We start from the raw sequence: 57,671 nt of genomic DNA, 5'->3' as shown, positions 1-57,671 counted from the left end.
GTTGAAATGGAAACCGATGTTTTAATTGTTGGAGGAGGAGCAGCAGGATTGGCGGCAGCATATGAAACTGCTTCAATAGGACTTCAAGTTACAGTTGTGGAACAATCTTGGTCATTGGGTGGACATTTAAGAGAACAAATACAACCATTGAATCATTTGCCAGAGAAGTTTAATAATCTAAGAGGGTTTGAAATGGCAGATTTATTAATTAATCAATTGAATGCCTATCCGATTCAATTCTTAATGAACCATACTTTAATAGGAAGATATAAAAATGGCGCTTTTGGAGTTAGTGACGGGAGCCATATCTTTCCTATTAAGGCTTCTAAAATAATATTCTCAACAGGAGCCGCTGAAAAACCCATGGCCTTTCCAAAATGGACCTTACCAGGAATTATGACTGCAGGTGCTGCACAAATCTTTATGAATCGTGAAAGGGTTAAACCAGGCGAAGAAGTTATTATGGTTGGGTCTAGTGACTTTGCACTTGAAGTTTGCTGTCAATTATATAAGCTAGGTGCGAAAATAAAAGGGATAGTTGAGAAAAATAGTGTACTGCAAGCAACAAAGAAAAAAAATTTAGAAATGATTACTGCTTTAAATATCCCAGTATTTTTGCATTCAGAAATTGAAACGGCAATAGGGAAAGCTGCTGTTGAAAAGGTTGCTTTAAAAACCACAGAAAAAAACTTCGAAATATCTGTGGATTTAGTTTGTACAGCTGGAGGATTTTACCCGGCAATTGAGCCATTTCAAATGATTGGCTGTTCGTTATCTTACTCCATTTCTTTAGGAGGCTGGCTGCCTAATTATGATAATAACTTTAGGACAAGTGAGGAAGACATTTATGTAGCTGGCGACGCCTCTGGAATAACCTGTCATGGAGCGATTATATTATCAGGCTCTTTAGCTGGAATGAGTGTTGCGGCGTCAATAGATTGCGATAGGAAACTATTACAAAAGAAGCAAGAGACATGGGGAGAGATGAGGAACATTGAATTAGCATATGATTCAATAATCTGGAACGCTAGAAGGGAGCATATGAACAAACTTATTTGAAGTGTAATCTAACTCAAGAAGGAGAATCGATATGGATCGTTCTACCATTATTTGTCGGTGTGAGGAACTGAGTAGAGAGGAAATTGAAGAAGCTATTGAAAATGGAGCAAGAACCTTTAATGATATAAAAAGATTAACTCGGTGCGGAATGGGACCTTGTCAGTCAAAAATATGCTCGGATTTGGTATTGGATATAATTTATCAAAAAACAGGGAAGGAATTTTCCACTATTTCTTTACCAAGAATGAGGCCCCCACTTGTGCCGGTGAAATTAGGAACTCTGGCTAAAGATAGTTCATCTGGCAGGGATATCTCCTTCAGGGATGCTGATTCGATATTAGATGAGGGCAGGTGAAGAAGTGAATCGGAAATATGACACAATAATAATTGGTGGAGGAGTTATAGGAAATAGTATATCCTATCACCTTTCGGAAAGAAAACAGGAAGAGATTCTGCTTATTGATAAAGGCTTTCCTTTATCAGGTACTTCAGGTTCCACCCAAGCTTGGGTTTGGGTTCATGATAAATCTCCATCATGGTATGCCGAATTTAGTATGTATAGTGCCGAGCTCTATAGATTTCTTTCCAGGAAAATCGGAGACTTTGAATATGAGCGTACTGGAGGACTTTCTCCTTTTTTTAGGGAAAAGGAAAGAATAGCTGCAGAAAAAATGGCAGAGGAATATGCTGCATTTGGTATTAATATTAAGGTATTAAACCGTGAGGAAGTATTACAAAAGGAACCGGCATTTACCCCAGAGGTTCTAGGAGCAACTTACAGTGATATAGACGGAAATCTTAACCCCTTTCGATTGGTTGAATTATATATGAAGGCATCTAAGAAAAATGGTGTACACCATTCCTTTTATAATCAAGTATTTGATATTAGAAAAGAGGTAGATATATATCATGTGTATACAAAGGATGGGGTTTTCACATGTGAAAACCTGATTCTTGCTGCTGGGCCATGGACCGGAGAGCTAGGGAATTTATTGAATGTGCATATACCCGTGAAACAAGTGAGAGGGCAAATCTTAGTTACAGAACCGTTAGAACCATTATTAAAATACACTATTAGTGGTATGAGGCAAGCGAATAATGGCGAGGTATTAATTGGTTATTCAATGGAACACGAGGGTTTTGACAGAAAAAGTACTTTAGATGTAATGCAGGATACAGCAACCCTGGCTGTTAAATATGTGCCTGATTTAGCTAATGCAAAGGTCGTTCGCTGTTTCTCTGGAATAAGAGTGATTCCAGAAGACGGCTTTCCGATTATTGGAGAGGTACCTACATTGGAAAATCTCTATGTAGCCGTTATGCACAGTGGTATGACTTTATCACCGCTCGTTGGCACACTAATGACTGAACTTATATATGATGGAGAAACTTCTGTACCACTTGATTTGTATTCCCTTGAAAGGTTTAGTAGGTAGAGGAAATTACTTATAATTTGAGGAGGAGATTGTATGGAATTAACAGTTTATTTAGCAGGACAAATCCATGATAATTGGCGTGAGGTATTGAAAGGAAAGTCAGAACAAAAAAAGTATCCTATTACTTTTGTAGGCCCGCAAACCGATCATGATGAATCAGATAATATTGGAGAAAAAATACTTGGTAAACAGCCTGGAAAAAAATATCGGGACGACACGTCCTCGGATGTTAATAACTTTCGTACACAAATCCTATTACAAAAATCTGATGCTGTTATTGCAATGTTTGGAGAAAAATATAAACAGTGGAACACTGCGATGGATGTAAGTGCTGCAATTGCTATGAATAAACCAGTAATTATCATTAGACCGGAATCACTAATTCACCCATTGAAAGAACTATCGAATAAAGCGAATGTTACGGTAGAAACGATGGAGCAGGCGCTGGATATTTTGGGGTATGTATTTGAGTAAAGGTGGTTATTGGGTGTTTGATAACTATTTTACTTAGTCTTTATTAACTCAACTTTCGCACCAAGAAAATTCGAAATCACTTTAGTGTTATAATGTTGATTAATAGAAACTACTGATAACTTTAATTAAATATAGTTTTACTTTCTAACCGCTTCATTGTAAGTCTGCAATCCAAATACTCCTCGCTTTCCGCAGGTGGCTGGTGAGCCCGCTTCATGCTACGCACTAGGTGGTCTCACCTAGGCCTCCCCTCCTGCAGGAGGGGAGGGGTATTTGGATTGCTCCCTAATAAAAAGGAGTAGTTAATTCCAAAAGCATCACAGCTGATAACGGATCTGAATTTAGTGAACTTAGCGCACAGGGAAAAGAAATGGAAATAGATGCTTATTTTGCGCATCCATATACATCTTGGGAGAGAGGGATGAATGAACGTCATAACGGGCTACTCAGACGTTTTATAAAGAACGGGCAACCGATTTATGCATACTCGGACCAGTACATTGCAGAAGTTGCCAATTGGATGAATACATTCCCTCGGAAAATATTAAACTATGAGACTCCGGAGGAAAACTTTGCGCAATTTGTTGATTGTGTGGCCTAGGCCACACAATCAACAAATTGACATAAAAAACTTATATAGTGGTTTCACATAAAGTGTTGCATTTAATATTGCAATTTAGGTACTTTAAAAAAAGCTACTTTCATTTTAGAAAGTAGCTTTTTTCTATGTTAGCCTTCTGCTCCATCTTCTTCTGGCTCAACAGGCTCAAACATATCTTCAAATTTATCGATTTTCACTTTTACATCTGCATCTTGCAGGATGTTGTCAATTTTCGTAGCTGCTTGGGACATGTCCATCTTCGCAATTTGTAACTCTCTACGGATATCTTCTTTCACATCTTCCAGCTCTTCCACATCTTCTACATCTCGAATGTCATTTACTTTAATAATATGGAATCCATATTGTGATTCAACTGGATCACTGATTTCGCCAACTTCCATATTGTAAGCAGCATCTTCAAACTCAGGAACCATACTACCAGCTGTGAAATAGCCAAGTTTTCCTTCATCTTGTGCAGAACCATCTGTGGAGTATTCCGCGGCCAATTCACCGAAATCTTCGCCGTCATCAAGTTTTTTCTTCACTTCATTAGCTGTTTCCTCGTCGGCAACAAGAATATGCTGGGCATCGATTTCAGTCTTGGATCGATCGTAGCGTTGTTCGATTTCTTCATCCGTAATCTCAATATCTTCGGCTAAAGCTTGTTCTTGCAAGAGACTGAGATAGAGGACATCGGCATAATCTTCTTCGCTCTCAAAGCCGCTCTGTTGCAGAACCATATCAAAGTTCTCTCCGAACTGTTCCTTTGCTAATTCAATTTCTTCGTCAATCATCTCATCTGTAACTTCATATTTATCTTCTAAGACCTTAACGGTAACTAATTCTCTTAGTACTTCTTCCCCGTATCGATCTTTTAATTCCTCATAAAATTCGTCTTTTGTTACATTTCCTGCGCTCGTTTCTACTACTGTTTCCGAGTCATCCCCGCTACAGGCTGATAGGGTGATAACACCAACAGTAAGTAGAGCAGCCATGGCAAATTTCTTCATGTAGAACACTCCTAATCATTATGTCTTTACATTAATCATATTTTTAAATATATCATACTTTATGATGAAATAAATAGTAAAACAGCGAATACCTAACAAATACCTTTAAACTGCCACATTTAGAATACGGAGATATGAACAAACGAGCATGGTGACCATAATCATGTTGATCACTTTATATACCCGCTTTGATTTAAGTTCATTAAGTTCCATTTTCCGGCAGAAGTTATACGTCATTGTATTGAAAATTAATAAAATGATAAAAGCAAAAAAGAGATAGAAAATAAACAATCAAAGCCCCCCTGTATCTTTCCAAATCTATATCCTCTACTTTACCAAAAAATCGGCTAGCTGAACAGTCCCAACCGAAGTCGTAAATAGGGTTAGGGTGTATTAAATCTTCTATCAAATGAAATTGTATGATATGATTTACATACTCAATTAATTAGCGGTAAAGGTCTTGTGGAGGTGGGACGAAAATGAAGGAACACAGCAGTACAATAACTTCTTTTCAAATTCAGTTGCTTTCAAGAATTATTGATATGGATGAATATCCTTTTTTAAAATTGGTGATTGAACAGAATATTAGTGAAGAAGAGTATAATGAATTATTCGCCCATCTCAATAGTCAGCAAGCTATGTATGAGGAACAGAAAAATGAAGGTTTATTGGATTTCAGTTCGCTCCTCATCGAATTTGCCGGGTTATTAAATGAAAAACTGGATCCTACAACAACGATTCATGCCCTTCGTAAAGAAAATTATTTCCCCGAACTAATGGATGAATATATAAAAATTTTACAAGAATCATAAAGTGAAATTTTATTCAGTGGGGGTTTCCTTACTCCCCATTGAATGTTAGTTGAACCGAATCAGGGATTTACGGACTGTATATTCTCCACCTTCATATGTTGGGCTTCCTCCTGTTTAGAGGTGAGGGGTATTACAGATCGTTAATGCGTGATAAAAAATCAGGACGCAGCTCTTAACCCACGTCCCGATTTTTATTAAATGCTTTTTACTTTATTCTCAAGGTCTCTTAGGCTTGCTTCGATTTGTTCGAGATAATGGTAAATTCCCTCTTGGTGAGGTTCTACAGTTTCTTTCCATTCTTCCACCGATTTCTTCATCTCGTCCGTTAATTCCTTTACAATTACAACGCCTTCCTTAGAAGTTTCACGCAATTGATCTTTCAAATTATTGATCAGATTCAACATATCAATGAACTGATCTTTCAGGCAGTTCCTGACATCGCGACCTGATACAGGTGTACTCAACAATGCTGCTGAAGCGCCAATTGCGCCACCAACAAGAATTCCAAGAACTATTGATTTACTAGACATAACAGATCTGCTCCCTTCTGCTTATACTGCTATCTTTCACCATTCCCGGACAAACGAAACATGGGAAATGATTCTCTATTTCCATTATAACAGATTTATTACCAGGTGCTAATTCTTTCGTAAAAAAATCCTCTAATCGAAATTAGAGGATTTAAGTTTACGATACTGATATTGGATTGGACCGTCTGAAGATACCTTGCACAATCGGATAAACAACTACCATAATTACTGCATTCACTGCCATTGCAGGAAGAACAACGAGTAGGAAGAGGGAAATTAATCCACCCTCTGGAATACCTGCAATCAGGGAGATGACCGTAATGAAGATCGAACCACTGATCAAAGTCCCAATACCGGCTAGGGCAGGAGCTGTAATGTTTTCGTTTAAACGACCCTTTAATGCGAGGAAAATCGCCAGAACAAGAAAAGCGGTGATTGGTTTATCTATAACGTTTGCAATTTGACCACCGGGTGCTCCGGTTGTTAGTGCTGACATGATTCCCGTTGCTAAGGAAAGCACGAGAACGTATTTCGGTTTCGGGAATAAGAAAATCCCGAGGAACATCATGGACAACAACATATCCGGCTTCACTCCGAAGAATAACGGTGGGATAATTGCATGTAACACCGCACCAATCCCTACAAGTAACGACAATATAACTAGAACTTTAACTTTCATTCTAAACCTCTCCTATTCTCTTCTCATCTAAGGTTTCCAACTGTACACTCATTGTCAGTTGCGAAACGTTAGATTTATTATACCAGAAGTACCCGGAAATGAATAGGGAATTTTTTATACAATTCTGTTACTATTTCACGTTACCGCGGATTTCTCCTGCGATTTGTTGTAAGTCTTCGCTCGTATACTGATCACCATGAACTGTCCAGCCAAGATCATAACCATCGCCTTTACCGTAACGCGGAATGAGGTGGAGATGTAAATGGAATACGGATTGTTCTGCAGCAGCTTCGTTATTATTCAACACGTTCATTCCTTTTGGCTCATATGCTTCTTTAATCGCATTAGCTATCTTAGGAACACGCTCGAATAACTCTCTTGCTACCTCTGGCGGTGTTTCATAAATATTTTTCGTATGTGTCTTAGGAATAATCAATGTATGTCCCTTCGTTACTTGACTAATATCTAAGAAGGCATAGACATGCTCGTCCTCATATACCTTTGCAGATGGGACTTCCCCTTCTATGATTTTACAAAAAATACAATCTTCATGACTCATAAAACCTTCACTCCTTCTATGTATTTGTACATCCATTGTACCTGTTATGGCGTGAAAATTCAAAATTCAAAAGCTTTGAACCTCCTACTGAAATAACGAGTGTTCTTGGTTTAGTTATAAATACGCCAAAAAAGAAACAGGACTGGTCCAAGGGGGAGGACCAGCCTGCTTTAAGAAGACAGCGGAATACAACATGCAGCAGCTTACTAGTGGGGAAGGTAAACGAAAATTGGAGTGAAAAAATTTCGTTCACACAAATCTTTTCTTAAAAGTTAAAGAAATTAATTTTTAAGGAAAGATTTAAGGATTTTAAAGCGTTCCTGCAATTATTGTTATTTGCGTGTAACACAGAATCCAGGCATTTTTAACACCTCTCTTGTGATACAATCAAATCACTTTGTGTATTCGCTGTCTTCGGTTCTTATTTTGTTTCGTTTCCTATTTCTTATTCATCCAAATAATAAGACTCAATTTTCTTTCGCATCCTGAAATAGTGGATTGCTTTCACCAAGCGCAAGTGCAATCTTCCTTCTGGGGGTCCGCAGTCCAGACACCTCTCGCTTTCCGCGGGCGGCTGGTGAGCCTCCTCGGGCTAACGCCCTGTGGGGTCTCACCAAGCCTATCCTCCCGCAGGAGTCTCGAGGTGTCTGGACTGCTCCGAGGAAAGGTCAAGTTTGGAATACTATTTCATATTCCAAAAGTATAATCTTCAGTGCAAGGGAATAATTTCCATTCATGAAAATCATCTCTACCAGTTCAGTTGCCCGGCGATTAGAACTCTAAATTAGTGAACGAGCAAAAACACTTACGCTGAGTGAAGGCAAGGGTTCTAATGAAGGGAGACCGCGGTATATTTTGGCAAGCGAAAGTAAAGATGATAAAATTAATGAAAGTATGAAGGAGGTAAGCTCACGTGGATTCTTTGTTACATATTGATAACGTACATGGTGGTTACACCCATAAAAACGTATTACATGGAATATCTTTTGACGTGTATCCAAATGAAATTGTCGGCCTGATCGGACTCAACGGAGCAGGAAAGAGTACAGCGATTAAACATATAATCGGTCTAATGCAACCGAAAAAAGGCAGGATTGTTGTAAATGGAAAGACGTTCCGAGAAAACCCGACAACTTACCGTGGCCAAATGGCATATATCCCGGAAATGCCGATTCTTTATGATGAATTAACGCTGTATGAACATCTCAAGCTTACGGCGATGACCTATGATATACCAGAGAATGTATTTGAAAACAGACTTGATCCATTACTGAAGGAATTTCGCATGGAGAAAAAACTGAACTGGTTTCCTGTTCATTTTTCAAAAGGAATGCGTCAAAAAGTAATGATCATGTGCGCTTTTTTAATTGAACCACCGCTTTATATTGTGGATGAACCATTTGTCGGTCTTGATCCGCTTGGGATTTCCTCCTATTTACAGCTAATGGAAGATATGAAACAAAAAGGTTCCGGCGTATTGATGTCGACACATATTCTTGCTACTGCAGAAAGGTATTGTGATCGTTTTATCATTATCCATGAAGGTGAAATTAGAGCTTATGGCACGTTAGAAGATTTGCGGGAAAGTTTCGGAATGCCAGGAGCAACATTAGATGATTTATATTTACGCTTAACGAAGGAAGAGGATAGCAATGTTTGATTCCCATGCCTTTTATAAAAAACGGCTAGCTTCCCATATGAAAGAATTAGGCCGCTACACGCGTTATATTTTTAATGGGCATATTGCTTTTGCATTATTCTTCTTCATTGCTGCGGTTGCTTATTATTACCAAGCATGGCTTCAGCAGCTTCCGGAAAATTTCCCGACTGCTGCTATCATCGGAATTGCTTTCGGGCTCGTTGTGAGTTACAGTCCGGTCCGAACATTACTTCAGGAACCTGACCTTGTTTTCCTAATCCCTGCCGAAGAGAAGATGAAACCTTATTTCCGGAACTCAATCATTTATAGTTTTGTCATTCAACTTTATTTGATTCTGCTTGTTGCGGCGGCATTAGGACCGTTATATACGGCAAGTTTTCCAGAAAGGGAAGGGAATCCTTACTTACTTACTATTATTATCCTGCTTATTTTTAAAGTGGCCAATCTCCTTGCAAACTGGTGGATGTACCGGATTAGAGATCGCAATCACCGCCGGCTGGAAATATTTGTGCGGATGGTAATGAATGTTCTTGTCTTTTATTTCATGATTGCAGGTGAAATGCTTGGTGCCTGTATCGTGACTATTCTTTTTGTAGCGCTTTTCCTTTACGATTATGTTTTAGCGGCAAAGCAAGCTGGAGTAGTTTGGGATCTGTTGCTTGAAAAGGATCAGAATAGTATGCAGACGTTTTACCGGATTGCGAACATGTTCAGCGATGTGCCACATATTAAGACAAGAGTAAGAAAGCGACAATGGCTCGTTTCACTAGTTACAAGAAATATCCCATTTGAAAAACGACACACCTTTGATTATTTGTACAGGATTACATTTGTCCGGAGTGGAGATTATGTTGGGATGTACGTCCGTTTAATCATTATTGGTGGATTATTCATCTATCTCATCCCTAATATTTGGGTGAAGCTGTTATTTGTTATACTGTTCCTTTATATGAGCAGCTTCCAGATGATGACCCTCTACCAGCATCACCGAACGATTATGTGGCTTGACATTTATCCGATTGAAAAAACGGACAGGCAGCAATCTCTTGTAAAATTGATTTTTCAACTTACAATCTTACAAACGGTTTTATTTGCTTGTATTTTTATCATCATGCAGGAATATGCCGGATTTCTCTTTGCAATGATAGTTGGCGTAAGTTTCACCTATTTATTCGTGAACGGCTATGTCAAACGGAAGTTAATCTAGATTGGGGATTGCTAATGAAGGCTAGAAAGAATATTTTGCGCGTTATTTTTGTCGCTTTAATACTGATTACAGGCATATGGGTGCTGCAGCTATCGCAAGGAAAAATGCCTTATCTTGATCAAATTACAAGAAGGTTTGTCGATTCGCTCGGGCAATCGTTTCTCCTGGAGCCTTTCCAATTGATCACACATCTTGGCTCCAGTTTCTTTTTATATCCTTTTGTCGCAATTGTGACGATACTTTTATTTATTTGGTTTAAGCATTGGCTGCCAGCTTTCTTTTTCGGTGGCGGTATTTATCTCACGCATAAGGTTAATGAAGTAATCAAGCTTTTCGTAACAAGGGAACGCCCGAGTATTTCTGTAAGCCTCAATGCAGAGGGCTACAGTTTCCCGTCTGGACATGCGATGCTTTCCATTGTTTGCTACGGACTGCTTGCTTATTTTATTACGCGTCAATTAAAGTCTAAAAGACTGATTTTAACAGTGCAAATTGCCTGCGGGATTCTGATATTGTTAATTGGAATTAGTAGGTACATTATCAACGTTCATTACTTAACTGATGTATTCGCTGGCTTCATTATTGGATTCCTTCTCTTAATCGGTTTTATTTTCCTATATGAAAGGTTGATTAAGAAAGTATCTCCGTCTAAAGACTGAGATGGAAGCAATCTAGGGAAGGTTCACGGATGGAGGCTGGACCGGTATACTGAAGAGAATAGAAAGAGAGCGCGGATTGCCAATTGGGTTCTAATCATTCTCTTTCCTTATGTTAAAAAGAAAGAGTGATGCGAATGAGATATTTTTTTCAATACTTTATTGCGATATTTTTAATCGGTGCCGGCATCATGCTTGTGCTTGCTAATATTGGGATCGTGGATTTCGGATTCCGCAGCCTCTGGCACTATGTTTATCCAGTGTTCATCCTCGTTCTCGGGCTCAAATGGCTGTTCGATTTTTTCCGGAAACGGGGAACCCACTGGTTTCTCGGCATCTTCTTTACCGTATTTGGGGGATTATTATTCCTCGATCGTTTTGAGATCCTCACGTTTTACTTTAAAGATGTAGTGAAGCTCTGGCCATTATTCATTATTTATTTCGGTTTTGTTATGATTGGCTTTGGACGAGGTAGAAGGTATATTCATATTTTAAGGGAAGGTAGCCCGAACTGGAGGAAACGTCAAGATATGACGGTGAAGACACAGAACTTCACCATCGGGAGCCAGGAGTACAGTGAACCGAACTGGAAGGTAGAACCGATGAATATTAATACGCTTGCGGGAGACTTTTATCTTGATTTTTCGAAAGCATTTATCCCGGAGAAGGAGATTCCGATTTTCATCCATTCGCTCGCTGGTGATGTTCATATACTAATGCCGGAGAATGTTGATTTCCGAATTGAAGCAAATGTGAAGGTCGGGGATATTAACGTCATTGGTAACGTTTCAGAAGGAATCAGTCGTTCCTACTCATATGAAACAGATAATTATGAAGAAGCTGTAAGAAAGATTGACTTTTACATCCGATTAAAAGCAGGGAGTATTCGAGTTGACCAAGTGTAGGGGGAGAAGGCATTGAAGAAGAGATTTTCAAGCATCCGTTATATTTTTATCCATTCCCATTTGTCAGGACTTCTCCTATCTACTGTGACACTCCTTGCAATCCTGCTATCGCTCTATGTTCTATTTGAACCCGGCTGGCTCAATCCGTTAGCGATCTTCCTCTTTACCGGGTTGTATGTTTTTATCGGATTAATTATTGCTGTCTATACAGGCTTCAGGTCAAGCGGGAATTTTAAAACGAGGCTGGATACTCTTTCCGTTCTAATTACACAATTTGCGAATGGCAATTACCAATCAAGTGTTCACTTTGAGGAAAATGACGAGGTCACTAGAATAGGTAATGAATTGAATGAATTAGGGAAAAAGTTGCAAGATCAGGTGAAATCATTGCAGCGGATGGCGGATGAGAACTCAGAACTTGCAAAATCTGCTCATAAATCAGCAGTAATAGAGGAGAGGCAGCGACTTGCGCGGGATCTCCACGATGCGGTGAGTCAGCAATTATTCGCGCTCACGATGATGTCGGAAGCAGCTGTAAAGCAAATAGAAGCAAGACCAGAGGTAGCAAAGAAGCAAATGAAGGAAGTTGCTGCAATGGCACTGCAAGCGCAAACGGAGATGCGGGCACTACTTTTGCATCTGAGACCCGTGTATTTATCAGGTGAGCCTTTACATGAAGGGATTAAAAAATTAGTGGAAGAATTGCAAATGAGAAGCCCAATCGATTTCCGGGTGGAAGTAGAAGATGATCTTGTCTTATCAGACACAAAGGAAGAACATGTTTTTCGAATTATTCAAGAGGCTTTCTCCAATATTTTACGTCACGCAAACGCTACAATTGTTCAGGTAAATATCAGAAATTTGCGTCATGAATTATTTATCCATATTCGCGATAATGGGAAGGGTTTCGATGTATCAACGAATAGAGATAAGAAGACATCTTACGGGTTGAAGACGATGCGGGAGCGTAGTGAAGAGCTCGGTGGAACTTTTCAGCTTCGTTCGAACCCGGATGAAGGAACATATATCGATATAAGAATACCATTTTAAAGGGGGAGTAATATGGTCCGAGTAGTCGTTGTCGATGACCATGACGTCGTACGGAAGGGTATTATCGCTTATTTGACAACAGAGCCCGAGATAGAAGTCGTCGGTGAAGCAAGTAGCGGGAATGCAAGCATTGCGATTATTGAAAAGGAAAAGCCGGATGTCGTTTTAATGGATCTAATGATGGAGGACGGGGATGGTGTTGAAGCGACACAAAAGATTTCAGAAGTGCTGCCAAGCTGCAGGGTAATTATTTTAACAAGTTTTTATGATGATGAACAAATCTTTCCGGCACTGGAGGCAGGAGCATTCAGTTATTTACTTAAAACGGCTTCCGCAACAGAGATTGTGCAAGCAATATTAAAAGCGGTAAAAGGGGAAAATGTGATTGAACCGAAAATAGCCGGGAAAATGCTCTCAAACTTTCGCCAGTCGGAGAAGAAACTGCATGATGAATTGACGGAGCGGGAACTGGAAGTACTTCTTTGCATTGGAAACGGGATGACGAACCAGGAGATAAGTGAACACCTATTCATCGGAATTAAAACGGTGAAAACCCATGTAAGTAATATCCTTTCTAAACTTGAAGTAAAGGACCGGACACAGGCTGCGGTCTATGTCCACCGCAATCAATTGCTCTAACGCCACGAAATAGTCATAAATTCCGAGGCGTAGAAATTGTATTATCATTTTTCTATTCGTATAATGTTAAAGTGAAACTTCATTCAGTGGAGGTATCCTTACCTCCCCCACTGAATGTTGGTTGAACAGAATCAGGGATTTACGAACTGTATATCCTTCACCTTCATATTAGAAGTGGGGGGTATTAGAGACCGTTAATACGCGATAAAGGAAAAGAGTCAGAAAGGACCCAAACTTATGCATTCATTGACGAAAAAGGCAGAAAATCTTTTGCTGATTATTTGGGTACAAGCCTTTGTAGCAACTACCGGAAGCTTGTTTTATTCTGAAGTAATGGGTTATATCCCTTGCGAGCTATGCTGGTATCAACGGATTTTAATGTACCCGTTAGTCATCATCTATGGATTGGCACTATGGAAAAAAGATGTAAAAATGACATTGTCAGGATTGATATTAAGCGGGATTGGGATGTTTGTCTCCACGTATCATTACTTACTTCAAAAAGTTCCGGCCTTTCATGAAATGGGAGGATCATGTAGTGGTGCCGTACCATGTAATGCAATCTATGTGAATTACTTCGGTTTCATCACGATTCCATTTATGGCTGGTGTAGCATTTATTGTCATCTTTGTTTTCCATCTACTTTTGCTTAAAGAAATAAGGAGGAACTGATTCGAATGGGTAAGAAAGTCACAATAATTGTCTCCGTGGTTGTGGTACTATTTATAGCGTTATTCTTTGCGCTCAGTTATAAAAACAACAAAGCGCTTGAAGGAGATAATCCATATGGAACCAATGATTTAGATCAAGCGACAATCGACCAATTAGGAGATCCATTATACGGTAATCAAATTTTACCGGATGATTTGATTGAGCAGGTGGAGAGTGGGGAACCAACTACTGTTTATTTTTACAGCCCGACCTGTGTATACTGTCAGCAGACAACACCTTATCTCGTTCCATTAACAGAAGAGATGGATGTAGATATGAAGAAGCTGAACTTACTTGAGTTTAATGAAGAAAAGGAAACATTTGGCATTCGCTCCACACCTACTCTCGTTTATTATGAGGATGGTAAAGAAGTAGCTCGCCTCGAAGGCCAGTACCCTGAAGAACAATACGAGCAATTCTTTAATGAATTCGTCTTGGCTGGTGAATAAACAAAAAAGGTTATCCACTTTAATACAAGCGGGTAACCTTTTTAAACTGCTTTCATTCAGTGTAAGGCCAACTTAGGTCTCGAGGTCCGCGGTCCAGGTGTCTGAACTGCTCCGTGGAAGGATACCATTTGGTACGCTGTTTTTATTCTTCCTCTTCCTCTACATACATATCATAGGTTGCTAAATAGGTGTTTTTGAAAAGATAGGAAGATGGCTTCACTTGGTCTAATTCATGTGCTTCTTGGAACTCGCCAGATGCCTTCCAGTATTCAAAATCCTTTTTTGAGGACCATTGGGTTAAAATGACATATGTTGTTCCTTTATAGGGGCGTAATACCCGGAATGCTTGAAATCCTGGCATTGCTTCGACGGAATGTTTCCGCCGCTTGAAACGGTCTTCGAATAAAGCTCTGCTTTCTTCAGCCACAGGGATATTATTCATGACGACATAACCTCTTTGTTGTATCTCCCCTGTTGCTTCCAGGATCTCATATTTCCGGCCAGATTGAAAAATTTCTTTTGTCGGATGTTCATAATAGAGAAGCCCACCCGCATTATTTTCCATGAGTTTTAGATCTAATTCTTCATGTTTTTTTTCCATTTGCAGCAAGAAGTCAATCGTACCGTTTGTCATGTATGCATTCAATTTTATTCCCCTTTCTATATTCCTCTTAACTCCTATTCTACCCTAAAACCGAACGCTGTACGCAACGACAGAAGTTTCCAAACAACTTATTCAAACTTTATCACGTATTAACGGTCTGTAATATCCCCACATCTAAACATGAGGGAAGCCTAGCATGTGAAAGTAGGGGATAAACAGCCCGTAAATCCCTGATTCTGTTCAACTAACATTCAGTCGGGGAGTAAGGAAACCCCCACTGAGTGAAGTTTCACTTTATCCCTGTAGAAGATTGTCGTATAATGCAGAGGTAGAGGTGGAATAATGGTGAAACCGAATCAAAGGAAGATGAATCGAAAACTGAAATGGATAATCATTACGCTTGTTTCCATTATAGGTTTGGCTTTAGCTGGTTATGCTATGATTATCTACTTCGGTAGTCAGATTGTCGATGAGGATGCGCTCATCCTTGCCCAGACGACAACGATTGAAACCGCTGATGGAGAAGTCATTGCGGAACTCTATCAGGAAAATCGTGATTATATTCCGCTGGATGAAATACCTAAACATGTACAAGATGCTTATATTGCGATTGAAGACAGACGGTTTTATGAACATGCCGGTATTGATATCAAGTCGGTTACGCGGGCTGTGTATAGGGATATCATCGCGATGAGCAAAGTAGAGGGTGCGAGTACAATTACGCAGCAGCTCGTAAAGAACTTGTTTTTATATAATGATAAAACCTGGACCCGTAAAGCGAAAGAAGCGGCAGCGGCTATTTACTTGGAAAGAAAGCTGTCTAAAGAAGAAATCTTAGAACTTTATCTCAATGAAATTTACTTCGGTCACGGAATCTATGGCATTGAGAAAGCAGCAAACTTTTATTTCTCGAAACATGCGAGCGAATTATCAATTGGAGAAGGGGCACTGCTTGCTGGAATGGCTAAGGCTCCAAACGGTTACTCCCCAATAAACCATCCGGAAAAAGCTTTGGAGCGAAGGAATATCGTCCTTGCCGCGATGGAGCATGCTGGGATGATTTCGATAGAGACAAAACAAACGGAACAAGGGAAAGCGCTTGGTTTACAATTGGAAGAAGCAGCTAATACCCCGTGGATCGATAGTTATCTTGACTTAGTCATAAAAGAAGCGCAGGAAAAGAGTCAGCTGCCTATCGAACAATTGAGAAGGGGAGGTTACCGGATTATCGTCGGAATGGAAGATGACGTTCAGCAAACTGCTTACGAAATGTTTACCAAAGATGATTATTTCCCTGGAAATACCTCTGGTGCAGAAGGGGCATTTGTTATGATGGACCAGGATACAGGGAAAATTATTGCCGCAATTGGTGGCAGGGATTATACTTTCGGCGATTTAAATCGTGTTACGGTCAATCGGCAACCGGGTTCGACGTTTAAGCCGTTAGCAGTCTATGGTCCTGCACTGATGCAAGAGGAAACATTTACACCGTATTCGCTGCTGCCGGATGAAAAAGCTGTGAATGGAAATTATCCTGTTGCCAATGTCGACGATACGTATCAAAAGGTAGTGAGTATGTATGACAGTCTCGTAACTTCAAAAAACGTTCCAGCCGTTTGGTTGCTAGATCGCATTGGTATTCCCTATGCGAAAAGCTATTTAGAAAAGTTGGACATGGATATTGAGGATGAAGACTTAGCGATTGCGCTTGGTGGGCTTTATGAAGGAGTTACACCCCTTAATCTCGTCGAAGCATATCGAACGTTTGCAAAAGATGGGAATTTCATTAAAGCTTATACAATTGAAGAAATCTATGATTATAACGATACACGCATTTATAAAAATAAGTCAGAAGAAAAGGAAGTATTTACGCCACAAGTCGCTTGGGACATGACAGAAATGCTTCGAAAAGCAGTAGAATCCATGCCGGAAGCAGCTCGAACCTATTCGAAAGCACTCGCCGGAAAGACAGGAACGACACAACATCCACTTGTGGAAAACGAAGTGAAGGATGCATGGTTTGTCGGCTATACTCCTGAATACGTAATGGCTGCTTGGACTGGTTATGACGAGTCCGATGCAGAACACTATTTAACAGGTGGAAGTATTTATCCGGCTCGGTTTATTCAAGATATATTGACAGAAATCGACAAACTACACCCATTAGCTGAGAAATTTGAAAAACCGGATACGGTGGAAGCACTCGCGGAACCAGTCCGGATTGCCCCGGTAACCAACGTTCAAGCAAATTATGTATGGGGCGGTATCTCTTTAGTGCAAGGAAAAATCAGTTGGGACCCTTTAGATGATGAGCGAGCAATCTACCGGATTTATGAAGAAAGGGATGGCATCGACAGAAGAATCGGAGAAGTGGAAGGGGAAAGTGAATATATGATAGAACATGCATTGTTTAAGCATAAAAAATATTATGTCGTCACCTATGACCCATTCACAAAGCTTGAAAGCGAAAGATCGGAAACAGTTATTTTGAACTAACGTTTTAGACAAATTAGTGACATTCAAGTCGAAAACCTATACAGGCTTATTAAGAATCGTTATAGTTTAAGATGGCGAAAGTGATAATGACAAAAGGATGAAATAAATGACGAAAAAGATGAATGACACAATTTTACAAGCGTATCGCGGTAAAGAAACAAGCTACACACCTGCTTGGTTCATGCGCCAGGCAGGAAGATCTCAACCGGAATATCGGGAGATTAAGAAAAAGTATTCCCTGTTTGAAATCACACATCAGCCTGAGTTGAGTGCATATGTTACAAGACTCCCAGTAGAAAATTATAATGTGGATGCAGCAATTCTATACAAAGATATTATGACGCCACTACCGGCAATGGGGATTGATGTAGAAATCAAGGCAGGCATCGGCCCAGTCGTCGATAATCCAATCCGCAGCTTTCAAGATGTAGAAGCGCTTGGAACGATTAATCCAAACGCGGACATTCCTTATATTTTGGATACAATTCGTATCCTGACAGAGGAACAGCTGGAAGTCCCGCTTATTGGCTTTAGCGGAGCGCCTTTCACATTGGCAAGCTATATGATTGAAGGCGGCCCATCAAAAAGCTATCACGAAACCAAAAAACTCATGTACCTTGAACCGGAAACATGGTTCCTATTGATGGACAAATTGGCAGACATGATTATTACATACGTTGAAGCCCAGGTGGAAGCGGGAGCCCGAGCAATCCAGCTATTTGATTCTTGGGTAGGATCACTGAATGCTCCAGATTACCGTGTGTTCATTAAACCGGTAATGACAAGAATTTGCAGTGAGTTACGGAAGCTTGACGTCCCGCTCATTATTTTCGGTGTAGGTGCCCGTCACCTCCTGCTTGAGTGGAACGATCTTCCAGTAGACGTAATCGGGTTAGACTGGAGAACATCGATCACAGAAGCAAGGAATATGGGAGTAACGAAAGTATTGCAAGGTAATCTTGATCCCGTTATGCTCTTAACCGAATGGGAAAATATCGAAAAACGCACAAAGAATATCTTAGATGAAGGCATAGAGCAAGGGAAGCATGTCTTTAATCTCGGCCACGGTGTGACACCGGAAATTAAGCCGGAAACATTGAAAAAGCTGACAAATTTAGTTCATGAATATAGCAAGCGTTCTTAAAAATAGCAGGACGCAATGAATATTAAAGATGAGGTGTTGAAAAATGGCGAAAAAAATAAAAGGCTTATTAGTAATGGCATATGGAACTCCAACTAAAGAAGAGGATATTGAACCTTATTACACACATATCAGACACGGCAGAAAACCTGAGCCGGAAGCACTTCAAGATTTGAAGGAACGCTATGATGCAATTGGCGGTGTATCCCCGCTTGCGAAAATTACAGAAGACCAAGCGAATAGTCTAGGTGCTAAGTTAAATGAAGTACAAGATGTAGTGGAATATAAAGTATATATCGGTCTCAAACATATTACGCCATTTATTGAAGAAGCGGTAGAGAAAATGGCGCAGGATGGAATTAAGGAAGCTGTTTCCATCGTATTAGCTCCACATTATTCTACATTCAGCATTAAATCATATAACGAACGGGCAAAAGAAGAAGCAGATAAACATGGTATAACGCTCACTTCTGTCGTCGATTGGTATAACGAACCAGGCTATATCAAATTCTGGGCAGACGGTATTAAAGCTATTTATGACGAGCTACCGAAAGAGGAACAAGAAAAAACAGTGCTGATAGTTTCAGCTCATAGCTTACCGGAGAAAATTATCCAAGCCGGTGACCCGTACCCGGAACAGCTGGCAGAAACCGCGAAGCTTATTTCTGAAGCTACCGGAATTAAAAATTATGAAGTAGGTTGGCAGAGCGAAGGGAACACGCCTGACCCATGGCTCGGTCCTGATGTTCAAGATTTAACTCGTGATTTATACAATGAAAAAGGTTACCGTTCCTTTATTTATGCTCCGGTCGGATTTGTTGCCGATCATTTGGAAGTTTTATATGACAATGATTACGAATGTAAAGTTGTCTGTGATGAAGTCGGTGCGAACTATTATCGTCCAGAAATGCCAAACGTGGCTCCGTTATTCATCGAAACATTGGCAGATGTTGTTTTAAAAACGGAAAAGCGTGACGCACATGCGTAATATTGTAATTATCGGCGGCGGTATAACAGGTTTATCCGCCGCCTTTTACTTACAGCAAGAAAGCAAGCGTAAGCAAGAACCGATTAACCTGAAGTTGATCGAAGCAAGTGAGCGTCTTGGTGGTAAGATAAAGACGATGAAGCGGGATGGTTTTACAATCGAACAAGGACCAGATTCCTTGCTCTCTAGAAAACCAGCCATTGTTGAACTGACGAAGGAGCTTGGGTTAGAAGATGAGATGATTTTTAACGAGACAGGCTCGTCTTTTATTCTCGTAGACGGAAAGCTGCATCAAATGCCAGCAGGGACGTTTATGGGAGTACCAAAAGAAGAAAAGGCAATTGTAGACACGGAAATCTTTACAGAAGCAGGGAAGAAGCGAGCGCTAGAGGAGCTTGAGATTCCAAAGGGCGAGCCGGTGGAAGACCAGTCCCTCGGTTTATTTATGCGCCGAAGATTTGGTGATGAAGCGGTGAACCGTTTAATTGCTCCGATGCTTGCTGGGATCCACTCTGGTGATATTGATGCGATGAGCTTGATGGCAATCTATCCGCTATTTTACGAACTGGAACAGAAATACGGAAGTGTCATGAAGGGATTACAGGAACATATGCCTAATCAACCTGTCACGAAGGAAAAACGTTCATCCGGAATATTTTTCTCCTTTAAAGACGGTCTGGAAACATTAATTCACCAGTTGCATGAGAAATTAGCTGAAGATACCGTCAGCACAGGAGTGGCGGCTGAACAGATTGTAAAGACAAACTCCGGCTATGAAATTTACCTGGAATCAGGAGAGAAGCTTGCTGCAGAAGCTGTTATCCTTGCAACAGAGCATTCGGCCGTTCCGAATCTTTTCTGCGATCATCCTTTTTTACAGGAACTGAAGCAGATTCCTGCTGTCTCAACGGCAAATGTAGTGATGGCATTTGATGGGGATGCAATTGAAAATGATCTTGATGGGACCGGGTTTCAAGTAGCTCGTGAAGGAGATATTGAAATTACAGCTTGTACGTGGACGAATAAGAAATGGCCATCAACAACACCGGAAAATAAAGTATTACTCCGTGTCTATGTCGGAAGTCCAGAAAAACAAGCATTCATGAAGCTAAGCGATGAGGTACTAACGGAACTTGTATTGGATGAATTGAAGAAAGTAATGACGATTAAGGCAGATCCTCAGTTTACAGTCGTTACACGCTGGAAGGATGCCCGTCCGCAATATCAAGTCGGTCATCGTAAGTTCATTCAACGTATCCGCGACGAACTTTCGACCCAACTACCCGGTATCCAAATCATCGGTAGCTCTTACGACGGCGCAGGTATTCCCGATTGTGTAGCAAATGGAAAGAAAGCCGCATTAGAAGCTTTACAATTTTTGAAGAATAATTGATGAGGGAAAACACCAGTCAGTTTCGATTCGGTGTTTTTCTTTCTTTGTATTTTTTTGAAATTTGCAGTTGTAAATGATGGTATCCTTTGCGGGGCACGATTTATAAGTTGGAAGAATATCAAATCGTATAAACTTGTTAAAATTGATGTAAATCATAAATTTTACGGATATGATAAAGAAGTGAATGATCAGTACGAATTGAGAATTAAGACAAAATCCTTCAGTCATTACTGTATTATTACATCGCAAGCAACGCAAGATCGTCTGCTTGCTCTTTTCCATAATAAAGGAATTGAACAGGAAGGTGCGGAAGTTACGAATTACACAGATTCCGTAGAGAAAAATTACAGTCACTAAAAATCGCCTGAAATCTTATCATTTGATTTCAGGCGATTTTTCTATTTATTCATTTTCGTAACTTCTGATTAGCTCATCAACTAATGAACCGACATAATCGACCGCCACTTTAATCGCGTCCGGCTTGGACATGTCGACTCCTGCTAGTTTAATCAAATCAAGTGGTTTCTTCGTGCCGCCAGCTTTTAATACGTCTAACCAGCGATTTATAGCAGGGCGTCCTTCTTCTTTAATCATCTGAGCAACAGCTGTTGATACTGTGACTCCAGCAGAATACGTATACGGATAGAGTCCCATATAGTAATGCTGCTGCCTCATCCATGTTAATCCGACCCGCTCATCGACCGTAATACTATCACCCCAGAAATTCTTGATCACATCGAGTTTCTGCTCCGTTAACACATCAGCTGTGAGTGGCACACCATTTTCCGCTAAATCATAGACTCGACGTTGTAATTCGCCTTCAAGTAAATGGGTGATGAAGTTATGGTGATATGTACCGAGTAATTGGGTAATGACCCAGCGCTTCATCCGGACATCTTCTGTTTCCTGCAGAAGACGTTCCGCTAGCAGCAATTCGTTTAATGTCGATGGAGCCTCAACAAAATAGGTTGACGGGCGTGTATTCATGAAGGATTGATTTTTCCCGGCAAGGTAGAAATGTCCGGCATGGCCCATCTCATGAGCGAGTACGAATGCACCTCGCATCGTATCTGTCCATGTAATCAAAATATACGGGTGTACTCCATACGGACTCGAACAGAAAGCTCCGTTTGCCTTTCCAATATTGTCCGCCCGGTCAACCCACCCATCATAAATAGATTTCTTCATAATTTCATGATATTCCGGACCCATGATTGATAGCGCGTCAAGAATAATATCCGTAGCTTCTTCATAAGTCGTTTTTGGATTGAGTGAAGGATCGAGTGGAGCTTTTAAATCACAATAATGTAATTCCCGAAGACCAAGTTTCTCTTTCTTTAACTTTGCGTATCGCTGCATATGCGGTGCTAATTCTTTTCCGATGATATCAAGCTGATTATGGTACATTTCTTTTGTCACCTGCTGAGGTGCAAGCAGCATGTCGGTTACAGACGGGAACTTTTGGAGCTTTGCCATTGTCACTTGTTTTGTGACTTCTGTTGCATAAAGGTGAGCAAACGTATTTTTATATTTATCCAGTGTTTTCGTAAAAGACTTATAGGCATTCCTTCGCGTTGTTGTATCGGCTGAGAACTCATAACGGTCCTCATATAATGATTCAGACATCGGCAGCTCGACACCTTCCGCATTGGTGATCGGGTCAAATTGCATGTCCGCTGTTTTTGCCCGTTGATAAATCTGGTGAGGGGAACCATGGACTTCATGGAGTGCTGCCAGTGTTTCCTCCACTTCGGGTGCAAGGGTATGGGGTTTATCTTCTAATGCATCGTAAAGTATTTTTTCATAATTTTTTAGTTTTGGTTCACTTGCTAGGAAGTGCTGGACCTTATCGCTCGTTAATTCCAGCAACTCCGAATGGAAAAAGGAAAGTTTTGCATTAATCCTCGCTAATACACTGCTGGTGAGCGCCACGTCCCGCTGATTGGCGGGGTCAGACCCGTCTGCACTCGCTTTTAAATTCGAATAGGTAGCTACACGAACAACTTTTTCCCGGTAGCTTTCAAGAGCTTTTAGTGCTTGGAGCAGAGTAGTCGCACTTTCTGTTATTTTCCCCCTAAAGATAGCCACCTGATCCGTTTCTTTTTCCAAATTATTGAGCTCAAGCTTCCAGTTTTGAGGGGTTGGGAACAAGTCCGCTAGGTTCCATTTTTGTTCCTCTGGTACATCCCGGCGCTCGGCACGTCTATTTGTATGAACAGTCATTTTCGAGTCCCCTTTTAGTTATTTATTTCGATACTCTAAATGATTATAATACAAATAAAAATAAAATGATAGAATCTTTCAAAAGAAGGGAAAGAAAAAAATGACAGATGTTCTTATGAACAACTGTCTTAAAAGGAGAAATATGGTGTTGTAATACAGTTGGAAACTAAACTAGAGTGAATAGGTTCTGTAAAACAAATGAAGCGCGTGACTATCTTGCAGGATGATCACATTCATCACAAATATTGCCATAGCAGTCAGCTTTTTCATAAATATCCTGACCGCATTTGTTGCACTTCTTCTTTGGTAAACTTTTGAAAAACTCAACTAAACCTAGCATGCGTGGTTCCTCCTCGTTTGTTTGTCAATTAATTACCTGTTGAATGTATTGTAATATAACAGAGTGTGATTTGTCAACGCTGTTTTAATACATTTTTGAAAAACTTTTTTGACTATTATATAATATGCGGCGAAAACGTTGTTATACTACACGTTAGCCTGGCTTTATTTATTGCTTTAGAATTTTGTTTCCATTAGAATATTTATATAGATAATCAAGAGGAGGCCAGGCAATGAAATTTATTGATAACAAAGGAATTACCGATCCAATGATCAACCTCGCCATTGAAGAATATATTTTGGAAAACTTCGGAGAAACGGATACATACTTGCTCTTTTATGTGAATGGACCTTCCATTATTATCGGAAGAAACCAGAACACGATTGAAGAAATTAACACGGATTATGTAGAAGCGAATAATATTAAAGTTGTTCGCCGATTATCCGGTGGCGGTGCAGTGTATCACGATGAAGAGAACTTGAATTTCAGCTTTATTACGAAGGATGACGGGGAGAGCTTCCAAAACTTCCAGAAGTTCACCCAGCCGATTGTTGATGCATTGAATGAAAGAGGGGTACCAGCTGAGTTACAAGGTAGAAACGATATTGCAGTTGAAGGAAGAAAAATTTCCGGAAACGCCATGTTTTCTACGAGAGGTAGAATGTTTAGTCATGGTACACTAATGTTAAATTCGAAAATCGATGAACTGACGAAAGCGTTGAAAGTTAACAAGATTAAAATAGAATCGAAAGGAATAAAATCAATTCGAAGTCGTGTAGCAAATATTAATGAATACTTAGAAGACAAGCTGACGATTGAAGAATTTAAAGAAATGATTTTGAAGCATGTGTTTAACGTCGATGATGTCAAAGACGTTCCACAATATGTACTGACAGATGAAGACTGGGAAAAAATCCATGAGATTTCCCGCAACCGTTATCAAAAGTGGGAATGGAACTATGGTAAGTCACCGTCATTCAACATTCAGGAATCTCACAAATTCCCTGCAGGCCTTGTTGACGTTCGTCTAAATGTGAAAAAAGGTATCATTGAGGATTGCACGATTTTTGGTGACTTCTTCGGAATTGGGGAAATTAAAGACTTGGAGAATAAATTAATTGGTCTCCGTCATGACCGAAAAACAATTGAAGCGGCACTCGAAGACTTCCCTGTTTCACATTATCTTGGGAAAATCTCCAAAGAAGATTTCATTAATTTGATTTATTAAATCCTAGACTCCTAGTCAATAAACTGCTGATTTCTTTTATTCAGCGTGAGCCAACCTTCTCCTGGAGGTCCGCAGTCCAGACACCTCTCGCTTTCCGCGGGCGGCCGGCAAGCCTCCTCGCGCTATCGCGCTGTGGGGTCTCGCCAGGCCTATCCTCCCGCAGGAGTCTCGAGGTGTCTGGACTGCTCCGAGGAAAGGCCTAATTTGGAGCACTACTTTTCATTTTAGTAAGAGGACACCTATCATGGTGGGATACTTTCCATTAATAATAACACTCTCTAACAGTTCATTTGCGCGATGGACTGTGACTCCTGCGGGAATAGCACGAGTCCGAAGACCCCGCAGAGCGGTAGCCCGAGGAGGCTTCGGCTGTGCTCTAGGATGCGCATCCGTCCACTGGGCAATTGAACGGCGATTAGAACGCGATAATTAGTGAACGAGCGAGACACTTACGTTGGATGAAAGTGATTGGGGAGATTTGAGTTAGTAGACCTTGACGAAGGTGGAATGTCTAGGTCTTTTTTTGTTTTAAAAATTGATTATTTAACAACATTTTTATCAGTTTGTTGGTTTTTTTCTAAAAATTTGGTTTTATGTCTTTCTTTTTTAATGGGTCTTTGTTATTATATGTTCAAGCCACTTTCTTTTTCTCATGGAAAGGAAGTTTCTAAATGAATGCAAAAATATTTACCTCTTCTCATGAAATCAGTCCGTTGACAATGGCTATTATCGCGAGCCGTGATAAAGAGGGCAGACTCATCAGTTATATCTTGGATGAGTCGGCAGAGTACGTTAGCGATAAATCCCCAAGTAAACTCATCGATGAAGCCTGTATGTTCTTCGGGAGCAGTTTGAAGGGAAGGCAGGAAGGAAGCCGCGTCATTAGCGGGTTCACCCATAAAGTTCCTGTTTCCATTGATCCCGCAAGTGGTATGTATTTCCTGCCTACATACTCCCCGACAAGCCCAAAGTGTTCTTGGCTCTCTCATTCCCATGTTGATGACGTGATACCATTAACTGAAGGAGACACCGAAGTACTTTTTATCAATGGAAAAACAATCACCCTTGATGTGTCTTACGGTTCGTTAACCAATCAGGTACGCCGAACAGCCCAGTTCCGTTATAGATTGAATAGCCGTTTACACCATATGGGGAAAGGGATGATAGCCGAGACCCCGAATCCATTTGACGCGCCGAATACTTTTAAGAATGAACGCGATTAGAGTCAGTCTCAAGCGCTTGAATGAGATGTTCTTTGATAATCAGTTCCACTTTTTTGCGGATGGAAGGATTGAAATAGTTCCGTTTTTCCTCTCTGCCTTGGCAAAGAAACAGAAAAGAGGAGAAGGAATCATTTTTGTTTAGCGTAATGACTTCTATATTTTGTTTCTTCATCTTGAATTTTAATCCCCTTCGCTCTTCTAACGCCAAAGACTCCATTTTCTTCAAAAGTTCCAGATAGGGCGCTTTAATTTTAAACGGCCCTTCGTCAACATGCTGGATGTCTTGTCTCATTACAACAATTGCCATCGAAAGAAATAGGAAACGGGAAGCGATTGCGTATTCCTCTTCCGTAATAAATCGCATGAGCCATCCTCCTTTAAGAGAACATGTGTTTGCTTTAGTTTATTATACGACAAACTTGAAAAAAATACTATAATAAAAGAGAAAAAAGAAAGTGGCAAAATTTAGTGATGTTAAACTAGGATATTTCTGAAAGATAATTTAAACTATAAGAAACGTGTTCATCTATGCTGAGGAGAATGGGCTTACATGTACTTATTATCAACGACCATTACATTTCAAAATTGGAGAACGAAATTACAAAATGAAGAAATTGAGGAATTTATTCAACAACTATTGAACCAGTATGAAGGATTAGGCCCTTTACCGGGAATTTTATTGCCTTTTATTGAAGCGCTCTTGCCATTTTTACCGCTTATGGTATTTGTCTTGGCGAATGCTGCTGCTTATGGTTTATTGAAAGGTTTTCTCTATTCATGGATCGGTGCTTGTGTTGGTGCGATTCTTGTTTTCTTGCTCATGCGAAAGTTATCAAATGCTGAATGGGTGGAACGAAAGATTAAGCAAAACAAACAAGTCTCCCGGGTGACGAGCTGGGTAGAACGGCATGGCTTTGGACCATTGTTTCTTTTACTTTGTTTTCCATTTTCTCCATCTGCAATAATTAATATTGTCGCAGGCTTTTCAAGGATTAGCGCACAACAGTTTATTCTGGCTGTGCTGCTCGGGAAAGCGGTGATGATATTCTCTATCGCTTACGTCGGATCAAGTATGATGGAATTTGCCAAAAACCCGATGAAAACAATCGTTGTACTCATCGGAGTGGGGTTATTCTGGTTCATTGGCAAATACCTAGAAGGCCGATTACAGCGCAAAGTAATGGAGAAAAACTATCCAAAAAGAACAAACTAAAAATATAGGAGCAGGCTTATATCTCTGGTAAACTAGAGATATAAGCCTTTTGCTTTATACTCGGGTTCGGGAGGCTCAACACACCTACGCTTTCTGCGGACGGCTGATGAGCTCCTTCTGAGGCGGAGGCGCCTTGCGATGTCTCATTGCTGCCTCTTTTCCTGCAGGAACCTTTGGGGTGTTATACTCGCTCCCAGTAAAAATTGTAAATAAACGTCTGATTTTGTTTTCAATTAATTTTATTAGTTGCATAGACGATAAAAAAATTAAATTCAAAAAGCCTATTCAAAGTATCTCCTGGGAGCAGTCCAAAGCTTGAGATTCAAGCGGGAGCTTCATCACTCGTTCGTGGAAAGCGAGAGGGTTTGGGCTACGGGCCTTGGGAGATTAGACAAAGTACATTTAACAATTTGTAAATAGATTTTGATCATTAGAGGAGGATACCTATGGGAATACGCTTTATTACTGGGCGTTCCGGAACAGATAAAAGTCAAATTGTCATTGAAGAAATTAAAGAAAAACTGTTGGAAAGCCCGCATGGCAAACCAATATTTTATATCGTCCCCGACCAAATGACCTTCCAACAAGAACGCGCCCTATTCACCGCGGAAGGAATTGACGGAAGCATCCGCGCACAAGTAGCTAGCTTCTCACGACTCGCCTGGCGCATCTTGCAAGAAGTCGGCGGCGGGACAAGACAATTTATTAGCTCGATCGGTATTCAAATGATGCTCCGGAAGATTATTGAAGAAAAACAAGGGGAATGGTATACCTTTAAAAATGCATTGGAAAAACAAGGATTTCTCCAAGAGCTCGAACGGATGATAACTGAATTTAAACGATACCAGGTCACCCCGGAAATCTTGCAGCAAGAAATTGCGGGAATAGAAAAATATGTTCATAAGGAGCCAAATGAAGTAAGTCTGGAAATGAAATTGCGGGATTTGCTATATATTTATGAACGTTTAACCGAGCGCCTGGCGCCTCACTATATTGATAGCGAAGACCAGCTCCAATTGCTTGCGGAAAAAATCGGTACATCCCGTCTGCTGGAAGATGCAGAAATTTATTTGGATGGTTTTCATCAATTTACACCAAATGAACTTGCGGTAGTAGAAGCCTTATTGAAGAAATGTAAGACGGTTACTGTCGTGCTCACGGTGGACGATACGAGAGAAGAGCCAGCAGAGCTTGATCTGTTTTATCAGACGAAGGAAACCTATCATCAGCTCGTGCAACTAGCAGAAGCGAATGATGTTCCGCTTGAGGAGCAGCTGGAATTTTACCCGGAGAACGGCAGATTCAAGGAGCGTCCTTACTTTCTCCATATGGAAAAATATTTTGACACAAGACCTGCTCCAACTTATGAAGGTGAAGTTCCGATTCAAATTGCTGAGGCGGTACATCCACGAGCGGAAGTGGAAGGAGCCGCTCAGGAAATTCTTCGGCTCGTTCGGGAACAAGATTACCGTTATCGTGATTTTGCTGTCTTTATGCGGGAAGCAAATGTTTATCATGATCTAATTGATACAATTTTTGAAGATCATGGTATTCCTGTCTTTATTGATGAGAAGAAATCGATGTTGAACCACCCTTTTATCGAATTTATCCGCTCCATTTTTGATGTAATTGAAGGGAATTGGCGCTATGATGCCGTCTTCCGGGTGCTGAAAACGGGTTTTGTTCCACCTGCCGATAAGCATTATCCGTTGACGGCGGATGCGATTGATGAACTGGAGAATTATGTATTAGAGTATGGAATCCGTACAAGGGAGCGCTGGTTTGCTGAAGAAGAATGGATCTTTCAACGTTTCCGCGGGTTTGAGGAAGCGGGTCAAACAGATCGGGAGCTCGACAAACAGAAGCGGATTAATCGTTATCGCCGGCAAATTGTCTACTCTTTACAAGGGTTTGATGAGGCGATACGGGAGGCGGAAACCGTCCGCGAAAAGTGTGAAGTTCTATTCAAATTATTTGAACAGGTGCGGGCACCTGAACGATTGGAACAAATGCGGGAAACAGATGACGCAGCAGGGGAAATTGAAAAAGCACGGGAGCAGGAACAAGTGTGGGATGGTGTCTTGAAAATCCTTGATGAGCTTGTTGAAATGGCAGGCGAGGAGTCACTAAGTCTTGATGTCTTCCGTACGACGCTGGAAGCAGGTTTAGAGACGCTTGAGTTTGCCCATGTACCACCGAGTATGGACCATGTGATTGTTGGGACAATTGATCGCTCCCGGATTGGCCGCGTTCAGGTTGCTTTTTTGCTTGGGGTCAATGATGGAGTCTGGCCAATGAAACCAGCAGGAGATGGGCTCATCAATGAAAGGGAAAGAGAACTACTTGAACAAAATGGTGTCCGCTTGGCAGAAAGCAGTGTTCGCCAGTTGCTTGATGATCAATTTTTTATGTATCTTGCGTTTACCGTTGCCAGGGACCGTCTGCATATTAGTTACACATTAAGCGATGAGGAAGGGAAGGGGAAAATGCCGTCCCAGCTCATCAAGCGAGTAGAGGATCTTTTCCCTGAGACGAAGGGAAGGTCCCTGCTTCAAGATCCGGATGACCTTGTGCGTGCTGAACGATTTATTACGTACCCGGTCAAGACAAGAGCAGCCTTAACGGCGCAACTTGCCCGTTATCGCCGGGGCTATCCAGTGGAAGATGTCTGGTGGCATGTATTAAATTGGTATATGGAACAGGAGCCAAAAAACGATACGACTTATATGATTTTGCAAAGTCTCTACTACCGGAATTTGCCGACTGACCTAGCTGAAGATACGATTAAAGAACTTTATCCAAAACAGGTTAAGGCGAGTGTTAGTAGACTGGAAACATACTATCGCTGTTCTTATCAACATTTTGCAAGATACAGTTTAAACTTGGAAGAGAGAAGAAGGTATAAGCTGGATGCGCCAAATATTGGTCAGTTATTCCATGAAGCGCTCAAGGTCATTACCGAGTGGATTCGAATAGAGGGCAGAGATTACCGGGAATTGTCGAAGGAAGATTCCAGTGCCTATGCGCACCGGGCTGTTGGTAAGCTTGCTCCTATTTTACAGCATCAGATATTATATAGCTCGAATCGTTATAAATATATTCAACAGAAGTTACAGGAAACAATTGCTAGAGCAACGTTTATCTTGAGTGAACAAGCAAGGAAAAGTAATTTTTCACCTGTCGGATTAGAAGTCGCTTTCGGTGAGAATGCACCTCTAAAGCCAATGGTAATGCAGTTGCCAAATGGCTTTGAACTCATTCTTCGCGGCCAAATTGACCGGGTCGACCAAGCGAAAATAAATGACGAGCTTTATTTACGGATTATTGATTATAAATCAAGTGACCAAGGTTTGAAGCTCTTGAATGTTTATTACGGTCTTGCCTTGCAGATGCTTGCATACCTTGATGTCGTCTTGTCCCAAGCGGAGGAGTGGCTTGGAATGAAGGCGAGTCCTGCTGGTGTTCTTTATTTCCATGTTCATAATCCGATGATTAGTGAACAACCAGATATGGAAGCAAGCAAGCTGGAAAAGGAATTGTTCAAAGCGTTTAAAATGAAAGGACTGTTGCTTCAGGATGAGACAACTGTTCGTAGTATGGATACAGCTCTTGAAACTGGACATAGCGACATGCTGCCAATTGCGCTTACGAAAACGGGAAACTTTTATAAACAGTCTAAAGTGGCAACGAAAGATACATTCCACGATTTGCAACAATATATCCATGGACTGATCGAGCAGGCCGGGATTGAAATTACAACCGGACAAGTCAAGCTCAATCCATATCAGGATCAGCAAATGACAGCATGTAAATTCTGTCCATTCCTTTCTGTCTGTCAATTTGATACAGGCTTGGAAGAGAATGAATTTCGCCGGCTGAAACACATGTCAGAAAGTGAAGTGCTTGAGAAAATAGCAGGGGAGGAGGAGCATTAATGGTACAGTGGACAAAAGAACAAGAAGAAGCGATTTATACAGCAGGAACGAATATCCTTGTTGCAGCCGCAGCCGGGTCTGGAAAAACGGCAGTGCTCGTCGAACGGATTATTCAAAAACTGCTGGACAAAGCGGACCCGGTTGATATCGACTCCTTACTAGTCGTAACCTTTACGAATGCAGCAGCACAAGAAATGCGTAACCGTGTAGGAACAGCTCTTGAGCGAGCGCTTGAAGTGGACCCGGATTCCGTGCACTTAAAGAAACAGTTATCCTTACTCCAGCGCGCATCGATCTCTACTCTTCATTCATTCTGTCTCGAAGTCATCCGGCAGTATGCCTATCTATTAGATATTGATCCGGGCTTTCGAATTGGCGATGATATGGAGATGGATTTAATTAAACAGGATGTACTCGATGATTTATTTGAGGAATGGTACGGTGACGAGGCGAGTGCCGTTGATGAATTCTTTCAAGTAGTCGATCGCTTTTCGAGTGACCGGAGTGACGTCGATGTTGAGGAATTGATTTTAAAGTTATACACCTTCGCAATTCAGAATCCTTGGCCGGAACAATGGCTTGATGATTTAGCGGAAAGCTATCATATTCCGGAAGATTGGGAGGAAGATGATTTAGACTTTCTTCCAATCCTTAAATATGAAATAAAGAATACATTGACAGGTATCCGGCAGCAAATGGAACAGGCACTGACGATTGCGAGGGAAAGTGATGGCCCCGACGCTTATATCGATACAATCACTTCTGACCTCGAAGGCTTACATGCTGCAGAAGAACGGATAGATTCCTGGAGTGAACTTGTCGAATGGATGGACAGTTATAAATTTATCCGCCTTTCGTCAAAGAAAATGGATTGTAACGAAGAGAAGAAAGAAGCTGTGAAAGCTTTACGAAAGAGCTATAGGGACAGTTTTAGTACGATCCAGAAAAAATGGTTGAGCAGGCCCCTAGAACGCCATGTGGCGGAGATGCAGGAAATGTATCCGGTCATTAAAAAACTGACGGGACTTGTAAAAGAGTTTAAGACAGAATTTACGAAGGCGAAGAAGGAAAAGGCACTTGTTGATTTTTCCGACTTGGAACATTACTGTCTGGAGCTGTTACTGGATGAGGAGGCAGATGCGGATACACTAATACCCTCCCGTGTCGCTCTTGATTTGCAAGCTAAATTTACAGAAGTGCTTGTTGATGAATATCAGGATACGAACCATGTGCAGGAAACGATTATCCAAATGGTGAGTAAACAGGAAAATCCAGGCAATACATTCATGGTCGGGGACGTCAAACAGAGTGTCTACCGCTTCCGGCATGCCGAACCAAGACTATTCCTTGAGAAATATAAACGTTTCCGTATGGAGGAAGGTGCTGGAAAGCGGATTGATCTCGCGAGTAACTTCCGTAGCAGGGAAGAAGTTTTAAACGCGACGAATTATATTTTCCGGCAAGTTATTGATGAAGCTTTAGGTGAGATAGAATATGACGCGGCAGCTGAATTGATTTACGGGAATAAAAGCTATGATGAGGTGCCGATTGCTCGTCCTGAGGCGGAGCTTATTTTAATTGATGGAGATAAAGAAGTGGAGCCTCTTGAGGGTGAAACGGAAGAAGCGGAAGATTTCCGCGATCTTGAAAAGGCGCAAATCGAAGGCAGAGCTTATGCCAAGCTGATTAAAAAGTGGATCGGGCGAGACGGAGAAGCCTTTTCAGTCGTCGATAAAGAAACTGGTGCCCAGCGTCCTGCCCAATACCGCGATATTGTCATCTTACTTCGAGGGATGAAACAAGCTCCAGTTATTGCCGAAGAATTAAAGCAGCAAGGCATACCAGTTTATGCTGATGTTTCGGAAGGATACTTTGAAGCGATCGAAATAAAAGTGATGATCAGTCTATTGAAAGTAATTGATAATCCACACCAGGATATTCCGCTTGCTTCCGTACTCCGTTCACCTATTCTCGGGTTAAATGAAGATGAACTGACTCAAATCAGGGTGGCAAACCGGAATGGATCCTTTTATGAAGCGCTTGGAACCTACGTAAAAGCGAATGATAACAAAACGACGGCAAAGCTTGCGCCATTTTTGGAACGCTTAAAAGAATTTAGGCGTGCGGCAAGAGACGGTGCGTTATCGGAATTAATATGGGATATTTACCGTGAGACCGGCTATTATGACTTTGTCGGTGGCATGCCCGGTGGAAGACAGCGCCAAGCGAATTTACGTGCGCTCTATGACCGGGCGCGAGGCTATGAATCAACGAGTTTCCGTGGACTATTCCGATTCCTGCGCTTTATTGAGCGTATGGAGGAAGAAGGGAAAGACTTAGGAGCTGCCCGTGCGCTTAGTGAACAAGAAGATGTGGTTCGGATTATGACAATCCATAAGAGTAAAGGTCTTGAGTTTCCAATTGTCATTGTCGGCATGATGGATAAACAATTTAATTTACGCGATTTAAATGAAAAGTATTTGTTGGATAAGACATATGGATTTGCAACAAAGTTCATTGATCCGGTCAAACGCCTGACATATACGACCCTTTTCTATGAAGCTGTTAAAATGAAGAAGTTAAGAGAGCAGCTCGCTGAAGAAATGCGTGTTCTTTATGTTGCGCTCACAAGGGCAAAGGAAAAACTCGTCATGACTGGTTATGTTAGGGAACTACAGAAACAATTGGATAATTGGGATAAAATACTTGACCATCCGGACTGGGTGCTGCCGGAACATTATCGTCTAGAGAAGAAATCGTATCTTGATTGGGTTGGCCCTGCACTCATCCGTCATGAACAGAACGAAATCCTAAGGACGAGGGAGCTACCAGTGGGATTAGGACAGGAGATTCGTAAAGATCATTCGCGGTGGGAAATCACCATTGTCCATGCGCGCGATTTAACGAACTTGGATGCGGATGAAAGCATAGAGAAAGAGCAATTGAAAGAACATATTGAAGCGTGGGAGCCGGTTCCCGTGAAGAGTGAGACGCTTCGGGAGTATGTCAATGAGCGGTTAAATTATAATTATCCGGACAAGGAAGCGACAATGACGAGGGCGAAGCAGACGGTGACGGAAATCAAACGTCAGCGCGAGCTTTTTGATGAATATGGTGCGGATCAATTGATCTCCGATTATAAGCCGCCGATCATCAAGCGGCCGAACTTCCTGCAGAAGGAGAAGACACTAAGTTCTGCGGAAAAGGGAACGGCAATGCATACGGTCATGCAGCATTTGCCATTGAATAGAGTTCTTACCGCCCCAGAGATTGCAGAAGAAGTCGAGCGGCTTGTGGAAAAGGAAATCCTGACACGAACTGAGGCAGATGTTATTGATATTGCTGCGATTGAACATTTTTACGGCACTCCTTTAGCGGAATATATGAGGAAGATTGAGGGGGTGTATCGCGAGGTTCCGTTTAGTCTCATGCTCAAGGCCGAAGAAGTCTATTCGGAATTTGATCCGGAGAAAAAGGAAGAAGTACTCATTCAGGGGGTAATCGATTGCCTTATTCCAAAAGATGATGGCTGGATCATCCTGGATTATAAGACGGATACAATTACCGAACCTGTTACATCTGCCTTAGAAGAAAAACTAAGGAAAAGATACAAAGTCCAGCTATCCCTATACCGGGCCGCGGTTGAACGAATCTGGAACCAGCCGGTAAAAGAAGCATATTTATACTTTTTCGAAAAACAACTATTCATACAAGTCCCAGAAGGGTAAACTATAAGTAGAATCGGGACATTGGGGTCAGAGCAGTTGTCCCAACTGGGACAACTGCTCTGACCCCAAAGGGAGGGGGATGGAAGGATGCAGTTCGCACCGACGAGGGTAAATAATCGTTTGGAGCATATTGATATCGTTAGAGGATTTGCCATCTTTGGCATTTTTACCGTGAATATTGGAGCTTTTTCAGCGCCATATTTTATATATGGTGGTGCGGAAATGGTTTGGAATACACCGCTTGAACGGGCCATTCAGGCGTTTATTGATATCTTTTTTCAAGGTAGTTTTTATACATTATTCTCCATATTATTCGGCTTCAGTTGGCAATTGATGAAAGAACGTCTGCAAGTGAAAGAAATCGCGTTTACACCGTTTTTATTACGGCGACAATTTGGATTAATCGGCTTTGGACTCATCCATGCATTCCTCATTTGGCATGGAGATATTCTACTATCATATGGTTTAATAGGACTCTTCCTCCTTTTGTTTATTGAAGTGAAGGAGCGGACGTTATTAGTTTGGGCTGCTGTCCTTCTTTTTGGCAGTGTTGGCTTGATTACACCAGCCTTATATGCGGTACGAGATCTATTAAACTTTTCGGATGAACTTGCAATCAATCAAGCGATAGAAAATTATTCGAGTAACGAGCTTCCGCTTATTTGGAAACAAAATTTTTATGATTGGTCTTTAGCTAATTCGGGTATAGGTTTCATTTTTCTCATCATGACACTTTTGCCATTGTTTTTGCTTGGCATGTATTTAGCGAGAAAGCGAGTGTTCCATGAGCTGAAAAAACACGAACATACACTAAAGCGGCTGTTAATCATCACGTTTCTATTTAGTCTGCTCTTGAAGGCTGGACCATATCTTATAGGAAATCCTTTATGGCTCTCGTATGTACAAGATAACCTCGGCGGAACGGCATCTGCTGTATTTTATATGACACTGCTAACAGTCTTGGCCCAAACTGAAACAGGCAGGAAACTGCTTCGGCCGCTCCGTTATGTCGGGAGAACAGCTTTAAGTAATTACATTCTCCAATCAGTCATTAGTTTTATTTTGTTTTACGGAATTGGCTTTGGTTTGTATAATTCTGTGTTACCTTCTGTTTCACTCGTAATCGTTGTGTTTATCTTCACCTTGCAAATATTGGTAAGTAAATGGTGGTTATCCCGCTATCGATTCGGTCCATTAGAATGGATTTGGCGAAGTTTGAATTATAAAGCAATACAACCTTTGCGAAAATAGCAAGAAGGGTGGAAGCCAAATGAAACGTCGTGAGCTGGAAAGGGAAGGAAGAGCATGGGGAGAAGAAGGGGATTATTTTAAGTGTCCAAATTGTTAACGAATCATTTGGGAAGCCAACCTTCCTTGCTTCTAAAATGAATTCTCTTCTGGAACATGGTATGATGAGGATTGATGTAAACTGTACAAACAGATTGAAGGAGGTAATGATACAATGCTTCATATGCATGTCACGTCTTGGATACTTGGACTGATCCTATTTTTAGTAGCTTTATTCCTTTATAAACAAGGGAACGAAAAAGGCGGAAAAATCGTTCATATGATTTTACGCTTATTCTATCTCATCATTATTTTTACTGGTGGGTATTTATTATTCGATGTCTATTTGGCGAACTTCTCCATGCCAATGGGTGCAGAGGCAATCACGAAAGGTCTTGCCGGAATCTGGCTCATCGCAGCAATGGAAATGCTTCTTGTCAAAACAACCAAAGGCAAACCGGTTGCCGGCTGGTGGGCTCAACTCATAATCGCACTAATCCTAGTACTCGTCTTAGGATACATCCGCCTGCCATTATAGGATGGGTTTAAATTCGATATGAAAAAATGAGGTTGGACTACGTGTTCCAGCCTTATTTTTTATTGCAAGCGTACTATAAAAATATAAATACTGTTGATAACTTAGATATTCAGGACTAGCCACGTCCTGGGGCAACATCGAACTACCTCCCGTCCTGGGAGGCACAGTTTGTACGTTGCTACGACGCACAGGATGTGCTAGTACAAACGCTCTTCGGTGGGACGAGTAATCGCAGTCCCAGGCGTTGCGAAGACGATCGCGTTTTTAGCCTATAAGGGCGCTTGCGCCTTTGTTATGAAAAGCTTTTGAAGTTTTTTCAACAATTGTGGAATAGTAATTGACTAAAATTTATTTTCATTAATAATAGTACAAGACAGTAATAATTGAAATGGTGGGGATAAGATAATGAGGAAAAAACTAGTCATCGGTTTAACAATCCTATTTTCGTTTTTCATATATGTGTTACCGGTTGCAGCAGAAGATAGACAAATTGAAGATGAGATCATGTACGAAATCATCGTCGATCGTTATAACAATGGGGACTTTTCCAATGATATTGCAGTCGATGTCGATGACCCAGCCGCTTACCATGGTGGTGACCTTATAGGGATTATGGACCGGTTGGAGGATCTCGCACAAATCGGTGTAACAACGATTGTTCTGTCGCCGATTATGGCAAATATGGATGATGGATTCCATGGGTATTGGGTGGAAGACTTTACAGAAATCGATCCGCAATTCGGTACGTTTGAGGAATTGGAACAGCTCGTTGAGGCTGCACATGAGCAGGATATAAAGGTTGTTCTTGAATTTGTTACGAATTACATACCGGAGGATCATTCTATTGCACTGGATCCCCAACGTGCGGACTGGGTTTTAACAGAAGAAGTTACGGGTCCAGACTGGGCAGAACGTGTTGTACAATTTGATCAGGATAACCCGGATGTACAAGAATACTTAATCGACGCCGCTTCGTTCTGGCTCGATGAGACTAAAATCGATGGACTGAGTCTTCATGCAGTTGATCAATCATCTATTGACTTTTTAAATAGACTTACAACAGAGTTAAAAGAAAGTCATCCAAACAAATATTTACTCGGAGATATACTTGACGAAGAAGCTGATATAGCTGAGATTATGGAACATACGTCACTTGATGCAATCGATAATTATCAAATAGGACAAATGATTTCTGATATTTTCAGTATGCCTGATCAATCTCCAGTAGAAATTTATGAAATACAAAAAGAGATGAGCGATTTTCAAAGTATCCTTATCGTGGATGATAAATACTCGAAACGATTCTCCCAGAAATTTTCCGAAAATGGCAGGAATATTGTAACGGCTTGGCAACTTGCTTTAACGTATATGTATACAACACCTGGAACACCTTTGATTTTACAAGGTACGGAAGTGGGGATGTATGGGGAGACAGCAGAAGATTCTCAAAGGTTAGTACCTCTTAACAGTGGGGATCAAGACTTGATGGAGTTCCATGAACGGATTTCCTCTTTACGAACTGAATTCCCTTCTTTAAGACACGGTGACTTTGAATTGATTGATGAGCGTGATTCCTATGCAGTGTTTAAGCGAACTTATGAAGGAGAAACTATGTATATCGGCATCAATAATGGCAGTGAATCCAGCTATATAGATGTTACCGATGTCGGTCCGGATATGTTGTTCCGCGGCTATCTAGCAGATAACCTTGCTCGTCAGAATCCAGAAGATAATTACCGGATAGGTATTCCGAGAGAATCGGTGGAAGTCTATCAATTGATGGATGATGTAGGCTTGAACTGGACCCTTATTATAATGGTTGCTACTATCTTGTTAGGTTTTGTTTTTGTCGTTGTCTATTTATCGAAGAAACAGAAAGAACAAGAAAGAAAAGAGGCCGATCAAGGGATTCAGAAATAACAAGAATGAAGAAACGCTTGGGAAGCGGCCCGAGCGTTTCTTTAATTATTCGCTGTTACCCTGATAAGGAATGCTAGGAACAAAAAAGTGACGTGATAAAGTGAAACTTCATTCAATCGGGGTTTCCTTCCCTCCCCCGCTGAATGTTAGTTGAACAGAATCAGGTATTTACGGACTGTATATCCTCCACCTTCACATCTTGGGCTTCCTTCCATGTTTGGAGGTGGGGGTATTACAGACCGTTAATACGTGATAAACAGTGCTCCTAGAATGAGAAGCGCTTGTCTTCGTGCTGCGATCTGGTTCTTAAACGATAATAAATACACCGAGGAAAACCCATCCAAGTAGGGCGATATGGGCATGCAGTATAGGAGTATAATCTATCTATGTATGGGATGCTAATGGATATAGATGCGCATCCAGATTCCAGTAAGAGTTGTTAGAATAAAGAAGAGGAAGGTGTAGCAAGAAGGATAAAGACGCCATGTCCCCTTAAACTGCGGACAAAACGTCTTTATCGCTGTTATTTATTTGGTTGGTTGGAAAAGAATAAAGCAAGGGTACCTGGTCCCGAATGGGCCCCAATAACAGCACCGACCATTTCGATAACGATATTTTCCCTCGGAACCTTGAATTTTTCATGAATGAGGGAAGCGAGTTGTTCGGCCCGTTCCAAATCGTCTCCGTGGCTGATGCCGATCGTCTGATTTTGGAAATCCGTTCCGCGTTCTTCCATTAGTTCAATCATTCGGCCCAATACCTTTTTAGAACCGCGCAGTTTCTCAAGTGGAATTAATTTACCATCTTCTACATTTAAAATTGGCTTTATCTTAAGTAAACTACCGACAAATGCGGAAGTCTTGCTGACACGACCACCGCGATATAAGTATTCCAAATCATCAACAGTGAAAATATGTTCCATATGTTGGGCCTGGTGTTCAGCAGCTTCGACAATTTCGTCAAAAGAAGCACCATTTTTAGCCGCTTTTGCTATATGAAGAACGACAAGTCCGTAACCGAGTGAAGCGCATTTAGAATCGATAACCCGGATAGGTGCATCCGGATATTCTGCTTTTATCTGGTCTTCCATAATTTTCGCGCTTTGATACGTTCCGGATAATTCGGAGGAGAATGATACATAGACGAGTGGCTCATTCTTTTCTGCAGAGGCGGTGAACACTTTTTTGAAAGCCTCCGGAGAAGGTTGGGAAGTCTTTGGGGCTTTGCCATTCCGCATTCCATCATAAATGATTTTCGGATCGATTTCTTTTACATCCGCATAGTCTTTGTTATCTAAATGGACATTTAATGGTACCATTTCAATGCCATATTCGATATAATAGTCTTTTGATAAATCACAAGCAGAATCAGCTATAATTTTTACGTTCATCAAATCACTTCCAATCTACAATTTGCTTGCCTTCTTCTAGTTTAAAGCGAGAAGGCCATTTAGTCAAAAAGTATTTGAAAAGTTATGAATTTGTCAAGGTTGTTCAAAACTTCCGGTAAAAAGGACACTTCGTGAAAGAGGGAGTTCTAAAAACCTTCCGCATCCAGTGAAAGCTCGTTGGCTAGTTTTTCCGCTCCTCTAATAACGTACATTTCGTTGCTAGAATCTTACTGACTCGAACTTCGACGCACAGGACGTGCTAGTGTTGGTTGTGCAAGGACACTTGTGTTTCTAAGCGAACTTGGTCTTTTTTATCTTCTTTTTTGAACAAATTATTAATACAGGAGGAACGCTCATGTTTATGATGGAAGCTAAACGAATTTTCATCGTCATTATCGGTGCTTTTCTATTAGCAGTGTCGCTTAACTTTTTCCTAATTACGGCTAACGTTTATGCAAGCGGCTTTGCGGGTGCAGCTCAGCTCTTATCGAGTGTTTTTCAGGATTTCCTTGGAATGCACATTGGAACAGGGATATTTCTATTTATCTTGAACATACCGGTATTCATCTTAGGCTGGTTTAAAGTAGGAAAAGGGTTTACAATTTATAGTGGAATCTCTGTGTTGTTTTCGACAATATTTCTTGAGGTCATGCCGGTTATTGCATTATCAGAGGATATTATGCTGAATGCAGTATTTGGTGGTGTGATTGCAGGTGCTGGTATCGGGATCTCCTTAAAAATTGGAGCTTCAACCGGGGGAATGGATATCATCGCGATGTTATTATCACGCGTGAATGATAAGCCAGTCGGCACGTATTTAATGGCGCTTAACGGAATTATCATCTTGCTTGCCGGGGTACTTTACTCACCGGAGAACGCACTTTATACATTAATTGCGCTCTATGTGACGACTAGGGTGATCGACATGATCCATACTCGCCATGTGAAACTGACGGTAATGATTATTACGCAAAAGCCGGAAGAACTGCAAGAAGCAATCCATAGTCGATTTATTAGAGGGATTACTTTCCTTCCTGCACAGGGAGCCTATACGAAGATAGAGAAGAAGATGGTCTATCTGGTGTTGAGCCGTTATGAATTATATGACGTTGAGAAGATCATTAAAGAAGTAGACCCGGATGCATTCACAAACGTAGTGGAAACAACCGCAGTCTATGGCTATTTTAGAAAGGATTAGGTAGTGTGAAGAAATACTTAGTTGCATTTTTATGCTTATTTATCCTTGTCGGATGTGGAAATGATAGTGAACCAAACGAGCAAGCAAAATCACCGGATAACAAGGAAGCACAGTATACCGTTGTTTTTCGGGGATTGGACTTGCAGACGGAAGCTAATACTTATACCTTAACTGGTGAAGTGCGAGCTGAGAATGAGCAATTCTATTATCACCTAGAGCAAGGGGAAGAGGAATTGCACCCGGAAACAGTTTACGAATTAGAAGGAGAACCGGGAGTTTGGCAAAGTTTTGAAATTACTGAGGAGATTCCAGCATCTTCTTTTGAAAAGGAAGAAACACCGATCTTAACGTTATATGGTAAATCTCCAGACGGTGAAGTGCTCCAACCGAATTTTATCCCGATTGATATCACTGAATAAGAGAACAAAAGGAACTTCCATCAATAAGAAGTTCCTTTTTTCTATGTATTAATAGCCGTGTTTCTCGATCATTTCAATAACGCGCGGGGATAGTTGCTCCCACTCTACATCAAAGTGTTTATTGACAGTAATAAAGTTCTGATAGCCGAAAACGTTATCTACACCCTCAATAGTCATTAATTCATTTAGAATATCATACTCACTCGTATCTCCTGGCATGAGCGAATAGCTTTTTGTACCTTCAAAAATCACTTTATCAGATGTGAATTTCATCGCGTTTGGGTTTGGAGTACCCTCCATACGAATTGCCATCCTACACACTCCTCTTTTGTTCATACTTACTCATATAGTAGCAGATAAAGAGGAAATTATAAAGTAAAACTTCATACTGTGGTAGGGGTCGATGCTCAGGGTGTGCCGAGGCAGTGGGCGTTAAAACACGCATTATGAGTTGGTGTTCCTTCTTCACTTAATGTTTAGTTGAACTGATTCGAAAGTTTATCACGTATTAACGGTCTGTAATACCCCCACTACTAAACATGAGGGAGAACCAAATGTTAAGTGCAGGATATACAATCCGTAAGCCCCAGCCTCGTTACTATTTATAGCTGCTCGTTATTTGTTAATTGCTGTTCCAGTTGCTGCAGCTCTTTTTGTTCTTCGGGCGTTGCTTCCTGGTAAGCTGCTTGGATTGCGTGTTGAACTGCTTCCTTGTCTGCTTCGGTCACATTTTCACCCATATTCATCATATCCATTACTCGTTGTCTAGCTTGCTGGAATAGTGATTGTTGTTCCATCTAATATCCTCCTCGTTTTTTCGCAAGTAAAAAGGGAAACGCTATTCACGTTTCCCTTTTAGTATGACCCCTTTTATTATTGCTATGCATACGCTCGTTTTAATTTGGTGTGTTCACTTTTAATTTTAAATACTCCTCTAAAAATGCTCCGATGCCATCTTCTTCGTTTGTTGCAGTGACATGTTTGGCGAGTGATTTCAGCTCATCAATTGCATTTCCCATAGCAACACCGACACCAGCATAATCAATCATTTCCAAATCATTGTCCTCGTCCCCGAATGCTATAATCTGGTCTTGCGGAATATCGAAGTAATGTGCGATTTTTTTAAGACCAACTGCTTTATTCATCCCTTTTTTAATGATTTCAATGACGTTCCACGGCGCACCCCATTTACGGTGCTCAATCACTTCAGCATGGTAGTCGTCAAGGTGGCTTCTCAATTGCTGCACTTGTTCTTCCTCTGGATAAACGAGGATCGATGTAGGATCTTCCTCAAGTTTTTGCTTTAAGTTTCCAATTACATAAGGGGCTTCATCTTCAATTTCATCAAAGAAGCCAATCAGTTTGCTGTCGAAGGAGTCGATATACACATCATCCAGCACTTCAGCTAAGATATTATTGACACGTAAGTCATAGCAAGCTTCAATAATCTTATGTGCTGTCCGGATTGGCATCGGGTTATGTAATGCATCCCAGTTTCTGTTTTGCGGATGGTGGATAAGAGCCCCGTTGAAGTTTACCATTGGTGTATCTAATCCAAGCTCATAATAATAATTAATACTGGCCCGGTGTGGTCTTCCAGTCGAGATAACTACTATATGTCCCTCTTCTTTTGCTTTGAAAAGCACTTGTTTCGTTCGTTCACTAATCTTCTTATCATCTGTCAGTAATGTCCCGTCTAAATCGAGCGCAATCATATGTTTTTTCATAATTTTTCAATCACCTCATCTTGTAACTAAGTCTATAAGAGAAAGGCCTGTAAGTAAAGTAAATTTATTTTAACAGCAGTCAGTTTATCACGCATTAACGGACTGTAACACTCCCACTTCTAAACATGAGGGAAGCCCAACAGGTGAAGGTAAGGGATATACAGTTCGTAAATCCCTGATTCTGTTCAACTAACATTCAGTGGGGAGATAAGGACCCCTACTGAATGAAGTTTCACTTTAGCAGGTTTCAGACTGGCGGACGAGTTTAAATATCGGTAACATAGGAGTGAGGTGAAAAGTGATGATTGGAATAGTGAAAGAAAAAATAGGAAATATACCGAGTTTAATCGTTGTAGAAACCAAAGATAAGGATAAAGCATTACCGACTGTCATCTTTTTCCATGGCTTTACAAGTGCAAAGGAACATAATCTCCCGATAGCCTTCTTACTTGCTGAAAAAGGTTACCGTGTCATACTTCCTGATAGCGAACTTCATGGAGAAAGGGAAATCAATACATCCGAACGGAAACGACAAATATCTTTCTGGGATATTGTACTTAAAAATGTACAAGAGTTGGAACAAATCAAAAAGGCGCTGGATGCAGAAGGCTTGATTTTGGATGATAGAGTTGGTGTAGCGGGAACGAGTATGGGGGGAATTACAACATCAGCAGCATTAACTCAATATGACTGGATCAAGTCAGCCGTTATCTTGATGGGTTCCCCACGCATTACAACATTTGCGAAAACACTCGTCGAAAGCTTCAAAAAAGAGGGAGCCTTGCCAGTAACCGACGAACAAATTGAAGCATTGTACGATCAACTGGAGAGATGTGATTTATCCCTTCAACCGGACAAGTTAAACGGGCGGCCAATATTGTTCTGGCACGGCGGGCAGGATACAGTTGTTCCATTTGATCACTCGTATACATTTTACGATGAAGTAAAAAAGCAGTATGAGAATGAAGAAGATATCCAGTTTATCAAAGAGGCAAATGCCGGACATAAAGTAAGCAGGCGTGCTATCCTAGAATTAGTAAAATGGTTCCGTGCGAATCTGTAACAGTTTATACGGATTCAAATACTTAATATTTTACTGGAATTATGGTTTAATAAAGAAAAGAAGGGAAAAAGGAGGTTCGTAAAATGGATGAAGCGACAAAAGAGTATCTAATGGGAGCACTGGAAAATGTGATTGACCCTGAATTAGGTATAGATATTGTTAACCTCGGTTTAGTTTACGATGTTGATCTTGATGAAGAAGGTTTATGTACGGTTACGATGACCCTAACAACGATGGGGTGCCCGCTTGCCGGTCATATTGAACAGGACATTAGATTTGCCTTAGCCGATCTTCCGGAAGTTAAAGAGACGAAAACAAATATCGTATGGGATCCGCCATGGGGCAAAGACAAAATGTCCCGCTATGCTAAAATAGCACTGGGCATCCCGGATTAATCTAACATGAAACATAAAGAAAGCAGCTACCAAGACGGAGCTGCTTTTTAAAATGATAACTCAACAGTCATTTGAGAGTTAGGTTATAAGAAAAAGATTACAAGCAATCCAACAACGACACAGTAATAGGAGAAGTATTTCAGATTACCATGTGCCATAATATTCATAAACCACTTCAATGCAAAGTAAGTCGCAACAAAAGAAGTAACAAAGGCAATGATATTCGGAATGAGTAGCGCTTGGAACTCCGGACTTGCAACCAATGACGGAACTTCCAGAATGGTTGTCCCTAAACTGACCGGAATATAAAGTAAGAATGCAAAGCGTAGTGCGGTATCCTGTCTCATCCCGACAAGCATCGCGGAAACAATACTTGCACCAGAACGGCTGATTCCCGGTGTAACGGCAACTGCTTGGGCAAGACCGACAATTACAGCATCTTTCATCGTTAAATCGCCCTCAAGTCGTCTCCCGCGAAGATTACGGATGAACCAAATAGCTACTGCTGTAATTAATAAAGTAACACCAACTACATTTGTCCCGCTCAACACTTCTCCAAGATAATCGCCAAATAATACACCGACCACACCAACCGGAATAGTTGCAATTACGAGATAAACGACAAACATAAAGTCACTTCTTGCCGTTTTATCTCTTTTAAATAGAAATAGGTACGTATTTTTGATTAGTCGGATGATGTCCTCCTTGTAAATTAATAAAACAGCGAGTAATGAAGCGAAGTTTACGAAAATCTCAAATGAAAGTCCTTTTGCCTCAATCCCAAAGAGCTCGCGGAAAATAATCAAATGTCCGCTTGAAGAAATTGGAATCGGTTCGGTAACCCCTTGTACAAGTCCAAGAATGAAATACTGAATAATAACAATTAAATCTTGAATGAAATCCATCCTATTCTCCCCTTCAATACATCGAATCCATCCTCAAATAGACAAGTTCCTATTTTTAACTAGGTGAATAGTCTAATTGGTGAGGAGGGTTGATTGATGTGACAATGAAACATGATTCTAAAAAAATGTATGAACAATGTAAAAAACATATGCATTCTTATGTGCTTATTGAAACGATAGAAGGGGCTCGTATTGATGGCATCATCACTGGCTTAGATGATGAATATGTATATATGGCCGTTCCTATCGATGCACAGACACAAATGGCAGCAGCCCCTCATGATGAAGGGCATGATTACCGGCAATTTGGACCATATGGCTGGTATGGACCAGGATTTGGGTATGTTCCTCCAAGACGGTTCAGCCGGGTGATTCTTCCACTCGCAGCCCTTGCAACACTTGGCTTACTTGCGTGGTATTAATACAAATAACAACCCCTTGCCACTTTCCTTGGCGGCAAGGGTTTGTTATTTGTTAATTTTTCTTCTCTTTTAATATTACGTCGCCCATCAAGAAAGTGACAATCATAAAAATCACTGCCAAAATGACCGCTTCAGATAAGATGAATGGTTCACCAGCCATACTTGTTAGCACGTATGTAACAGCCGCACTAATTAGCAGTGACCAAATAATCGTGAAGATGTAACGCATATTCTACACCCCGCATTTCAAAAATTTCATATGTAAAAAGATTGAATGCTACTTAAATAATATCCTTCTATAGTTTAACAAAGAACGAAAAAAAATAAAAGCCTTAATCCTGACATATACTAATGAAAAGGAAGATTGACTCTACACTTGTTAGAACAAAGGCGCAAGCGCCCTTATAGGCTAAAAACGCGATCGTCTTCGCAACGCCTGGGACTGCGATTACTCGTCCCACCGAAGAGCGTTTGTACTAGCACATCCTGTGCGTCGTAGCAACGTACAAACTGTGCCTCCCAGGACGGGAGGTAGTTCGATGTTGCCCCAGGACGGAGTGAACTTAATCGAACTTCCCCTTTACGGAATGAGATAAAGGAAACACAACGAACGATAGTGAGTTGATGTTGACTTATCGATTGGAGGAGTGTGAAGTTTGCTAGTTGCTGGGCGCTGGAGCCGGACGTGGCTAGTCCTGGATACCTAAGTTATCACAGTATTTTTGTTTTAAAGCTTCTTATGTTTTAAAAAGGGGGAAACAAGCACGATGGAAGTCCTTGTTTTCAATGTTTCACACTGGATTGGCTATCATATTGCCAATCGACTATTGCAGGAAGGGTATAAAGTAAAGGGAATAGAGGGGGAGGCATTCAATAATCATCTAATAGATTTTTTCTTAAGAAACAGTAACTTTGAATTAATCACAAGGAGAGCTGAAATAACTATTCCGCTTGCGATCTGTGTGGGAGAGATACCTGAACGAGTCGAATGCAATTATGATCAACTTATTCAAATCAATGGAAAAAAACCCCATTCTACAGATACAATAGCAATCCACATCCCTTATTTATTTGGTGAATGGATGCCGATGACAAAAGAAGCATGTTACATTGGAGGAAATCGCATCCGTTTTTCTTCTCAAGAGTTTCTCGATGAAGGCGTGTATATTAAAGATTTTCTTGAATTATTGCTCAAGTTGTTGGAAAGTCCACCAGCAGGTCAAGTATTTTTTGTGAGATCTGCACGAAATCAAAGTTTAAAAGGGAAAAAACTTGAAAAAACTTTCCTAGTAGATGAAAATATTGCTATAGAAAAAAATTTAAATCAAGTAAAGGAACATTTTCATAAGTTCCAAACTCTTTATCCTATCGTGGAAGATAGACTTGAATAACATATAACCAGGAGGGGCAGTATGAAAAAACAACTGATAGTCACCATTATAATAATGATTATGATACTGCCTGGCTGTAATTATTTTTCAGATGATAATAATTTGCAAAATGCAGGAATGCTGTTTGAATCGGAAATTGCAGGAAATGCTTGGAATGAGAAGGGATACGAAGGCTTACTTGCGATTGAGCGGGAATTCAATATCGATGTCTTTTATAAGGAAAATACTAGTAAAGAAAATGACGTTCTTCAAGCTGTTGATGAATTTGTCCAAGAAGGTGTCAATCTGATTATTGGGCATGGAAATAGTTATGGACACCACTTTGTCGATCTAACGAAAACGTATCCGGAAGTACAATTCATCTATATGAACGGGGACTTGTATAATCCGAAAGTTACAAGCTTAAATTTCGATTCCCATGCGATGGGTTTCTTTGGTGGAATGGTTGCTGGTGAAATGACAGAGACTGATGAAATTGGTGTGATTGCTGTCTTTAGTTGGCAAGCTGAACTGGAGGGTTTTTATGAAGGGGTAAAGTATCAGAACCCGAAAGCGGAAGTTCATATTGATTTCGTCAATGATTGGGATGACAAAGAACAGGCGATGATCATTTATAATGAATTTGTAGCAGCAGGGACGGATGTTATAGTTCCAGTCGGAAATGCGTATAGCAAGGCAGTAATTGAAGCGGCGGCAAAAGATGATATTTATTCGATTGGTTATGTTGCAGATCAGCATGAGTTGGCGCCGGAACATGTACTTACGAGCATGATTCAGCATGTCGAAGCTGTTTATCTGAATGCAGCTGAGGATTTTAATGAAGAAGCATTGATGGGCGGAATCCGTTCTTATGATTTTCATGATGATTACATCACATTAGGCATGTTCAATGAGAAGATAAACAGTAATTTTGAGAAAAAAATCACAGAAGCGATAGAAGAATATAAGAAAACGAACTTGCTGCCCATTGAGAACTAAGGAGCATGTTAGAATCTCCCTCTTGTCAGGAGGGATTTTTTGCTTTAAAATTAGTACCAAGTCATAATATTTACTCGTATAGATTTCTTTTAACAGAAGCGATGCAAAATAGATTGTTAGTATTAGTTAAACCTCGGGAGGAAGTATGAAGGAGATGTTAAAATGAATGTAGGTATCTTGGGAACTGGCCATTATGTACCGACAAAGGTCATGACGAATAAAGACATGGAAAAGATTGTAGACACAACAGATGAATGGATCCGCACGCGAACTGGAATTGAGGAAAGAAGATTTGCAGAAGATGAAATCGACACATCCGATATGGCTTATCACGCTGCAAAGGAGGCGCTTAAGGAAGCAAATATTTCTCCAGAAGAAATTGATTTAATCCTAGTTGCAACGGTGACGCCAGATACACCATTTCCATCGGTTTCCTGTATGATTCAAGATCGGCTCGGTGCAACAAATGCGGCGGCACTAGATCTCGGAGCCGCATGTGCCGGGTTTGTATATGGCCTTGTAACAGCTACACAGTTTGTCAAAGCAGGTGCGTATAAAAACGTGCTTGTTGTCGGAGCGGATAAGCTTTCTAAAATTATTGACTGGGAAGATCGTTCAACTTGTGTTCTCCTGGGTGATGGTGCAGGTGCCATTGTTGTTGGTGAAGTTGGAGAAGGGAAAGGAGTCCTTTCTTTTGAATTAGGTTCGAAAGGTTCTGGCGGGAAAGATTTATTACAAAATAAAGAAGGATTTATGGAAATGAATGGGCGAGAGGTATTTAAATTCGCTGTCCGTCAGATGCCGGAATCAACGGTAAATGTTGTAGAAAAGATTGGCCTTCAGAAGGAAGATGTGGATTACCTCGTTCCGCATCAGGCGAATATTCGTATCATGGATGCAGCAAGAGAACGTCTCGGTATGGCTTCAGATAAAATGGCCAAAACGATAACGAAATATGGAAATAATTCTTCCGCGTCTATACCTATGGCTTTATCTGAGTCTGTAAAGAATGGTAATATCAAAGATAATGATTTAATCGTATTAGTCGGATTTGGAGGCGGGTTAGCATGGGGAGCTGCGGCAATCCGCTGGGGAGTCTGATTAGATTGGAAAGGAGCAGAACAATGGATGAAAGAAGAGTAGTAGTAACTGGCCTAGGTGCAGTAACTCCGGTCGGTAATGATGTTACAGCAATGTGGGACAGCATTAAAAATGGAAAATCTGGAATCGATATTGCAACTCGTGTTGATGTGGAGCAATATTCAGCGAAAGTTGCCGCTGAGGTGAAGGGCTTTACACCGGAAGATTATGTGGAGAAGAAAGAGGTCCGTCGTATGGACCCATTTACACAATATGCGGTGGCAGCTGCGAAAATGGCTGTAGAAGATGCAAAGCTTGTCATTGATGATAGTAATGCACACCGGGTAGGTGTCTGGATTGGTTCTGGAATTGGCGGGATGAAAACATGGGAAGATCAGCATTTGAAGTTGATTGAAAAAGGCCCACGCCGGGTCAGCCCATTTTTTGTGCCAATGATGATCCCTGATATGGCGGCAGGACAAGTCTCCATTCAGTTGGGTGCAAAAGGAATTAACTCTTGTACCGTAACTGCTTGTGCCTCTGGAGCAAGTTCGATAGGTGATGCATATCATGCGGTCAAACGCGGTGACGTTGATTATATTATCGCAGGTGGGACGGAAGCACCGATTTCCAACATGGCATTTGCCGGTTTTTCTTCCGCGAAAGCTTTATCAACGAACCCGGATCCGAAAACCGCAAGTCGCCCATTCGATAAAAACCGCGATGGGTTTGTAATGGGGGAAGGTGCGGGAATCTTAATTCTTGAAACATTGGAATCCGCTTTGGAACGTGATGCGACTATTTACGGGGAGATTGTCGGTTATGGTGCAACAGGGGATGCATATCATATTACCGCCCCTGCAGAGAACGGGGAAGGAGCGGCCCGCGCAATGCAAATGGCAATTGATGCTGCCGGGATTTCGCCGAATGAAGTCGATTATATTAATGCGCATGGAACAAGTACAGATTTAAATGATAAATATGAAACGACTGCAATTAAAGCAGTATTTGGCGATCATGCGTATAATCTTACCGTTTCTTCGACAAAATCGATGACGGGACACTTGCTGGGAGCTGCTGGCGGGATTGAGTCTGTCATTTCCTTAAAAGCAATTCAGGAAGGGATTGTACCTCCAACCATCAACTATGAGACACCAGATGAGGAATGCGATCTTGACTATGTACCGAATGAAGCGAGAAAACAAGATGTAAACGTCGTTGTAAGTAATTCGCTTGGATTTGGCGGGCATAATGTGTCATTAGTATTTAAAAAATACGAGGCTTAATAAATGAAGAAGCTGATCCTTTTGCGGTCTGCTTCTTTTTGTTTACCTTTATTGAGACCAAGCATTAAAAACACGGGACAAGCATACGATGTAACAAGAAGCGGGACGATTGACTGGTCCATATGGGTGGTGTTTTCATGTTCTATATATTTTGGTTTCTAATCGGTTTTGGCTTAACGGTCACTGGCGGAGTCACGTTCATTGGTTATCTTAATTTGCTTCCTGCCGGGGTATCCTGGTTAGAATTTCTGCAATTTATTACACTGCGAATAGAATGCTATTTTTTCCCTATTGGTATCGTCATTATGCTGCTTGTTCTGTATCGCTACCCGAATAATTCCTAAACCGTTACGAGCGGATGAGAATAAATTCATTCTTTATTGGTCATAATGATTCTAGATTAATTTTCCAAAGAGGTGAGGGTGAAATGCTATATTTACATGATGTTTGGGTAAATTGGTTTGAAAGTGAAGAGAACGGTTATCAAGTTGCCCGTTACCATGAGTGGAGGAAGGAAGATAAGATCGAATTATTGGACCAGACACCTTTGTTATACATAAAGAATGATCTATTTGAGTATATTGAGAATGATTTGCAAGAGATTCCGGAGAGCCTATTAGATACAATTTATAAACGTTCATACAACCGGAAAGGCCAGAACCGGAAAGCTATCGAATATGCTTGTGTCATTACGAACGGGGTGGAGACCCTCGCATTTGATACGATTGGTTATACCATTCCTGTTCGAAAAAGCCGGCTTATTCCAAGGCAGGAGCAGCTCGTCTATGATATGATCAAATCTGCAAAAGCTCAGAATTACGGTTTTAAAAAGAGAAATTACAAGAAAGAGTATCATATTTTATCGATGTCACCTGAACAAGTATTTGGCTTAACGCGGCGGGAGCGAGAGATTAAACATATCCTTATGATAGCCCTTGATCAACTGAAAAGTTCCGGAAATCTGGAAGAGTTGAGATACTGGTTGACTGAATGGGACCCGAAGCTTTACCCGACAGTGAAATTTCTAAACGCTGATGCAGCGTGGGAAAAGCTCTATTCCGGTATTAAGGAAGGATTTAGCAAAAATCATGAAGAATTCTGTGAAAAGATTGTCCGCGGTCAGCCATTTTTAGAAAAACTGTGGGACTTGGAAAAGGAATATGCACAAGACACATCAAAATCTTGAAAAACATACCGATTCACCACTGGAAAGTGAATCGGTATTATTATTTATTTTTTCACACGTCCCAAGCCCATTGCTTTCTTCGCTTTGGCCACAGTTTTATTGGCGATTGCGGAGGCACGATCTGCTCCCTCGTCAAGAATCGTATCAAGCTCAGGAGAGTCGATTAACGCTTTGTATCTTTCTTGGATAGGCTCAAGAAGATTAACCACAGCGTCAGCCACACCTTGTTTGAAATCCCCATAACCTTTCCCTTCATATTTCTTCTCCAACTCCTCAATCGATTCACCAGTACAGCTCGAATAGATTGTTAACAGGTTGGAAACGCCGGGTTTGTTCTCTTTATCATATTTGACAATTCCTTCAGAGTCAGTCACTGCACTCTTGATTTTCTTCTCAATTTGTTTCGGCTCGTCAAGCATGGAAATAAATCCTCTTTGATTTTCGTCCGATTTACTCATTTTCTTTGTCGGCTCCTGTAGCGACATGATACGCGCTCCGACCTCCGGGATACGGATCTCCGGGATGGTAAAGATATCATTGAAACGATTATTGAATCGCTGTGCAAGGTCCCGCGTCAATTCCATATGCTGCTTCTGGTCATCGCCAACAGGTACAAGATTCGCCTGATACAGCAGAATATCTGCCGCCATGAGCGCAGGATAGGTAAGTAATGCTGAGGACACAGCTTCCTTTCCTGTCGATTTATCTTTATACTGGGTCATTCGCTCCAATTCACCGACATAACTGATCGATTGCAGCATCCAGCCGAGCTGTGTGTGTGCTGGAACCTCCGATTGGATAAATAATGTCGCTTTCTTAGGATCAAGCCCAGAAGCCAAATACAGCGCTGCAAGCGAACGGATATTTTTCCTTAATTCCAAGCGATCTTGCGGCACAGTAATAGCATGTTCATCTACAATGCAGAAGTAACATTGATATTCGTCTTGAAGCTCCACGAACTGGCGGATCGCTCCTAAATAATTTCCAAGTGTCAATGTCCCACTCGGCTGAATTCCTGAAAAAATCGTTTGCATACGAAACACTCCTTTAAATTGTCCATAAAAAAAGCCCATTCGCATCCCTATGGAAGGGACGAATGAACCGTGGTGCCACCCTTATTATCCTGCTTTTACAGGATCACTCAAATGTTAATATAAGCTCAGAAGCCCAATTCCAATTTGCCTTGATACTTGTTTCCACCAACCACAAGCTCTCTATCATTCAGCGGGCAATTGTACTATATCTCCGTCATTGCTTGAAATATTTATTTTAATTTATTATATAGAGTTTTTGAGGGGAATGCAAGGCAAGGGGGAGAAGAAAGAGATTTGTGAAGTGACGCTAGCGGTCGTGGAGAAAGGGTGGGGCGGGCACTCTCCAATAACGCGCCCATTTTGTTTTAATGGGAAAATAATTGGCATTTATTTTCCCATAAGTAGCTCGCCTTATTCCAAAGGGAAAACACTTGAGCTTTATTTTCCGCTCAGCACGTTCATCTTGCTCTAAAGGGAAAATAACGAGCATTTATTTTCCCATAAGCATGCTCGCCTTATTCCAAAGGGAAAATAACCGAGCTTTATTCTCCCATCAGCACGTTCATCTTGCTCTAAAGGGAAAACAACGGGCGTTTATTTTCCCATAAGCATGCTTGCCTTATTCCAAAGGGAAAATAACCGAGCTTTATTCTCCCACCAGCACGCTCGCCTTATTCCAAAGGGAAAACAACGGGCATTTATTTTCCCATAAGCATGCTCGCCTTATTCCAAAGGGAAAACAATCGAGCTTTATTTTCCGCTCGGCACGTTCATCTTGCTCTAAAGGGAAAACAACGGGCGTTTATTTTCCCATAAGCATGCTCGCCTTATTCCAAAGGGAAAACAACCGAGCTTTATTCTCCCATCAGCACGTTCATCTTGCTCTAAAGGGAAAATAACGGGCGTTTATTTTCCCATAAGCGTGCTTGCCTTACTCCAAAGGGAAAACATCCGTGCTTTATTCTCCCACCAGCACGCTCCTCTTGTTCTAAAGGTAAAACAACGGGTATTTATTTTCCCATAAGCATGTTTGCCTTACTCCAAAGGGAAAACAACCGAGCTTTATTCTCCCACCAGCACGCTCGTCTTGTTCTAAAGGTAAAACAACGGGTATTTATTTTCCCATAAGCGTGCTCGCCTTACTCCAAAGGGAAAACATCCGTGCTTTATTCTCCCATCAGCACGCTCGTCTATCCCCACTAGTCAAATAAATATCTCCAACCTGTCAGTTCATGATGTGATTAGTGATCCTAGTCACTTATAGTATCTGCTTTTATACTCTCCGACAGATTTAAAGTTGTTAGATAATATTCTCCAGATCACCTTTTTGGATAAAACTTCCCCACACCACTTATAAATTTCCCTCGTGGTAAGCTTTCTTTCAGGAAACAGTAGCTGAAACTCCTCTACTTGATGCAAGACTGTTGTTGCAACGGATTCCTTGTGCCCACATGACTCACATTTACAAACTCCCCTTCCCGAGACCATAGATAACATCCTACAAGCTGGGCAAATAATTCCCTTTTGTAATTCTTCATAACGAAAAGAAGGTAATCTTTGATGGGGAGATTCTGTTTTGTTGAGCTGCAATAATTTGGCAGCAATGCTTTCCGATTTATTAGTTAATTTTGTCGCCTGATTGTTTATCATTCTTAAATGATTAGTTATTTGATTTGGGAAAATAATTGGACTGTCGAGTGGAGCTTGATAGAGAGTGAATGCTGGATGGGTAAATACAACGTTAGCTTCAATTGGAGTGTTCAAGCCGAGGCTGAGGAGCAGTTGCCGGAGAAGGGATGCTGTTCTATTGAGTTGAAGCAATGGGTTGTTCAATTCGCGTCGAGGTTTTTTATAAAATTTATCTCCTTCAAGGTAAAAATCACCTTCAAAGTTTTTCACTTCATACAAGAAAATTCTAGTCTCGGTTAAAATTAAACAATCAATTTGAAATGTTGTTTGGTTATGCTCAATCAATAGATTATTTAAAACAAGACGATCACCTTCCGTTTTTGACGCGAGGTCGGTGAATAAAAGTTCACCTTCATGGCCTTTTTTTAGATTAAGAAAATATCTGTTTTCTTCAGCAGATAACTTTTTTCGCTTACTTAACGATTCGAGGAGCAATAATTCTTTTGGTTTTAGAGGAAGTACAATGGCTTTCATGTCTCATATTCCTTTCTTGTCTTTTTTTTAGAGCTGTCCCGATAATTATAACTCAAATCGAACTAATCTGTCATTTAGAAATAAAAAAATGAACAGCCATTCAATTTATGGTAAATTTAAGATAATAAAAATATAGGGGAGATTTCATGTTCATCCAAATAGAAAAAAACGTGGGAGCTGTGGGCGAGGTTCAATTTATCGAAGGAATTGTAGCTCTCGGAAAAATAAAATTAAATGTTTATAGTTTTGCGTTAGATGGTATTTTAATTGATACGGGGTCGCCAAGATTGCTGCGTGCTTTTCAGCCGTTTTTTGAAAAGTCCAATGCCGAGAAAGTGATGCTGACTCATTCCCATGAAGATCATGTCGGGGGTGCCGCTTATTTGCAAAAAGAATATAATCTGCCTGTTTTTATGAATGAATCAGGTATACAGCAATGTGCGAGAAACGCAGATTATCCATTCTACCGGAAATTCTTCTGGGGGAAAAGGGAGCCATTCCACGCTGAACCGATCGGGGAAACATTTTCATCACGAACTGCAACATGGGATGTAATCGAAACACCTGGTCATGCGGAAGATCATCTTTCCTTCTTGAACAGGGAGACTGGCCAGTTATTCTCAGGGGATTTATTTGTCACCCCAGTGACAAAATTGATACTTGCAAATGAGAGTGTTCCGACGATCATCGATTCGATTAAGCATGTACTCAAGCTGGACTTTGAGGAAATATTTTGCTGTCATGCCGGGTATGTAAATAATGGCCGGATGATGCTCGGGAGAAAGTTGCAGTATTTAGAAGAATTGGAAGCGAAGATTTTGGAGATGAATGCGCAAGGCTATCGTGAGAAAGAAATTCAAAAGGAATTGTTTAAGAAGAAGTATCCGATTACTTATTTGTCTCGCGGTGAATGGGATTCTATTCATATTATTCGTTCCGTTCTAAGAGATTCAAACAAAGGCGACTAAGCAAAATGAGGGGAGGAGTGGGTACGACAGCACTCGACAACTTTTGAAAATTAAGTTGTTTTTACCATTCAACTACACAAGTTTTTCCGATATACTAGGGTGAGAGATTAGCAGGTTAGGAGATTGATAGGTAATGGGGAACATACAAAATTGGCTTAAAATTTTTACAGGAATAATCCTGTTAGGGATTATTTTACCTGCTGGCGTATACGCAGAAACAGAAGAATCGGTGGCTGTTAGCAAGCATGCGGAAAGAGAGACGAGTATTGAATTGTATGATGTAGAAAAGCGAATGAAGCGATTTGCCTTTGATTCGGGATTTCATTTTGAATATCCGGATGCCGTTCGGGGGATTTACGTAACAGGTAATTCAGCTGGCGGCAGCAAGTTTGAAGATCTTCTTAATCTTGTGGAAACAACAGATTTAAATGCGATGGTTATTGATATAAAAGAAGACCATGGTAATTTAACATTCAAGCCTGATGAAGATTCTCCTTATGCAGATATCGCAGAGAACTATATTTCCGATCCAGAAGCGATGATGAAAGTTCTCGAAGAAAATGAAATTTATCCGATTGCAAGAATTGTCGTTTTTAAAGATTCCGTTCTAGCAAAAGAGCGTCCCGATCTTTCGTTTACGGAAAATGGGAAAGTATGGGTGAACAATCGCGGTGAAGCCTTTGTAAATCCGTTTGAAAAAGAAGTCTGGGAATATAACGTCGAGATTGCGAAACTCGCTGTAGAACTCGGATTCCAAGAAATTCAGTTTGATTACGTTCGTTTTCCAGAAGGATTTGAAAAAAAGGATGAAAGCTTATCTTATACGCACGGGGATTATGAAGATCTTGATATGAACAATATCAAGAAGCGTGTTGAAGCTGTTACTGACTTTGTTGCTTATGCGAGAGAAGAATTATCTACATATGGGGTTGACGTGTCTGTTGATATATTCGGTTACGCAGCGACACTGGAGGAAACTCCAGGAATTGGACAAAACTTTTCAAGAATCTCGGATAATGTCGATATCATTTCATCCATGATTTATCCGAGCCATTGGACGAGTTATTTCGATATTGAAAAGCCGGATACGGAACCTTATCGGCTTGTGACCGAATATGCTAAAGTGGAAAATGAAGTACTTGGTGCTCTCGACAGTCCGCCGGTATCTAGGCCATGGCTTCAAGATTTTGAGGCACCTTGGTTGTACAGCGGACCAGCAAAACAATACGGGAAAGCGGAAGTAGAAGCACAAATTCGCGCGCTCTATGAAAACGGCATTGACGAATTTCTTTTATGGAATGCAAGTAACGTTTATACGGAAAATGTCGATTATTTAATAGGAAAAGAATAGAGAATTGGGACACGGGGGTCA

General features: G+C 40.9%; 57 protein-coding genes, 1 pseudogene and 1 other annotated feature (1 of these 59 running past the window's edge). Of the genes and pseudogenes, 41 read left to right on the top strand and 17 right to left on the bottom strand.

Annotation, left to right across the window (positions count from 1 at the left end; all coding sequences use genetic code 11):
• The 6 genes and pseudogenes from WKU33_RS11715 to WKU33_RS11690 all read left to right on the top strand — a co-directional run.
• Positions 1-5: the final stretch of a (2Fe-2S)-binding protein gene (locus WKU33_RS11715; protein WP_340454700.1), read on the top strand. Its footprint begins 286 nt before the window's first position; the window shows 5 of its 291 coding nt (coding positions 287-291); its start codon lies off the left edge, out of view; the stop codon is at positions 3-5.
• Position 6: 1 nt separating this feature from the next.
• Positions 7-1,059 (top strand): NAD(P)/FAD-dependent oxidoreductase, encoded by a 1,053-nt coding sequence (locus WKU33_RS11710; protein ID WP_340454699.1) that lies wholly within the window; start codon positions 7-9, stop codon positions 1,057-1,059.
• A gap of 31 nt (positions 1,060-1,090) precedes the next feature.
• The gene (locus WKU33_RS11705) at positions 1,091-1,414 is read left to right on the top strand and encodes a (2Fe-2S)-binding protein (RefSeq protein WP_340454697.1); all 324 of its coding nucleotides are present in this window, start codon (positions 1,091-1,093) and stop codon (positions 1,412-1,414) included.
• Positions 1,401-2,495, top strand: coding sequence for an NAD(P)/FAD-dependent oxidoreductase (locus WKU33_RS11700; RefSeq protein WP_445321701.1), 1,095 nt, complete (start codon positions 1,401-1,403; stop codon positions 2,493-2,495). Before WKU33_RS11705 ends, WKU33_RS11700 begins: the two co-directional genes overlap by 14 nt.
• A gap of 33 nt (positions 2,496-2,528) precedes the next feature.
• Positions 2,529-2,969: a YtoQ family protein gene (locus WKU33_RS11695; protein ID WP_340454696.1), complete on the top strand. Its 441-nt coding sequence runs from the start codon at positions 2,529-2,531 to the stop codon at positions 2,967-2,969.
• Between the two features lie 310 nt (positions 2,970-3,279).
• Positions 3,280-3,570, top strand: a pseudogene (locus WKU33_RS11690) (IS30 family transposase); the annotation flags it as partial.
• A 128-nt stretch (positions 3,571-3,698) separates the two neighbouring features.
• Here WKU33_RS11690 and WKU33_RS11685 read toward each other — a convergent pair.
• Positions 3,699-4,580: a peptidylprolyl isomerase gene (locus WKU33_RS11685; protein WP_340454694.1), complete on the bottom strand. Its 882-nt coding sequence runs from the start codon at positions 4,578-4,580 to the stop codon at positions 3,699-3,701.
• Positions 4,581-4,685: 105 nt separating this feature from the next.
• Positions 4,686-4,871 (bottom strand): hypothetical protein, encoded by a 186-nt coding sequence (locus WKU33_RS11680; RefSeq protein ID WP_156854648.1) that lies wholly within the window; start codon positions 4,869-4,871, stop codon positions 4,686-4,688.
• Between the two features lie 188 nt (positions 4,872-5,059).
• Between WKU33_RS11680 and WKU33_RS11675 the strand changes: the two genes are divergently transcribed.
• Entirely contained in the window at positions 5,060-5,392 is a 333-nt protein-coding gene (locus WKU33_RS11675; RefSeq protein ID WP_156854646.1) for a DUF1878 family protein, read from the top strand.
• Between the two features lie 194 nt (positions 5,393-5,586).
• Here the strand turns inward: WKU33_RS11675 and WKU33_RS11670 are convergent, their stop codons facing one another.
• From WKU33_RS11670 to WKU33_RS11660, 3 genes are all read right to left on the bottom strand, one after another.
• Positions 5,587-5,922, bottom strand: a complete 336-nt coding sequence (locus WKU33_RS11670) for a YtxH domain-containing protein (RefSeq protein WP_156854644.1) — start codon at positions 5,920-5,922, stop codon at positions 5,587-5,589.
• Positions 5,923-6,079: 157 nt separating this feature from the next.
• Positions 6,080-6,601 (bottom strand): tryptophan transporter, encoded by a 522-nt coding sequence (locus WKU33_RS11665; RefSeq protein ID WP_156854642.1) that lies wholly within the window; start codon positions 6,599-6,601, stop codon positions 6,080-6,082.
• A gap of 130 nt (positions 6,602-6,731) precedes the next feature.
• A complete protein-coding gene (locus WKU33_RS11660) occupies positions 6,732-7,160 on the bottom strand; it encodes an HIT family protein (RefSeq protein ID WP_156854640.1) in 429 nt (142 codons plus the stop codon).
• 913 nt (positions 7,161-8,073) lie between these two features.
• On the opposite strand from WKU33_RS11660, the gene WKU33_RS11655 reads away from it, so the two are divergent.
• The 8 genes from WKU33_RS11655 (at position 8,074) to WKU33_RS11620 (ending at position 14,437) form a co-directional block, all read left to right on the top strand.
• Positions 8,074-8,820, top strand: a complete 747-nt coding sequence (locus WKU33_RS11655; protein ID WP_340454691.1) for an ABC transporter ATP-binding protein — start codon at positions 8,074-8,076, stop codon at positions 8,818-8,820.
• Positions 8,813-10,027 (top strand): ABC transporter permease, encoded by a 1,215-nt coding sequence (locus WKU33_RS11650; protein WP_340454690.1) that lies wholly within the window; start codon positions 8,813-8,815, stop codon positions 10,025-10,027. Before WKU33_RS11655 ends, WKU33_RS11650 begins: the two co-directional genes overlap by 8 nt.
• A 14-nt stretch (positions 10,028-10,041) precedes the next feature.
• The gene (locus WKU33_RS11645; protein WP_340454688.1) at positions 10,042-10,686 is read left to right on the top strand and encodes a phosphatase PAP2 family protein; all 645 of its coding nucleotides are present in this window, start codon (positions 10,042-10,044) and stop codon (positions 10,684-10,686) included.
• A 134-nt stretch (positions 10,687-10,820) separates the two neighbouring features.
• On the top strand, positions 10,821-11,588 hold the full coding sequence (gene liaF / locus WKU33_RS11640) for a cell wall-active antibiotics response protein LiaF (protein ID WP_340454687.1): 768 nt from the start codon (positions 10,821-10,823) through the stop codon (positions 11,586-11,588).
• 12 nt (positions 11,589-11,600) lie between these two features.
• Positions 11,601-12,638, top strand: coding sequence for a sensor histidine kinase (locus WKU33_RS11635; protein ID WP_340454686.1), 1,038 nt, complete (start codon positions 11,601-11,603; stop codon positions 12,636-12,638).
• 12 nt (positions 12,639-12,650) lie between these two features.
• A complete protein-coding gene (locus tag WKU33_RS11630; RefSeq protein WP_156854629.1) occupies positions 12,651-13,277 on the top strand; it encodes a response regulator in 627 nt (208 codons plus the stop codon).
• Between the two features lie 237 nt (positions 13,278-13,514).
• Positions 13,515-13,949, top strand: coding sequence for a disulfide oxidoreductase (locus WKU33_RS11625; protein WP_340454685.1), 435 nt, complete (start codon positions 13,515-13,517; stop codon positions 13,947-13,949).
• 5 nt (positions 13,950-13,954) lie between these two features.
• A complete protein-coding gene (locus WKU33_RS11620; protein WP_340454683.1) occupies positions 13,955-14,437 on the top strand; it encodes a thioredoxin family protein in 483 nt (160 codons plus the stop codon).
• 142 nt (positions 14,438-14,579) lie between these two features.
• On the opposite strand, the gene WKU33_RS11615 is transcribed toward WKU33_RS11620, so the two are convergent.
• Complete coding sequence (locus WKU33_RS11615) at positions 14,580-15,071, bottom strand: antibiotic biosynthesis monooxygenase family protein (RefSeq protein ID WP_340454681.1); 492 nt, start codon at positions 15,069-15,071, stop codon at positions 14,580-14,582.
• A gap of 312 nt (positions 15,072-15,383) precedes the next feature.
• Between WKU33_RS11615 and WKU33_RS11610 the strand changes: the two genes are divergently transcribed.
• The 5 genes from WKU33_RS11610 (at position 15,384) to WKU33_RS11590 (ending at position 21,416) form a co-directional block, all read left to right on the top strand.
• Positions 15,384-17,537, top strand: coding sequence for a transglycosylase domain-containing protein (locus WKU33_RS11610; protein ID WP_340454679.1), 2,154 nt, complete (start codon positions 15,384-15,386; stop codon positions 17,535-17,537).
• Between the two features lie 106 nt (positions 17,538-17,643).
• On the top strand, positions 17,644-18,681 hold the full coding sequence (gene hemE / locus WKU33_RS11605) for a uroporphyrinogen decarboxylase (protein WP_340454677.1): 1,038 nt from the start codon (positions 17,644-17,646) through the stop codon (positions 18,679-18,681).
• Between the two features lie 43 nt (positions 18,682-18,724).
• Entirely contained in the window at positions 18,725-19,666 is a 942-nt protein-coding gene (gene hemH, locus WKU33_RS11600) for a ferrochelatase (RefSeq protein ID WP_340454676.1), read from the top strand.
• Positions 19,659-21,059 carry a protoporphyrinogen oxidase gene (gene hemY / locus WKU33_RS11595; RefSeq protein ID WP_340454674.1) on the top strand — a complete coding sequence of 467 codons (1,401 nt, stop codon included), beginning with the start codon at positions 19,659-19,661 and terminating at the stop codon, positions 21,057-21,059. The genes hemH and hemY overlap by 8 nt, the downstream gene beginning before the upstream one ends.
• 54 nt (positions 21,060-21,113) lie before the next feature.
• Positions 21,114-21,416 (top strand): hypothetical protein, encoded by a 303-nt coding sequence (locus WKU33_RS11590; RefSeq protein ID WP_156854616.1) that lies wholly within the window; start codon positions 21,114-21,116, stop codon positions 21,414-21,416.
• Positions 21,417-21,461: 45 nt separating this feature from the next.
• Here the strand turns inward: WKU33_RS11590 and pepF are convergent, their stop codons facing one another.
• Both pepF and yhfH read right to left on the bottom strand, forming a co-directional pair.
• Positions 21,462-23,282 (bottom strand): oligoendopeptidase F, encoded by a 1,821-nt coding sequence (gene pepF, locus WKU33_RS11585; protein WP_340454671.1) that lies wholly within the window; start codon positions 23,280-23,282, stop codon positions 21,462-21,464.
• Positions 23,283-23,493: 211 nt separating this feature from the next.
• Entirely contained in the window at positions 23,494-23,622 is a 129-nt protein-coding gene (gene yhfH / locus WKU33_RS11580; RefSeq protein ID WP_156854614.1) for a protein YhfH, read from the bottom strand.
• Between the two features lie 232 nt (positions 23,623-23,854).
• On the opposite strand from yhfH, the gene WKU33_RS11575 reads away from it, so the two are divergent.
• Both WKU33_RS11575 and WKU33_RS11570 read left to right on the top strand, forming a co-directional pair.
• The gene (locus tag WKU33_RS11575) at positions 23,855-24,850 is read left to right on the top strand and encodes a lipoate--protein ligase (protein WP_340454669.1); all 996 of its coding nucleotides are present in this window, start codon (positions 23,855-23,857) and stop codon (positions 24,848-24,850) included.
• A 671-nt stretch (positions 24,851-25,521) separates the two neighbouring features.
• Positions 25,522-26,073 (top strand): competence protein ComK, encoded by a 552-nt coding sequence (locus WKU33_RS11570; RefSeq protein WP_188857781.1) that lies wholly within the window; start codon positions 25,522-25,524, stop codon positions 26,071-26,073.
• Here WKU33_RS11570 and WKU33_RS11565 read toward each other — a convergent pair.
• Positions 26,054-26,437, bottom strand: a complete 384-nt coding sequence (locus WKU33_RS11565; RefSeq protein WP_156854611.1) for a hypothetical protein — start codon at positions 26,435-26,437, stop codon at positions 26,054-26,056. The two genes, WKU33_RS11570 and WKU33_RS11565, sit on opposite strands and share 20 nt — an antisense overlap.
• 186 nt (positions 26,438-26,623) lie before the next feature.
• Here WKU33_RS11565 and WKU33_RS11560 point away from each other — a divergent pair, with 186 nt between their 5' ends.
• From WKU33_RS11560 to WKU33_RS11535, 6 genes are all read left to right on the top strand, one after another.
• A complete protein-coding gene (locus WKU33_RS11560; protein WP_156854610.1) occupies positions 26,624-27,286 on the top strand; it encodes a TVP38/TMEM64 family protein in 663 nt (220 codons plus the stop codon).
• Positions 27,287-27,732: 446 nt separating this feature from the next.
• Positions 27,733-31,221: a helicase-exonuclease AddAB subunit AddB gene (gene addB, locus WKU33_RS11555; RefSeq protein WP_340454665.1), complete on the top strand. Its 3,489-nt coding sequence runs from the start codon at positions 27,733-27,735 to the stop codon at positions 31,219-31,221.
• Entirely contained in the window at positions 31,221-34,949 is a 3,729-nt protein-coding gene (gene addA, locus WKU33_RS11550; RefSeq protein WP_340454663.1) for a helicase-exonuclease AddAB subunit AddA, read from the top strand. Before addB ends, addA begins: the two co-directional genes overlap by 1 nt.
• An 87-nt stretch (positions 34,950-35,036) precedes the next feature.
• Complete coding sequence (locus WKU33_RS11545; RefSeq protein ID WP_340454661.1) at positions 35,037-36,200, top strand: DUF418 domain-containing protein; 1,164 nt, start codon at positions 35,037-35,039, stop codon at positions 36,198-36,200.
• A gap of 211 nt (positions 36,201-36,411) precedes the next feature.
• Positions 36,412-36,774, top strand: coding sequence for a YisL family protein (locus tag WKU33_RS11540; RefSeq protein ID WP_336251856.1), 363 nt, complete (start codon positions 36,412-36,414; stop codon positions 36,772-36,774).
• 405 nt (positions 36,775-37,179) lie between these two features.
• On the top strand, positions 37,180-38,694 hold the full coding sequence (locus tag WKU33_RS11535) for an alpha-amylase family glycosyl hydrolase (protein WP_156854602.1): 1,515 nt from the start codon (positions 37,180-37,182) through the stop codon (positions 38,692-38,694).
• A 523-nt stretch (positions 38,695-39,217) separates the two neighbouring features.
• Here WKU33_RS11535 and WKU33_RS11530 read toward each other — a convergent pair.
• Positions 39,218-40,084 carry a DegV family protein gene (locus WKU33_RS11530; protein WP_336251854.1) on the bottom strand — a complete coding sequence of 289 codons (867 nt, stop codon included), beginning with the start codon at positions 40,082-40,084 and terminating at the stop codon, positions 39,218-39,220.
• Between the two features lie 355 nt (positions 40,085-40,439).
• Between WKU33_RS11530 and WKU33_RS11525 the strand changes: the two genes are divergently transcribed.
• Positions 40,440-41,282: a YitT family protein gene (locus tag WKU33_RS11525; protein ID WP_156854598.1), complete on the top strand. Its 843-nt coding sequence runs from the start codon at positions 40,440-40,442 to the stop codon at positions 41,280-41,282.
• 5 nt (positions 41,283-41,287) lie between these two features.
• Positions 41,288-41,701 carry a hypothetical protein gene (locus WKU33_RS11520; RefSeq protein WP_340454656.1) on the top strand — a complete coding sequence of 138 codons (414 nt, stop codon included), beginning with the start codon at positions 41,288-41,290 and terminating at the stop codon, positions 41,699-41,701.
• A 48-nt stretch (positions 41,702-41,749) separates the two neighbouring features.
• Here the strand turns inward: WKU33_RS11520 and WKU33_RS11515 are convergent, their stop codons facing one another.
• The 3 genes from WKU33_RS11515 to WKU33_RS11505 all read right to left on the bottom strand — a co-directional run bounded on the left by WKU33_RS11515 (position 41,750) and on the right by WKU33_RS11505 (position 43,428).
• Positions 41,750-42,013 (bottom strand): NifU N-terminal domain-containing protein, encoded by a 264-nt coding sequence (locus WKU33_RS11515; protein WP_156854594.1) that lies wholly within the window; start codon positions 42,011-42,013, stop codon positions 41,750-41,752.
• Between the two features lie 290 nt (positions 42,014-42,303).
• The gene (locus tag WKU33_RS11510) at positions 42,304-42,498 is read right to left on the bottom strand and encodes a DUF3813 family protein (protein ID WP_156854592.1); all 195 of its coding nucleotides are present in this window, start codon (positions 42,496-42,498) and stop codon (positions 42,304-42,306) included.
• Between the two features lie 99 nt (positions 42,499-42,597).
• Entirely contained in the window at positions 42,598-43,428 is an 831-nt protein-coding gene (locus tag WKU33_RS11505; RefSeq protein ID WP_340454653.1) for a Cof-type HAD-IIB family hydrolase, read from the bottom strand.
• A 301-nt stretch (positions 43,429-43,729) separates the two neighbouring features.
• On the opposite strand from WKU33_RS11505, the gene WKU33_RS11500 reads away from it, so the two are divergent.
• Entirely contained in the window at positions 43,730-44,491 is a 762-nt protein-coding gene (locus tag WKU33_RS11500) for a prolyl oligopeptidase family serine peptidase (protein ID WP_188857856.1), read from the top strand.
• A gap of 83 nt (positions 44,492-44,574) precedes the next feature.
• Entirely contained in the window at positions 44,575-44,886 is a 312-nt protein-coding gene (locus WKU33_RS11495; RefSeq protein ID WP_156854588.1) for a metal-sulfur cluster assembly factor, read from the top strand.
• A gap of 83 nt (positions 44,887-44,969) precedes the next feature.
• Here WKU33_RS11495 and WKU33_RS11490 read toward each other — a convergent pair whose 3' ends face one another.
• Positions 44,970-45,782, bottom strand: a complete 813-nt coding sequence (locus WKU33_RS11490; protein ID WP_370459698.1) for an undecaprenyl-diphosphate phosphatase — start codon at positions 45,780-45,782, stop codon at positions 44,970-44,972.
• Between the two features lie 113 nt (positions 45,783-45,895).
• Here WKU33_RS11490 and WKU33_RS11485 point away from each other — a divergent pair, with 113 nt between their 5' ends.
• Entirely contained in the window at positions 45,896-46,213 is a 318-nt protein-coding gene (locus WKU33_RS11485) for a hypothetical protein (protein WP_188857855.1), read from the top strand.
• A gap of 52 nt (positions 46,214-46,265) precedes the next feature.
• Here WKU33_RS11485 and WKU33_RS11480 read toward each other — a convergent pair whose 3' ends face one another.
• The gene (locus WKU33_RS11480; RefSeq protein WP_156854584.1) at positions 46,266-46,442 is read right to left on the bottom strand and encodes a DUF2929 family protein; all 177 of its coding nucleotides are present in this window, start codon (positions 46,440-46,442) and stop codon (positions 46,266-46,268) included.
• 538 nt (positions 46,443-46,980) lie between these two features.
• Between WKU33_RS11480 and WKU33_RS11475 the strand changes: the two genes are divergently transcribed.
• The 6 genes from WKU33_RS11475 (at position 46,981) to WKU33_RS11450 (ending at position 52,134) form a co-directional block, all read left to right on the top strand.
• The gene (locus WKU33_RS11475) at positions 46,981-47,604 is read left to right on the top strand and encodes a hypothetical protein (RefSeq protein WP_336251851.1); all 624 of its coding nucleotides are present in this window, start codon (positions 46,981-46,983) and stop codon (positions 47,602-47,604) included.
• Positions 47,605-47,625: 21 nt separating this feature from the next.
• Positions 47,626-48,582 carry a BMP family ABC transporter substrate-binding protein gene (locus WKU33_RS11470; RefSeq protein WP_336251850.1) on the top strand — a complete coding sequence of 319 codons (957 nt, stop codon included), beginning with the start codon at positions 47,626-47,628 and terminating at the stop codon, positions 48,580-48,582.
• A 162-nt stretch (positions 48,583-48,744) separates the two neighbouring features.
• On the top strand, positions 48,745-49,683 hold the full coding sequence (locus WKU33_RS11465; protein ID WP_156854578.1) for a beta-ketoacyl-ACP synthase III: 939 nt from the start codon (positions 48,745-48,747) through the stop codon (positions 49,681-49,683).
• Between the two features lie 23 nt (positions 49,684-49,706).
• On the top strand, positions 49,707-50,948 hold the full coding sequence (fabF, locus tag WKU33_RS11460; protein WP_156854576.1) for a beta-ketoacyl-ACP synthase II: 1,242 nt from the start codon (positions 49,707-49,709) through the stop codon (positions 50,946-50,948).
• Positions 50,949-51,085: 137 nt separating this feature from the next.
• Complete coding sequence (locus WKU33_RS11455; RefSeq protein ID WP_156854574.1) at positions 51,086-51,292, top strand: hypothetical protein; 207 nt, start codon at positions 51,086-51,088, stop codon at positions 51,290-51,292.
• A gap of 83 nt (positions 51,293-51,375) precedes the next feature.
• Positions 51,376-52,134: a DUF3603 family protein gene (locus WKU33_RS11450; RefSeq protein ID WP_156854572.1), complete on the top strand. Its 759-nt coding sequence runs from the start codon at positions 51,376-51,378 to the stop codon at positions 52,132-52,134.
• 44 nt (positions 52,135-52,178) lie between these two features.
• Here the strand turns inward: WKU33_RS11450 and trpS are convergent, their stop codons facing one another.
• Both trpS and WKU33_RS11440 read right to left on the bottom strand, forming a co-directional pair.
• Positions 52,179-53,168 (bottom strand): tryptophan--tRNA ligase, encoded by a 990-nt coding sequence (trpS, locus tag WKU33_RS11445; protein WP_188857751.1) that lies wholly within the window; start codon positions 53,166-53,168, stop codon positions 52,179-52,181.
• 51 nt (positions 53,169-53,219) lie between these two features.
• Positions 53,220-53,395, bottom strand: a binding site (T-box leader).
• A gap of 1,027 nt (positions 53,396-54,422) precedes the next feature.
• On the bottom strand, positions 54,423-55,331 hold the full coding sequence (locus WKU33_RS11440; protein WP_340454644.1) for a nuclease-related domain-containing protein: 909 nt from the start codon (positions 55,329-55,331) through the stop codon (positions 54,423-54,425).
• Between the two features lie 146 nt (positions 55,332-55,477).
• Between WKU33_RS11440 and WKU33_RS11435 the strand changes: the two genes are divergently transcribed.
• Both WKU33_RS11435 and WKU33_RS11430 read left to right on the top strand, forming a co-directional pair.
• Positions 55,478-56,299, top strand: a complete 822-nt coding sequence (locus tag WKU33_RS11435) for an MBL fold metallo-hydrolase (RefSeq protein WP_340454642.1) — start codon at positions 55,478-55,480, stop codon at positions 56,297-56,299.
• 133 nt (positions 56,300-56,432) lie between these two features.
• Positions 56,433-57,650, top strand: coding sequence for a putative glycoside hydrolase (locus WKU33_RS11430; RefSeq protein ID WP_188859115.1), 1,218 nt, complete (start codon positions 56,433-56,435; stop codon positions 57,648-57,650).
• Positions 57,651-57,671 lie beyond the last annotated feature (21 nt).

Source organism: Oceanobacillus sp. HCA-5259 (assembly GCF_037892815.1).
Lineage (GTDB): Bacteria > Bacillota > Bacilli > Bacillales > Amphibacillaceae > Oceanobacillus > Oceanobacillus indicireducens.
Note: the sequence above shows the minus strand (reverse complement) of the source record. Positions and strands in the feature narration are given on the sequence as shown.

What these genes read in the sequence shown, in the direction of transcription:
- WKU33_RS11630 (WP_156854629.1), top strand. Translation starts at nt 12,651, where the DNA reads ATGGTCCGAGTAGTCGTTGTCGATGACCATGACGTCGTACGGAAGGGT.
- WKU33_RS11625 (WP_340454685.1), top strand. Translation starts at nt 13,515, where the DNA reads ATGCATTCATTGACGAAAAAGGCAGAAAATCTTTTGCTGATTATTTGG.
- WKU33_RS11645 (WP_340454688.1), top strand. Translation starts at nt 10,042, where the DNA reads ATGAAGGCTAGAAAGAATATTTTGCGCGTTATTTTTGTCGCTTTAATA.
- WKU33_RS11485 (WP_188857855.1), top strand. Translation starts at nt 45,896, where the DNA reads ATGAAACATGATTCTAAAAAAATGTATGAACAATGTAAAAAACATATG.
- WKU33_RS11530 (WP_336251854.1), bottom strand. Translation starts at nt 40,084, where the DNA reads ATGAACGTAAAAATTATAGCTGATTCTGCTTGTGATTTATCAAAAGAC.
- hemH (WP_340454676.1), top strand. Translation starts at nt 18,725, where the DNA reads ATGGCGAAAAAAATAAAAGGCTTATTAGTAATGGCATATGGAACTCCA.
- WKU33_RS11505 (WP_340454653.1), bottom strand. Translation starts at nt 43,428, where the DNA reads ATGAAAAAACATATGATTGCGCTCGATTTAGACGGGACATTACTGACA.
- WKU33_RS11435 (WP_340454642.1), top strand. Translation starts at nt 55,478, where the DNA reads ATGTTCATCCAAATAGAAAAAAACGTGGGAGCTGTGGGCGAGGTTCAA.
- WKU33_RS11470 (WP_336251850.1), top strand. Translation starts at nt 47,626, where the DNA reads ATGAAAAAACAACTGATAGTCACCATTATAATAATGATTATGATACTG.
- WKU33_RS11480 (WP_156854584.1), bottom strand. Translation starts at nt 46,442, where the DNA reads ATGCGTTACATCTTCACGATTATTTGGTCACTGCTAATTAGTGCGGCT.
- hemE (WP_340454677.1), top strand. Translation starts at nt 17,644, where the DNA reads ATGACGAAAAAGATGAATGACACAATTTTACAAGCGTATCGCGGTAAA.
- WKU33_RS11545 (WP_340454661.1), top strand. Translation starts at nt 35,037, where the DNA reads ATGCAGTTCGCACCGACGAGGGTAAATAATCGTTTGGAGCATATTGAT.
- WKU33_RS11695 (WP_340454696.1), top strand. Translation starts at nt 2,529, where the DNA reads ATGGAATTAACAGTTTATTTAGCAGGACAAATCCATGATAATTGGCGT.
- WKU33_RS11670 (WP_156854644.1), bottom strand. Translation starts at nt 5,922, where the DNA reads ATGTCTAGTAAATCAATAGTTCTTGGAATTCTTGTTGGTGGCGCAATT.
- WKU33_RS11465 (WP_156854578.1), top strand. Translation starts at nt 48,745, where the DNA reads ATGAATGTAGGTATCTTGGGAACTGGCCATTATGTACCGACAAAGGTC.
- WKU33_RS11540 (WP_336251856.1), top strand. Translation starts at nt 36,412, where the DNA reads ATGCTTCATATGCATGTCACGTCTTGGATACTTGGACTGATCCTATTT.
- WKU33_RS11610 (WP_340454679.1), top strand. Translation starts at nt 15,384, where the DNA reads ATGGTGAAACCGAATCAAAGGAAGATGAATCGAAAACTGAAATGGATA.
- WKU33_RS11495 (WP_156854588.1), top strand. Translation starts at nt 44,575, where the DNA reads ATGGATGAAGCGACAAAAGAGTATCTAATGGGAGCACTGGAAAATGTG.
- fabF (WP_156854576.1), top strand. Translation starts at nt 49,707, where the DNA reads ATGGATGAAAGAAGAGTAGTAGTAACTGGCCTAGGTGCAGTAACTCCG.
- pepF (WP_340454671.1), bottom strand. Translation starts at nt 23,282, where the DNA reads ATGACTGTTCATACAAATAGACGTGCCGAGCGCCGGGATGTACCAGAG.
- WKU33_RS11650 (WP_340454690.1), top strand. Translation starts at nt 8,813, where the DNA reads ATGTTTGATTCCCATGCCTTTTATAAAAAACGGCTAGCTTCCCATATG.
- WKU33_RS11450 (WP_156854572.1), top strand. Translation starts at nt 51,376, where the DNA reads ATGCTATATTTACATGATGTTTGGGTAAATTGGTTTGAAAGTGAAGAG.
- WKU33_RS11685 (WP_340454694.1), bottom strand. Translation starts at nt 4,580, where the DNA reads ATGAAGAAATTTGCCATGGCTGCTCTACTTACTGTTGGTGTTATCACC.
- WKU33_RS11570 (WP_188857781.1), top strand. Translation starts at nt 25,522, where the DNA reads ATGAATGCAAAAATATTTACCTCTTCTCATGAAATCAGTCCGTTGACA.
- WKU33_RS11710 (WP_340454699.1), top strand. Translation starts at nt 7, where the DNA reads ATGGAAACCGATGTTTTAATTGTTGGAGGAGGAGCAGCAGGATTGGCG.
- WKU33_RS11525 (WP_156854598.1), top strand. Translation starts at nt 40,440, where the DNA reads ATGTTTATGATGGAAGCTAAACGAATTTTCATCGTCATTATCGGTGCT.
- WKU33_RS11535 (WP_156854602.1), top strand. Translation starts at nt 37,180, where the DNA reads ATGAGGAAAAAACTAGTCATCGGTTTAACAATCCTATTTTCGTTTTTC.
- WKU33_RS11510 (WP_156854592.1), bottom strand. Translation starts at nt 42,498, where the DNA reads ATGGAACAACAATCACTATTCCAGCAAGCTAGACAACGAGTAATGGAT.
- WKU33_RS11515 (WP_156854594.1), bottom strand. Translation starts at nt 42,013, where the DNA reads ATGGCAATTCGTATGGAGGGTACTCCAAACCCAAACGCGATGAAATTC.
- WKU33_RS11575 (WP_340454669.1), top strand. Translation starts at nt 23,855, where the DNA reads ATGAAATTTATTGATAACAAAGGAATTACCGATCCAATGATCAACCTC.
- WKU33_RS11440 (WP_340454644.1), bottom strand. Translation starts at nt 55,331, where the DNA reads ATGAAAGCCATTGTACTTCCTCTAAAACCAAAAGAATTATTGCTCCTC.
- WKU33_RS11675 (WP_156854646.1), top strand. Translation starts at nt 5,060, where the DNA reads ATGAAGGAACACAGCAGTACAATAACTTCTTTTCAAATTCAGTTGCTT.
- WKU33_RS11620 (WP_340454683.1), top strand. Translation starts at nt 13,955, where the DNA reads ATGGGTAAGAAAGTCACAATAATTGTCTCCGTGGTTGTGGTACTATTT.
- WKU33_RS11500 (WP_188857856.1), top strand. Translation starts at nt 43,730, where the DNA reads ATGATTGGAATAGTGAAAGAAAAAATAGGAAATATACCGAGTTTAATC.
- hemY (WP_340454674.1), top strand. Translation starts at nt 19,659, where the DNA reads ATGCGTAATATTGTAATTATCGGCGGCGGTATAACAGGTTTATCCGCC.
- yhfH (WP_156854614.1), bottom strand. Translation starts at nt 23,622, where the DNA reads ATGCTAGGTTTAGTTGAGTTTTTCAAAAGTTTACCAAAGAAGAAGTGC.
- WKU33_RS11665 (WP_156854642.1), bottom strand. Translation starts at nt 6,601, where the DNA reads ATGAAAGTTAAAGTTCTAGTTATATTGTCGTTACTTGTAGGGATTGGT.
- WKU33_RS11455 (WP_156854574.1), top strand. Translation starts at nt 51,086, where the DNA reads ATGTTCTATATATTTTGGTTTCTAATCGGTTTTGGCTTAACGGTCACT.
- WKU33_RS11565 (WP_156854611.1), bottom strand. Translation starts at nt 26,437, where the DNA reads ATGCGATTTATTACGGAAGAGGAATACGCAATCGCTTCCCGTTTCCTA.
- WKU33_RS11430 (WP_188859115.1), top strand. Translation starts at nt 56,433, where the DNA reads ATGGGGAACATACAAAATTGGCTTAAAATTTTTACAGGAATAATCCTG.
- liaF (WP_340454687.1), top strand. Translation starts at nt 10,821, where the DNA reads ATGAGATATTTTTTTCAATACTTTATTGCGATATTTTTAATCGGTGCC.
- WKU33_RS11700 (WP_445321701.1), top strand. Translation starts at nt 1,401, where the DNA reads ATGAGGGCAGGTGAAGAAGTGAATCGGAAATATGACACAATAATAATT.
- WKU33_RS11660 (WP_156854640.1), bottom strand. Translation starts at nt 7,160, where the DNA reads ATGAGTCATGAAGATTGTATTTTTTGTAAAATCATAGAAGGGGAAGTC.
- WKU33_RS11615 (WP_340454681.1), bottom strand. Translation starts at nt 15,071, where the DNA reads ATGACAAACGGTACGATTGACTTCTTGCTGCAAATGGAAAAAAAACAT.
- WKU33_RS11560 (WP_156854610.1), top strand. Translation starts at nt 26,624, where the DNA reads ATGTACTTATTATCAACGACCATTACATTTCAAAATTGGAGAACGAAA.
- addA (WP_340454663.1), top strand. Translation starts at nt 31,221, where the DNA reads ATGGTACAGTGGACAAAAGAACAAGAAGAAGCGATTTATACAGCAGGA.
- WKU33_RS11705 (WP_340454697.1), top strand. Translation starts at nt 1,091, where the DNA reads ATGGATCGTTCTACCATTATTTGTCGGTGTGAGGAACTGAGTAGAGAG.
- addB (WP_340454665.1), top strand. Translation starts at nt 27,733, where the DNA reads ATGGGAATACGCTTTATTACTGGGCGTTCCGGAACAGATAAAAGTCAA.
- trpS (WP_188857751.1), bottom strand. Translation starts at nt 53,168, where the DNA reads ATGCAAACGATTTTTTCAGGAATTCAGCCGAGTGGGACATTGACACTT.
- WKU33_RS11475 (WP_336251851.1), top strand. Translation starts at nt 46,981, where the DNA reads ATGGAAGTCCTTGTTTTCAATGTTTCACACTGGATTGGCTATCATATT.